The sequence below is a fragment of the Lentzea sp. NPDC058436 genome (assembly GCF_042721515.1).
Lineage (GTDB): Bacteria > Actinomycetota > Actinomycetes > Mycobacteriales > Pseudonocardiaceae > Lentzea.
Window position 1 is genome coordinate 649578 of the sequence record NZ_JBHXLF010000001.1, and the last position, 57671, is coordinate 707248.

General features: G+C 70.3%; 42 protein-coding genes, 1 pseudogene and 1 riboswitch (2 of these 44 cut by a window edge). Of the genes and pseudogenes, 29 read left to right on the forward strand and 14 right to left on the reverse strand.

Features of this window, described 5'->3' with window-relative positions:
* On the reverse strand, positions 1 to 729 hold the 5' portion of the coding sequence (locus tag ACFWN2_RS02715) for an AraC family transcriptional regulator (RefSeq protein WP_382424469.1). 198 nt of this gene lie to the left of the window's left edge; the window shows 729 of its 927 coding nt (coding positions 1–729); the start codon lies at positions 727 to 729; its stop codon lies beyond the left edge, outside the window.
* 73 nt (positions 730 to 802) lie between these two features.
* Here ACFWN2_RS02715 and ACFWN2_RS02720 point away from each other — a divergent pair, with 73 nt between their 5' ends.
* The 8 genes from ACFWN2_RS02720 (at position 803) to ACFWN2_RS02755 (ending at position 10674) form a co-directional block, all read left to right on the forward strand.
* On the forward strand, positions 803 to 1807 hold the full coding sequence (locus ACFWN2_RS02720; protein WP_382424471.1) for an SDR family NAD(P)-dependent oxidoreductase: 1005 nt from the start codon (positions 803 to 805) through the stop codon (positions 1805 to 1807).
* 81 nt (positions 1808 to 1888) lie between these two features.
* Positions 1889 to 2785, forward strand: a complete 897-nt coding sequence (locus ACFWN2_RS02725) for an SDR family oxidoreductase (protein WP_382424473.1) — start codon at positions 1889 to 1891, stop codon at positions 2783 to 2785.
* 12 nt (positions 2786 to 2797) lie between these two features.
* On the forward strand, positions 2798 to 3604 hold the full coding sequence (locus ACFWN2_RS02730) for a siderophore-interacting protein (RefSeq protein WP_382424475.1): 807 nt from the start codon (positions 2798 to 2800) through the stop codon (positions 3602 to 3604).
* Complete coding sequence (locus tag ACFWN2_RS02735; RefSeq protein ID WP_382424477.1) at positions 3601 to 5109, forward strand: MFS transporter; 1509 nt, start codon at positions 3601 to 3603, stop codon at positions 5107 to 5109. Before ACFWN2_RS02730 ends, ACFWN2_RS02735 begins: the two co-directional genes overlap by 4 nt.
* A gap of 23 nt (positions 5110 to 5132) precedes the next feature.
* Complete coding sequence (locus ACFWN2_RS02740; protein ID WP_382424479.1) at positions 5133 to 6212, forward strand: DUF3500 domain-containing protein; 1080 nt, start codon at positions 5133 to 5135, stop codon at positions 6210 to 6212.
* 48 nt (positions 6213 to 6260) lie between these two features.
* Complete coding sequence (locus ACFWN2_RS02745) at positions 6261 to 6851, forward strand: TetR/AcrR family transcriptional regulator (RefSeq protein WP_382424481.1); 591 nt, start codon at positions 6261 to 6263, stop codon at positions 6849 to 6851.
* Positions 6852 to 6985: 134 nt separating this feature from the next.
* A riboswitch (cobalamin riboswitch) is annotated at positions 6986 to 7194 on the forward strand.
* A gap of 112 nt (positions 7195 to 7306) precedes the next feature.
* Entirely contained in the window at positions 7307 to 9649 is a 2343-nt protein-coding gene (locus ACFWN2_RS02750) for a ribonucleoside-diphosphate reductase subunit alpha (RefSeq protein ID WP_382424483.1), read from the forward strand.
* Positions 9646 to 10674, forward strand: a complete 1029-nt coding sequence (locus ACFWN2_RS02755; protein WP_382424485.1) for a ribonucleotide-diphosphate reductase subunit beta — start codon at positions 9646 to 9648, stop codon at positions 10672 to 10674. The genes ACFWN2_RS02750 and ACFWN2_RS02755 overlap by 4 nt, the downstream gene beginning before the upstream one ends.
* Positions 10675 to 10708: 34 nt before the next feature.
* On the opposite strand, the gene ACFWN2_RS02760 is transcribed toward ACFWN2_RS02755, so the two are convergent.
* Positions 10709 to 11368: a response regulator gene (locus tag ACFWN2_RS02760; RefSeq protein WP_382424487.1), complete on the reverse strand. Its 660-nt coding sequence runs from the start codon at positions 11366 to 11368 to the stop codon at positions 10709 to 10711.
* Positions 11365 to 12516 carry a sensor histidine kinase gene (locus tag ACFWN2_RS02765; RefSeq protein WP_382424489.1) on the reverse strand — a complete coding sequence of 384 codons (1152 nt, stop codon included), beginning with the start codon at positions 12514 to 12516 and terminating at the stop codon, positions 11365 to 11367. The genes ACFWN2_RS02760 and ACFWN2_RS02765 overlap by 4 nt, the downstream gene beginning before the upstream one ends.
* A gap of 149 nt (positions 12517 to 12665) precedes the next feature.
* Here ACFWN2_RS02765 and ACFWN2_RS02770 point away from each other — a divergent pair.
* The 5 genes and pseudogenes from ACFWN2_RS02770 (at position 12666) to ACFWN2_RS02790 (ending at position 22243) form a co-directional block, all read left to right on the forward strand.
* A pseudogene (locus ACFWN2_RS02770) lies at positions 12666 to 13407 on the forward strand (ABC transporter ATP-binding protein).
* A complete protein-coding gene (locus ACFWN2_RS02775) occupies positions 13407 to 15818 on the forward strand; it encodes an ABC transporter permease (protein WP_382424491.1) in 2412 nt (803 codons plus the stop codon). Before ACFWN2_RS02770 ends, ACFWN2_RS02775 begins: the two are co-directional and overlap by 1 nt.
* A gap of 2 nt (positions 15819 to 15820) precedes the next feature.
* A complete protein-coding gene (locus ACFWN2_RS02780) occupies positions 15821 to 17287 on the forward strand; it encodes an alpha/beta fold hydrolase (protein ID WP_382424493.1) in 1467 nt (488 codons plus the stop codon).
* Positions 17288 to 17430: 143 nt separating this feature from the next.
* The gene (locus tag ACFWN2_RS02785) at positions 17431 to 18528 is read left to right on the forward strand and encodes a hypothetical protein (RefSeq protein ID WP_382424495.1); all 1098 of its coding nucleotides are present in this window, start codon (positions 17431 to 17433) and stop codon (positions 18526 to 18528) included.
* Positions 18529 to 18610: 82 nt separating this feature from the next.
* A complete protein-coding gene (locus tag ACFWN2_RS02790) occupies positions 18611 to 22243 on the forward strand; it encodes a hypothetical protein (RefSeq protein WP_382424497.1) in 3633 nt (1210 codons plus the stop codon).
* A gap of 163 nt (positions 22244 to 22406) precedes the next feature.
* Here ACFWN2_RS02790 and ACFWN2_RS02795 read toward each other — a convergent pair whose 3' ends face one another.
* The 3 genes from ACFWN2_RS02795 to ACFWN2_RS02805 are packed head-to-tail and all read right to left on the reverse strand — an operon-like array spanning position 22407 to position 26043.
* Positions 22407 to 23273 (reverse strand): HpcH/HpaI aldolase/citrate lyase family protein, encoded by an 867-nt coding sequence (locus ACFWN2_RS02795; protein WP_382424499.1) that lies wholly within the window; start codon positions 23271 to 23273, stop codon positions 22407 to 22409.
* A 28-nt stretch (positions 23274 to 23301) separates the two neighbouring features.
* Positions 23302 to 24054 carry an IclR family transcriptional regulator gene (locus tag ACFWN2_RS02800; RefSeq protein ID WP_382424501.1) on the reverse strand — a complete coding sequence of 251 codons (753 nt, stop codon included), beginning with the start codon at positions 24052 to 24054 and terminating at the stop codon, positions 23302 to 23304.
* Between the two features lie 21 nt (positions 24055 to 24075).
* A complete protein-coding gene (locus tag ACFWN2_RS02805) occupies positions 24076 to 26043 on the reverse strand; it encodes an FAD-dependent oxidoreductase (protein WP_382424503.1) in 1968 nt (655 codons plus the stop codon).
* Positions 26044 to 26273: 230 nt separating this feature from the next.
* Between ACFWN2_RS02805 and ACFWN2_RS02810 the strand changes: the two genes are divergently transcribed.
* From ACFWN2_RS02810 to ACFWN2_RS02880, 15 genes are all read left to right on the forward strand, one after another.
* On the forward strand, positions 26274 to 27878 hold the full coding sequence (locus ACFWN2_RS02810; RefSeq protein ID WP_382424505.1) for an ABC transporter substrate-binding protein: 1605 nt from the start codon (positions 26274 to 26276) through the stop codon (positions 27876 to 27878).
* A 3-nt stretch (positions 27879 to 27881) separates the two neighbouring features.
* On the forward strand, positions 27882 to 29870 hold the full coding sequence (locus ACFWN2_RS02815; RefSeq protein WP_382424507.1) for an FAD-dependent oxidoreductase: 1989 nt from the start codon (positions 27882 to 27884) through the stop codon (positions 29868 to 29870).
* On the forward strand, positions 29870 to 30250 hold the full coding sequence (locus tag ACFWN2_RS02820; RefSeq protein WP_382424509.1) for a carboxymuconolactone decarboxylase family protein: 381 nt from the start codon (positions 29870 to 29872) through the stop codon (positions 30248 to 30250). The genes ACFWN2_RS02815 and ACFWN2_RS02820 overlap by 1 nt, the downstream gene beginning before the upstream one ends.
* Before the next feature lie 72 nt (positions 30251 to 30322).
* Positions 30323 to 31051 carry a DUF2848 family protein gene (locus ACFWN2_RS02825; RefSeq protein WP_382424511.1) on the forward strand — a complete coding sequence of 243 codons (729 nt, stop codon included), beginning with the start codon at positions 30323 to 30325 and terminating at the stop codon, positions 31049 to 31051.
* Positions 31051 to 31824, forward strand: coding sequence for a hypothetical protein (locus ACFWN2_RS02830; protein ID WP_382424513.1), 774 nt, complete (start codon positions 31051 to 31053; stop codon positions 31822 to 31824). The genes ACFWN2_RS02825 and ACFWN2_RS02830 overlap by 1 nt, the downstream gene beginning before the upstream one ends.
* Positions 31817 to 32536, forward strand: a complete 720-nt coding sequence (locus ACFWN2_RS02835) for an SDR family NAD(P)-dependent oxidoreductase (protein ID WP_382424515.1) — start codon at positions 31817 to 31819, stop codon at positions 32534 to 32536. Before ACFWN2_RS02830 ends, ACFWN2_RS02835 begins: the two co-directional genes overlap by 8 nt.
* 26 nt (positions 32537 to 32562) lie before the next feature.
* Positions 32563 to 33591: an ABC transporter permease gene (locus ACFWN2_RS02840; RefSeq protein ID WP_382425577.1), complete on the forward strand. Its 1029-nt coding sequence runs from the start codon at positions 32563 to 32565 to the stop codon at positions 33589 to 33591.
* Positions 33584 to 34447, forward strand: a complete 864-nt coding sequence (locus ACFWN2_RS02845) for an ABC transporter permease (protein WP_382424517.1) — start codon at positions 33584 to 33586, stop codon at positions 34445 to 34447. The genes ACFWN2_RS02840 and ACFWN2_RS02845 overlap by 8 nt, the downstream gene beginning before the upstream one ends.
* The gene (locus ACFWN2_RS02850; RefSeq protein ID WP_382424519.1) at positions 34447 to 35271 is read left to right on the forward strand and encodes an ABC transporter ATP-binding protein; all 825 of its coding nucleotides are present in this window, start codon (positions 34447 to 34449) and stop codon (positions 35269 to 35271) included. The genes ACFWN2_RS02845 and ACFWN2_RS02850 overlap by 1 nt, the downstream gene beginning before the upstream one ends.
* On the forward strand, positions 35271 to 36251 hold the full coding sequence (locus ACFWN2_RS02855) for an ABC transporter ATP-binding protein (protein WP_382424521.1): 981 nt from the start codon (positions 35271 to 35273) through the stop codon (positions 36249 to 36251). The genes ACFWN2_RS02850 and ACFWN2_RS02855 overlap by 1 nt, the downstream gene beginning before the upstream one ends.
* Positions 36248 to 37072, forward strand: a complete 825-nt coding sequence (locus tag ACFWN2_RS02860) for an alpha/beta fold hydrolase (RefSeq protein ID WP_382424523.1) — start codon at positions 36248 to 36250, stop codon at positions 37070 to 37072. Before ACFWN2_RS02855 ends, ACFWN2_RS02860 begins: the two co-directional genes overlap by 4 nt.
* Positions 37069 to 38289, forward strand: a complete 1221-nt coding sequence (locus tag ACFWN2_RS02865; protein WP_382424525.1) for a CaiB/BaiF CoA transferase family protein — start codon at positions 37069 to 37071, stop codon at positions 38287 to 38289. The genes ACFWN2_RS02860 and ACFWN2_RS02865 overlap by 4 nt, the downstream gene beginning before the upstream one ends.
* Positions 38286 to 39140 (forward strand): cyclase family protein, encoded by an 855-nt coding sequence (locus ACFWN2_RS02870; protein ID WP_382424527.1) that lies wholly within the window; start codon positions 38286 to 38288, stop codon positions 39138 to 39140. Before ACFWN2_RS02865 ends, ACFWN2_RS02870 begins: the two co-directional genes overlap by 4 nt.
* Positions 39137 to 40567, forward strand: a complete 1431-nt coding sequence (locus ACFWN2_RS02875) for an MmgE/PrpD family protein (RefSeq protein ID WP_382424529.1) — start codon at positions 39137 to 39139, stop codon at positions 40565 to 40567. Before ACFWN2_RS02870 ends, ACFWN2_RS02875 begins: the two co-directional genes overlap by 4 nt.
* The gene (locus ACFWN2_RS02880) at positions 40564 to 42042 is read left to right on the forward strand and encodes a dihydroorotase family protein (RefSeq protein ID WP_382424531.1); all 1479 of its coding nucleotides are present in this window, start codon (positions 40564 to 40566) and stop codon (positions 42040 to 42042) included. The genes ACFWN2_RS02875 and ACFWN2_RS02880 overlap by 4 nt, the downstream gene beginning before the upstream one ends.
* A 39-nt stretch (positions 42043 to 42081) precedes the next feature.
* Here ACFWN2_RS02880 and ACFWN2_RS02885 read toward each other — a convergent pair whose 3' ends face one another.
* The 4 genes from ACFWN2_RS02885 to tatA form a co-directional block, all read right to left on the reverse strand.
* Positions 42082 to 42456 (reverse strand): hypothetical protein, encoded by a 375-nt coding sequence (locus tag ACFWN2_RS02885; RefSeq protein ID WP_382424533.1) that lies wholly within the window; start codon positions 42454 to 42456, stop codon positions 42082 to 42084.
* On the reverse strand, positions 42449 to 42829 hold the full coding sequence (locus ACFWN2_RS02890) for a hypothetical protein (RefSeq protein WP_382424535.1): 381 nt from the start codon (positions 42827 to 42829) through the stop codon (positions 42449 to 42451). Before ACFWN2_RS02890 ends, ACFWN2_RS02885 begins: the two co-directional genes overlap by 8 nt.
* 286 nt (positions 42830 to 43115) lie before the next feature.
* Positions 43116 to 43469 carry a methyltransferase domain-containing protein gene (locus ACFWN2_RS02895; RefSeq protein WP_382424537.1) on the reverse strand — a complete coding sequence of 118 codons (354 nt, stop codon included), beginning with the start codon at positions 43467 to 43469 and terminating at the stop codon, positions 43116 to 43118.
* 100 nt (positions 43470 to 43569) lie between these two features.
* Positions 43570 to 43821 carry a Sec-independent protein translocase subunit TatA gene (gene tatA / locus ACFWN2_RS02900; RefSeq protein ID WP_382424539.1) on the reverse strand — a complete coding sequence of 84 codons (252 nt, stop codon included), beginning with the start codon at positions 43819 to 43821 and terminating at the stop codon, positions 43570 to 43572.
* Between the two features lie 237 nt (positions 43822 to 44058).
* Here tatA and ACFWN2_RS02905 point away from each other — a divergent pair, with 237 nt between their 5' ends.
* Positions 44059 to 46200 (forward strand): DEAD/DEAH box helicase, encoded by a 2142-nt coding sequence (locus tag ACFWN2_RS02905; protein WP_382424541.1) that lies wholly within the window; start codon positions 44059 to 44061, stop codon positions 46198 to 46200.
* Positions 46201 to 46236: 36 nt separating this feature from the next.
* On the opposite strand, the gene ACFWN2_RS02910 is transcribed toward ACFWN2_RS02905, so the two are convergent.
* The 4 genes in view from ACFWN2_RS02910 to ACFWN2_RS02925 are tightly spaced (at most 15 nt apart) and all read right to left on the reverse strand, a layout consistent with a single transcriptional unit that may run on beyond the window.
* Positions 46237 to 54897 carry an amino acid adenylation domain-containing protein gene (locus ACFWN2_RS02910; protein ID WP_382424543.1) on the reverse strand — a complete coding sequence of 2887 codons (8661 nt, stop codon included), beginning with the start codon at positions 54895 to 54897 and terminating at the stop codon, positions 46237 to 46239.
* Between the two features lie 15 nt (positions 54898 to 54912).
* Complete coding sequence (locus ACFWN2_RS02915) at positions 54913 to 56142, reverse strand: MFS transporter (protein ID WP_382424545.1); 1230 nt, start codon at positions 56140 to 56142, stop codon at positions 54913 to 54915.
* A 15-nt stretch (positions 56143 to 56157) separates the two neighbouring features.
* Complete coding sequence (locus ACFWN2_RS02920; protein WP_382424547.1) at positions 56158 to 57333, reverse strand: cytochrome P450; 1176 nt, start codon at positions 57331 to 57333, stop codon at positions 56158 to 56160.
* Positions 57314 to 57671, reverse strand: partial view of a thioesterase II family protein gene (locus ACFWN2_RS02925; protein ID WP_382424548.1) — the final stretch only. Its footprint extends 410 nt past the window's final position; only the last 358 of its 768 coding nucleotides appear in the window; its start codon lies beyond the right edge, outside the window — the gene reads right to left on this strand; it ends in the stop codon at positions 57314 to 57316. The genes ACFWN2_RS02920 and ACFWN2_RS02925 overlap by 20 nt, the downstream gene beginning before the upstream one ends.

The window sequence follows — 57671 nt, forward strand, 5'->3', positions numbered from 1 at the left end:
TGTGCCCGCCACGGCGCGGAAGCGTTCGGCGAGCGAGGTCCTCGACATCGCCGCCGCGGACGCGAGTTCTTCGAGACCCCACTGCCTTGCGGGGTTCGTGTGCATGAGGCGGAGCGCCGGGCGCAACCGGTCGTCGGCCAGCAGCCGCAGCCATCCGGGAGGCAGATCGGCCTGGCCCACGTAGGCGCGCAGCACCTCCAGCAGCAGGAGCTGGCAGTGCTGGCGGATCGCGAACTCCGAGCCGATCCGGTCCGCGGCGATCTCGTCGAACAGGCGGTGCAGGGTGCCGCGCAGGGTGGTGCCCGAGGTGGCCGACGCCCGGACGTGGGCGAGCGGGGGAAGTGCCTGCAGCAGCAGGGCGTCGCCGGCCGGGTTGAGGTCGACGTGACCGCCGATGAGAACGTCGTCGGTGCCGAAGTCGGCGCCGGCGAGACCGGTGGAGGGGAAGTCGTCCTCGGGCGAGATCTCACGGCGTGGTCCGTCGCCGCCTCCTTCGAGGCACAGCCACGACCGGTTGGTCAGCACGGCGACGTCGCCCGCTTCGAGTTCGGTCGTCCCGGCGACGCCGTCGGTCGTGAGCCGGGCCCGTCCGGATACCAGTGCGAAGAACTTCAGCGGCGCCGCGATGGTCCCGCGCGACACCCAGGGGCCCCGCGCCGCGAACCCGCCCGACAACAGACCGCGGACCTCGACGAGGTCGAACACCTCGGAAAGCTGATCGCCACCCATGGCCGTACTCTCGCGCAAAAAATACGGACTTTCAACTATTCAGAGTACGGATGACGCTGCCTAGCGTGGAGACGTGACTCAGAAACAACACCCCATCGGATCCGGATTCACCGCCGCCTCGACCGCCGCCGACGTGCTCCGGGGGATCGACCTGGCGGGCAGGCACGTCATCGTCACCGGCGGCCACGTGGGGCTCGGCCTGGTGACCACCCGCGCGCTGACGGACGCCGGCGCGTCCGTGACCGTCGGCTCGCGGGACCCGGACCGCGCCGCCGCCGCGCTGGCCGGCGTCGACCGCGTGGAGATCAGCCGCCTGGACCTGCTCGACCCGGCCTCGGTCGACGCCTTCGCCGTCGGTTACCTGCGCTCCGGTCGTCCGCTCGACGTGCTGCTCAACAACGCCGGCATCATGGGCGGCCCGCTGGTCCGCGACGGACGCGGCTACGAGTCGCAGTTCGCGACCAACCACCTGGGCCACTTCCAGCTCACGACGGCGCTGCTGCCCGCGTTGCGGGCCGCCGGTGCCGCCCGAGTCGTCAACCTGACCTCCGGCGGCCACCGGCTCTCCGACATCCGCTGGGACGACCCGCACTTCACCACCGGATACGAGCCCATGCTCGGCTACGGCCAGTCCAAGACAGCCAACGTCCTGTTCGCCGTCGAACTGGACCGGCGGTGGGCCGCGGACGGAATCCGCGGCTACGCCGTGCACCCCGGCGTCATCGTCGGCACCGAACTGGGCCCGTCGCGGCCGGAGGACGGAGTCGCGGTCACGCCCGAGCAGATCCGTGCGATGGGGCTCGTCGACGACTCGGGCCGCCCGGTCATCGACCCGGCCCGCGGCATGAAGACACCGGAGCAGGGGGCCGCCACCAGCGTGTTCGCGGCGACCAGCCCGCTGCTCGCCGACATCGGCGGTGTCTACCTGAAGGACAACGACGTCTCGCCGCTGGACACCCCGAGGCCCATCGACTTCGGCGCGGAGCAGGACATCCCGGCCGACGTCGTGCCGCACGCCGTTGATCCCGAGTCGGCACGACGGCTATGGGAGCTGAGCGAGCAGCTGATCAAGGCCTGAACAGGCCCGAGGTCCAATTTCTAGACACCGTGCTCCGTTATTGTGTAGATTACGGGACACAGTGACTAGAAAGGGAACGTGATGCGCGTCTTCGTGACAGGAGCGACCGGCTGGATCGGCTCGGCCGTGGTCGACGAGCTGCTGGGCAGCGGGCACGAGGTGCTCGGACTCGCCCGGTCGGACCGCTCGGCCGCGGTGCTCGAAGCCAAGAACGCCTTGGCGCACAGGGGAGACCTGGACGACCTCGACTCGCTGCGCCGGGGCGCGGCCGCCGCCGACGGGGTCGTGCACCTGGCCAACAAGCACGACTGGGGCGACCCGCAGGAGTGCGACCGCGCCGAGCGCGCGGCGGTCGAGGCGATGCTGGACGCCCTGGAGGGGACGGCGAAGCCGTTCGTCATCGCCAACGGCCTGTCCGGCATCGTCGAGGACGGACTGGTCCTGGAGAGCGACGCCTCGCCCGCGGTGGGCCCGGAGTCCGACCGGGGTGGTTCGGAGAACCTCGCGCTCGGCGCCGTCAGCCGCGGCATCAGGTCGGTCGCGGTGCGGTTCGCCCCCACGGTGCACGGCAGGGGCGACTGGGGGTTCGTGAACTTCCTGACTCAGGCGGCGAGGGAACGCGGTGTGTCCGGGTACGTCGGCGACGGCAGCGTCGCCTGGTCCGCCGTGCACGTCGGTGACGCCGCCGAACTGATCCGGCTCGGGCTGGAGCGCGCCCCCGCCGGCACCCGCATGCACGCGGTGGCCGAGGAGTCCGTCCCCACCAAGGTGATCGCCGAGGCGATCGGCGCCTCCCTGGGCCTGCCGGTCGTCTCGATCGACCCGGCGGACGTGTCGGAGCACTTCGGTTTCGTCGGGGACTTCTTCGCGCTGAGGATGACCGCGTCCAGCGACGCCACCCGCGAGTTGTTGTCGTGGAAGCCGAACGGTCCCGGTCTGGTCGAGGACATCGCCTCCGGCGCTTACCTCGCAGGCTGAGCGGAACAGACCATGACCATCTCATCAGCGTTCGAGACCACGCGCACCTCCTACCCGCCGAAGCTGCGCACTCTCACGGTCGTGCGCATCGAGGCGCTCTCAGCCACCATGCGACGGGTTGTGCTGACCGGCGAGGAGCTCGAAGCCGAGTTCCCCATCGCGCCGCTGAGCACCGCTACGCACGTGAAAGTCGTGGTGCCGCAGGAGGACAGCGGCGAGGTCGTGCTGCCGACCCTCGGCGAACACGGCCTGTCCGCACCCGACGGCGTGGAACTCGCGATCCGCGACTACACGGTCCGCGCCTTCGACCCCGTCGAACGGTCGCTCACCCTCGACTTCGTGCTGCACGACCACGGTCCCGCCGGGCGGTGGGCGATCACCGCGAAACCGGGCGACAGGCTCGGCGTGCTGGGCCCGCGCGGTTACCGGGTCTATCCGGCGTGCTCCCACTACCTGCTCGGCGCCGACGAGACGGCCCTGCCCGCGTTGGAGCGCTGGCTGGAGGAAGTACCGCGGGAGGCACGCGTCGACGTCGTCGTGCTGGCACCCGCCGCGGGACGGCGCGAGCTTCCCCACCACCCCCGACTGCGTCTGCAGTGGATCGAGGGGAGCGCGGAAGACCTGGTCGCCGCACTGGTGAGCAGGTCTTCCGCCGGCACCTTCCTGTGGGCGGCGGGGGAGTCCGGGATCGTCGCCCCGCTGCGCCGTCACCTGCAGGACGCCGGTGCCGACCGGACGGCCTTCGACGTGTCCGGGTACTGGCGGCTCGGCCGGGCCGGAAGCGGTGACCGGGACAAGAAGGCGGAGGGCGCGTCGTGACCGGCGTGCTCAGCGAACCGCACACCGTCACGCGCAGACGCGAGAATCTCGTGCTGGCCGCCGTGAGCGTCTGCACGGTGCTGGTCGTCGGCTTCGTCGCCGCCATCAACCTCGCCGTGCCGATGCTGGCGGCGAGCGCGCTGCACCCGGACTCGTCGCAGCTGCTGTGGATCGTGGACGCCTACGTGGTCGTGTTCGCCTGCCTGGTGATTCCCGGCGGCGCGTTCGGGGATCGCTTCGGGCGCAAGGGAACCCTGCTGACCGGCCTGGTGGTCTTCGCGCTCGGCGCGGTCGTGTCGGCGTTGTCCACCGGCCTGCCGGTCATGCTCTCCGGACGTGTCCTCTCCGGACTCGGTGCCGCGCTGGTGCTGCCCAACTGCGTCGGTGTCCTCGTGCACGCGACGAGGCCCGAACGCCGGCGTGGCGCGCTCGCACTCTGGGGCGCCATCAGCGGGATCGGCGGCGTTCTCGGGAACACCGGTGGTGCGGCGCTGCTCAGCACCGGCCGCTGGCAGACGCTCTTCTGGGGCGTCGTGCCGTTCGCGCTGGTCTGCGTCGCCGCGATCGCCGCCCTCGCCGGAACCAGTCCGCGCACCTTCCGGCGCCTCGATCCGGCGGGAACGCTGCTGCTGGTCGCCACGTCCGTGGTGCTGCTCGTCGGCATCATCGAAGCACCGGAGGTCGGCTGGGACAGCGCGCTGGTGCTCGGCGCCTTCGTGCTCGCCGGGGTGCTGGCCGTGGTCTGGGTGCTGGTCGAGCTGCGGGTCGAGCACCCGGTGCTGGATCCACGCCTGTTCCGCGGACGGCTGCTCGCCGGCGCGAGCCTGGGCATGCTCGTGACCTGGTTCGGCAGCTTCGGCCTGTTCTACCTCAACGCATCGCTCCTGCAGTACGGCAGGGGATTCCCCGTTCTCCTGGCGGGACTCGCCACCCTGCCGCTCGCCGGGCCGATCCTGCTCGGCACGCGGTTCCTCCCTCGCCTGGTCACCCGCGTGGGCGTTCCGCTGATCCTCGGCGGGGGCTTTCTCGCGATCTGCACGGGACTTGTGGGACTGTCGTTCGCGACCAGGCAGTCGTTCGGCTTCTACGCCTTCTGGCTGGTGGTCGTGGGCATCGGGTTCGCCCTGGCGCTGCCCACGCTCACGTCCGAGCTGACCGCAGGGCTGCCGCCCGAACAGGCCGGAGTCGCGGGAGGTCTGCAGTCGGCGACCCGCGAACTGGGCAGCGCGCTCGGGATCGCGGTGGTCGGCACCATCGCCGTGGTGAGCTTCTCCGCTCACCTTCCCCTTGCGCTGCAATCACTTGATCCGCTGCCACGCACCGTGGCGTCCGCGCTGAGCGCTGCGCCGTGGGAGCACAACGGGATCATCGACGCCTTCGTCACGGGCGGGAGCACCGCCCTGCGGATCGGTGCGGGGATCACCCTCGTCACGGGCGCGATCGTCGTGGCGCTCATCTCCAGGCCGGGGAACCTCGCCCGCAGGGCGTCCAGCTCGGCCTCCTGAACAACACGAAGAGGAACACCACCATGACCAGAGCCGGAAAGAGCCGTTCGTTGGCGGCGGTTCCCGTCCTGTTCCTGAGCGCCTGCGGGTTGCTTCCACCGTCCACTCCGGACACGAGCCCGGCCGCGCCTCCCCGCGCGTCCGCCCCGCACGGGCAGGCGTACCCGCAGCTGCTCGCCCGCGCCGGCGAGTTCCGGGCGCTGCTGTCCGAACAGCAACGGGCCCAGCTCCACCAGCCCTACACGTTCGAGAACGCGGCGCGCTGGCACACCTACCCGCAGGCGGACCTCCACGAGGACGGCCGCCTCGGCCTCGACCTCGGCACGCTGTCCGAACAGCAGTGGGAGAGCCTGCACGTCCTGCTGGCGACCGCGATGGGCTCGGCTCCGAACCAGGGAGCGGACCAGCTGCGTCAGCACCTCATCGCCGACGACCACCTGCACAGCATCGGCGCCGGTGACGCGTACGGCCGCGGTCACTTCCGCTTGGCGTTCCTGGGAGAACCGTCCGAGACAGGACTGTGGCAGCTGCAGTTCGGCGGACACCACACAGCGGTCACCAACACCTACCGCGACGGCAGGCTCATCGGTGCCACGCCGTCGTTCCGCGCGATCGAGCCACGCGCCCCGTTCGAGTACCAGGGCACCACGTACGAACCCGAGGGCGAGGAGCTGCGCGCGTTCCAGGCGATGCTCGGATCCCTGACGCAGAACCAGAAGGACGCGGCCGAGCTGCGGAGCGGCCACCTGCTTCTCGGACCGGGCAACGACTGGAAGTTCCCGGACCGCCGGGAAGGCGTCCCCGTCGCCTCGCTCGACGCGGGCCAGCGGGACCTCGTGATCGCCGCGATCAGGACCTACGTGGGCGACGTCGACGACGTCAGCGCCGCGGCGATCATGGCCAAGTACGAACGAGAACTCGACGCGACGCACATCGCCTGGAGCGGCTCCACCGCCCTGAACGACACCGGCGACTACGTGCGCATTGACGGCCCTTCCCTGTGGCTGGAACTGCAACTCGAAGGCGGGTGGTCGACGGACGAACCACACCCGCACTCGGTGTGGAGGGACCGGGTGACCGACTACGGCGGCACCCGTCCGTGAGCGGCGCCGAGACCGATTCGGCCCACGCTGTCTCGGTATGCTGCCGCCATGGGTGAGGACAGGCAGCGGGTCGGCCGGCCGCGCAGTGAACAGGCGCGCACCGCGATCCTGCACGCGGTCGACGACCTGCTCGTCGAGGTCGGTTACGCGGCCCTGACGATGAAGGGGATCGCGGAACGAGCGGGCGTCGGCCGCCAGACCGTGTACCGCTGGTGGTCGACCAAGGCGGAGGTCCTGTTCGAGGCGGCGATCACCGATGCCGTCGAGGAGCTCACGAAACCGCCCCAGGCCACGCTTCTCGACGACGTGAGCACGTATCTTGAGGCTGTAGAAGGCTTTCTGACCGGGTCGCACGCCGGCACCGCGTACCGCGCGTTGCTGGGCGAGGCGCAGCACGACCCGGAGGTGGCGCGGCTCGTCGGTTCGGCGGCGCTGTTCGACGGACCGTCGCGCGCGGTGCTGGAACGCGGCATCAGCCGGGGTGAGCTTCCGCCAGGGACTCCGCTCGACGCGGCGATGGCGGTGCTGACCGGGCCGGCGTTCTACCTGGGGCTGACCGGCGCGGCCGTGCCCGGCGGCTCGGTGCGGGCCTTCGCGCCGGCACTGGTCGCCGCCGTCCGTGAGCTGGCGGCCGACTGAGCCACCGACGCTCCACGACGGCTGCCGAACCGCGCCCGGTCGTGATCACCGGTTCCCGCGCGTGATCGTTTGGAGCTGCTCCAACCGGGCGACACGCCCACTAGATGTAGTTGCGGATGGCTCGACCGCACCCATGTATGGTGCTCGCAGCTGGTTCGGCCGATCATCCAGATCGGTCGTCGCAAGAGGGAACCCGGTGTGAATCCGGGACTGCCCCGCAGCGGTGAACGGGAACGAAAGCCGTCAGAAGCACTGGACGCGAAACGTCTGGGAAGCGACGGCCGGTAGGAGCCACCAGGCGTGCCCGCGAGTCCGAAGACCTGCCAGCGCCCCGCACGTGCCCACACGTGCGGGAGTCCGAGGCCCCGAGGGAGGGCGGGAGGACGTGGCGGTCGCGCGCGCCCGTTCGCTCCTCGCTGTCCTCGTGGTCACACCTAGCTCGCGAGGAGAGAGCAGTGACGGCGGTCGACACGGTCACCACCACTATGCGCGTCAAGAAACGCAACGGTTCGCTCGAACCGGTTGACCTGAACAAGATCGTGCGCGCGGTGGAGCGCTGCACGGTCGGTCTGCACGACGTGGATCCGCTCCGGGTCGCCACCAAGACGATCAGCGGCCTCTACGACGGCGCGACCACCGAGGAGCTGGACAAGCTCTCGATCCAGACCGCCGCCGCGCTGGTCTCGGAGGAGCCCGAGTACTCGAAGCTCGCCGCCGGGCTGCTGGCCGCCTTCATCGAGAAGGAGGTGCGCCGGACCGGCATCCAGTCCTTCAGCCAGAGCATCGCGCTCGGCCACGCCGAGGGCCTGATCGGCGACGCGACCGCGAAGTTCGTGGCCGCCAACGCCCGCAAGCTCGACGACGCCATCGACCTCGACGGCGACCGGCGGTTCGAGTACTTCGGCCTGCGCACGGTCTACGACCGCTACCTGCTGCGCCACCCTTCCAGGCGGACCGTCATCGAGCAGCCGCAGTACTGGCTGCTGCGCGTCGCGTGCGGCCTCTCGCACACCGCGGCCGAGGCCATCGACTTCTACCGGCTGATGTCGTCGCTGGCGTACCTGCCCAGCTCGCCGACCCTGTTCAACTCCGGCACGCAGCACACCCAGATGTCCTCGTGCTACCTGCTCGACTCCCCGAAGGACGAGCTGGAGTCGATCTACGACCGGTACAAGCAGATCGCCCGGCTGTCGAAGTTCGCCGGCGGCATCGGCGTCCAGTGGTCGCGGGTGCGTTCGAGGGGTGCGCTGATCCGCGGCACGAACGGCCACTCCAACGGCATCGTGCCGTGGCTGCGCACGCTCGACGCATCGGTCTCGGCGGTCAACCAGGGCGGCCGCCGCAAGGGCGCCGCCTGCGTGTACCTGGAGACGTGGCACCCGGACGTCGAGGAGTTCCTGGAGCTGCGCGACAACACCGGTGAGGACGCGCGCCGCACGCACAACCTCAACCTGGCCAACTGGATCCCCGACGAGTTCATGCGCCGCGTCGAGGCCGACCAGGACTGGTCGCTGTTCGACCCGGACGAGGTCCCGGAGCTGGTCGACCTGTGGGGCGACGAGTTCGACCGCGCCTACCGCGGCGCGGAGGAGGCCGGTCGTGCCGTGCGCACGGTCAAGGCTCGTGACCTCTACGGACGGATGATCCGCACGCTCGCCCAGACCGGCAACGGCTGGATGACGTTCAAGGACACCGCGAACCGCACGAGCAACCAGACCGCGTCGCCGTCCAACGTCATCCACCTGTCGAACCTGTGCACGGAGATCCTCGAGGTCACCAGCGACGAGGAGACCGCGGTCTGCAACCTCGGCTCGGTCAACCTCGGCGCCCACGTCGAGGGCTCCGGCATCGACTGGGACCGGCTGCGCTCCACGGTCCGCACCGCGGTCGTGTTCCTCGACCGCGTGATCGACATCAACTACTACCCGACCGAGCAGGCGGCGCGCTCCAACCCGCGCTGGCGCCCGGTGGGCCTTGGTGTCATGGGCCTGCAGGACGTGTTCTTCAAGCTGCGCCTGCCGTTCGACTCACCGGAGGCGCGCGAGCTGTCGACGCGCATCGCCGAGGAGATCTACCTGACGGCGCTGGAGTCGTCGGCGGAGCTGGCCTCGTCGGCGGGCGCGCACCCGGCGTTCGCGGAGACCCGTGCCGCCAAGGGAGATCTGCAGCCCGACCTGTGGGGCGTCACGCCCACGCAGACCGAGCGGTGGAGCGCCCTGCGTGAACGCGTCAGCGAGCACGGCCTGCGCAACTCGCTGCTGATCGCCATCGCGCCGACCGCGACGATCGCCTCGATCGCCGGCTGCTTCGAGTGCATCGAGCCGCAGGTGTCGAACACGTTCAAGCGCGAGACGCTGTCCGGTGAGTTCCTGCAGATCAACTCCTACCTGGTGCGCGAGCTGAAGTCGCGCGGCCTGTGGACTGAGGCGATCCGCAACCGGCTCAAGCAGGACGACGGTTCCGCGCAGGGTCTGGTCGAACTGCCGGAGGACGTGCGCTCGCTGTTCCGCACCGCCTGGGAGCTGCCGCAGAAGGCGCTGATCGAACTGGCCGCCGCGCGCGGCCCGTACATCGACCAGAGCCAGTCGCTGAACCTGTTCGTCGCCTCGCCGACGATCGGCAAGCTCTCCTCGATGTACCTCTACGCCTGGAAGGCCGGGCTCAAGACCACGTACTACCTGCGCTCCCGCCCCGCGACGCGCATCCAGCAGGCGACCGTCGCCGTCCCGACCGTCACGTCGGACGAAGCGATCGCCTGTTCCCTCGAAAACCCCGAAGCATGTGAGGCCTGCCAGTGACCGCGCTCTCCAGCACCGCCCGCAAGAACGCCCTGCTCGACCCCGGCATGGACCTCACCCTGCGGCCCATGCGCTACCCGCTGTTCTACGAGCGCTTCCGCGACGCGATCAAGAACACCTGGACCGTCGAGGAGGTCGACCTCCACTCGGACCTCGCCGACCTGAACAAGCTCTCCGAGGCCGAACGGCACCTGGTCAACCGCCTCGTCGCGTTCTTCGCGACCGGCGACACGATCGTCGCGAACAACCTGGTCCTGAACCTCTACGAGCACGTCAACGCGCCGGAGGCCCGCCTCTACCTGTCGCGGCAGCTGTTCGAGGAGGCCGTGCACGTCCAGTTCTACCTGACGCTGCTCGACACCTACCTGCCCGACGAGAACGACCGGGCCGACGCGTTCGCCGCCGTCGAGACCATCCCGTCGATCCGCGCCAAGGCCGAGTTCTGCTACAAGTGGATCGACTCGATCTCGTCGCTCACGGAGCTGCGCACCCGTGAGGACCGCAGGTCGTTCCTGCTCAACCTGATCTGCTTCGCCGCGTGCATCGAGGGCCTGTTCTTCTACGGCGCCTTCGCGTACGTGTACTTCCTGCGGTCGCGCGGGTTGTTGAACGGGCTGGCGTCCGGCACCAACTGGGTGTTCCGCGACGAGTCGATGCACATGGCGTTCGCGTTCGACGTCGTGGACACCGTGCGCCGCGAGGAGCCGGACCTGTTCGACGACTCGTTGTACGAGGAGGTCAAGCAGATGCTGCGCGAGGCCGTCGACGCCGAGGTGCTGTTCGCCGAGGACCTGCTCGGTGGCGGTGTCGCCGGCATGTCGGTGGCGGACATGCGGTCCTATTTGGAGCACGTCGCGGACCGGCGGCTGCAGGTGCTCGGCATCGAGCCGATCTACGGTTCCAAGAACCCGTTCGCGTTCATGGAGCTGCAGGACGTGCAGGAGCTGTCGAACTTCTTCGAGCGCCGGGTCTCGGCCTACCAGGTCGGCGTGTCCGGCACGGTGTCGTTCGACGAGGACTTCTAGACCGGCCTCTGAGCGGCCGGGACCTCCCGGCCGCTCAGCCCGTGACAACTCCCGTGCGCCACGCCCAGGCCGCCACCTCGACCCGGTTGCGAACCGCGAGCTTGCGTTGCGCGTTCGCCAGGTGCGTCTTCACCGTGGCGACGGAGACGTACAACCTGGCGGCGATCTCGTCGTTCGTGTTGCCGTTCGCGACGAGCTTCACGACGTCCAGCTCGCGGTCGGTCAACGGCTCGGGCAGCGGTGTGTCCACAGTGGATTCCCGGCGTGCCGGTGCGAGCTTCGACAGCAGCCGCACCGTCACGGCGGGGGAGATGAGGCTCGTGCCCGTGGACGCGGCGCGGACCGCCTCGACCAGCAGCGCCGGTGACATGTCCTTGAGCAGGAACCCGCGCGCGCCGTTCTGCAGCGCGCGGTACACGTACTCGTCGAGGTCGAACGTGGTCGCGATGAGGACGTTCAGGGGTGCGTCCACGCCCGGTCCGGCGAGCAGGCGCGTCGCCTCCAGGCCGTCGAGCGCCGGCATCCTGATGTCGAGCAGGCAGACGTCGGGGCGCAGGCGGCGGGCCTGTTCGACCGCGCTCTCGCCGTCCGCGACGCTCGCCACGACCTCCATGTCCGGCTGTGTGCCGAGGATCATCCCGAACGCCGAGCGGATCATCTCCTGGTCGTCGGCGATCAGCACACGGATTGTCATGCGGTGGAGGATGGCAGAAGCGCGGTGACCGCCCAACCACGGGCCGTCGGGCCTGCGCTGAGGCTGCCTCCAGCCGACTCCACCCGTTCGGCCAGGCCGACCAGTCCGAACCCGCCCCTGGGCAGGCCGTTGTCGCCCGCCTGGCCGTCGTTGGTGACGCTGATCTCCACCTCCTGACCCCTCGACCGGGCGCTGATCCGCACCTCGCTGACGCGGGTGGCGTGCCTCAGCACGTTGGTGAGCGCCTCCTGCACGACGTGCCGGGCAGCGTCCACAGTGGTCGCCGGCAGGTCCAGGGCGGCGATCGCCGGGTCGACGGCCGTGGTCACGGGCGCTCCGGTGAAGCCGGTGGCGAGATCGGTGACCATCAGCGTGAGCGCCTGGTGGGGGTGCATCGGGGCGTTGTCGTCGCGCAGGACGTCGACCATGGTCCGCATCGACGTCAGCGCCTGCGAGCCCGCCTTCTCGATGCCGTCGAGCATCTTGTCCAGCACCACCGGGTCCGGCAGCTGGCCGCTGCCGGTGGCGAAGCGGACCGCCTGGGTCTGCACGACGATCGCGGTCACGTGGTGGGCCACGAAGTCGTGCAGGTCGCGGGCGTACTCCAGTCGTTGCGCCTGCCGGGACAGCTGGAACGAATCCGTGCGGCTGCGGTCGTGCAGACGCATGAACAGGCCGAGCAGCAGCACGAACGCGAGCACCACGGCGATGATCAGGACCATGCCCGGCGTCAGGAGCGGGTCGAGGTCCTCCAGGCGCAGCGGCAACGTCGTGGCGGCGAGGCCCAGCAGCACGCACAGCCCCGCCGCCCGCCAGGCGCTGAACACCAGCAGGGTCCGGACGCTGAGACAGGCGAGTCCGATGAGCTCGAACAACCCGAACGTGTTGTCGAGATTGCCGGGCAGCAAGGTCGCGCACACGATCGTGAAGGCGATCGACAGCGTTCCGATGCCCGCCACGGCGAGCGCGGAGATCTCGCGCTTGAACAACGCCGCCGAGGGCAGGACGCCGCAGACCACGACGCCCACGGCGCCGTACGCGCTGGGTGCGCTGCCCGCCTCGACGACCAGCAGGGCGACTCCGACCGCGACGATCAGCCAGAAGACGACGCGCTGCCACCACGTGAGCCGGGTCAGGATGCCTGTCATGACGCCGACGGTAGGTCAGAGCCGTGACGGGCGTCCTCCACCTTTCGGTGGAGCCGCGCCGAGATCACTCATCGGTGAGGTGGATCCGCGGGACCACGTCCGTCAGCAGGCTGTGCACCGTTCCCCGAAGTCGACGAGAACGGTGCCAGATGGAACAGCGAACGGTGGCGGTGGCCGACCGGCTGGGCAAGGTGTACGGGTCCGGGCCTGCTGCGGTGACGGCGCTGGCCGGGGTGTCCGCGCGGTTCCAGCGCGGCGAGTTCACCGCCGTGATGGGGCCTTCCGGCTCCGGCAAGTCCACCCTCATGCACTGCCTGGCCGGACTGGACACGCCGACCTCGGGCAAGGCGTGGGTCGGTGACGCCGACCTCGGCTCGCTGAAGGAGGCCGACCTGACGCGGTTGCGGAGGGACAGGATCGGGTTCGTCTTCCAGTCGTTCAACCTGCTGCCCACGCTGACCGCCTGGGAGAACATCGTCCTGCCGCTGACGCTCGCCGGCACGAAGCCCGACCAGGACTGGACGCGGCGGGTGATCGACGCGGTCGGGCTGGGCGACCGGCTCGAGCACCGGCCCTCCGAACTGTCCGGCGGCCAGCAGCAGCGCGTGGCCTGCGCGTGCGCTCGTGTCGCGGCCGGAGATCGTCGTGGCAGACGAACCGACCGGCAACCTCGACTCCCGCTCCGGCGCGCAGATCTTGTCGTTGCTGCGCCGGTGCGCCAAGGAGTGGGGACAGACGGTCCTGATGGTCACGCACGACCCGATCGCCGCCGGGTACGCGGACCGCGTGCTGTTCCTCGCCGACGGACGGATCGTCGACGAGATGAGCAACCCCACGCCGGACCTGGTGCTCGGCCGGATGCGCCACTTCGACGGTCAGGCGGTGCGCTGATGATCCGCGTGGCCTGGCGGTCGATGACGGACAACCGCACGCGCTTCCTCCTGCCCGCCATCGCGATCGTGTTCGGCGTCGCGTTCGTCACCGGGTCGCTGGTCTACGGCGACACCGTGCGCGCGGCGGTGGAGGGCGCCCCCAAGGACTTCGACGTCCAGGTCGAGCAGCGGGACAACGAGGCGATGTCCCCGGCGACGATCGAACAGCTTCGTGGCGTGGCCGGGGTGGGTGGCGTCCGCACGGTCGCGGAGGGGCCGACGTTCCTGGTGGGCAAGGACGGCACGCTCGTCGGCACACCGGGCGCGGCGGGCGGGGTCGGCTTCGACGCGGATCGCTACGAGCTGACCAGCGGCAAGGCTCCTGCCGGACCCGACGAGGTCGCGCTGGACAAGTGGGCCGCGCAACGCACCGGTTACCAGGTCGGCGACACGCTGCGGGTCGTCGTCGTGGGCACGGCCCGCGACGTCCGGCTGTCCGGCGTGTTCGACTTCGAGGACACCCGGATCGCGCAGGGCGGCACGCTCGTCGCGTTCGCCGACGCCACGGCCCGTGAGCAGTTCGCACCACGCAACGGCGGCTACACCTCGGTGTTGCTCACCGCGGCGCCGGGCACCGGTCCGGGTGCGCTGGCCACGGCGGTGGAGACGGCGCTGCCCGACCTGCGGACGTCCACAGCGGACGAGCTGACCAGGATCGAGGCGCGCGACAACGACAAGCTGACGATGATCCTGCTGATCTTCGCGGGCGTCGCGCTGTTCTCGTCGGCCTTCCTGGTGGCCAACACCTTCACGATGCTCGCCGCCGCCAGGTCGCGCGAACACGCGCTGCTGCGGGCTGTCGGTGCCGGGCGGCGGTACGTGCTGCGCATGGTCCTGACCGAGGCGACCCTGCTCGGTCTCGTCGCGACCGTGCTCGGCTACGTGCTGGGCGTCGCCGGCGCGGCGGTGCTGAAGTCGCAGTTCGCGGTCTTCGACGGGGCGCCGGTTCCGTTGCGGCCGTTCACGCCGACCACGCTCCTCGCGGCGTTCGGCGTCGGACTCGGCGTGACCCTGCTGGCCGCCTACCTCCCGGCGCGCCGGGCCGCCGCCGTGCCGCCGATCGCGGCACTGCGCACCGGCCTGCCGCCGACGGGGAAGTCGTTGCGCCGCAGGAACATCACGGGCTTCGCGGTGACCGCGATCGGCACCCTGATGGTCGTGATCGGGCGAGGTGAGCAGACCATGATCTACCTCGGCGCGCCGACCATGCTGATCGGCCTGATCATCCTCACGCCGTTGCTCGCCGCCGGGCTGACCTCCGTGCTGCGCGGCCCGTTGACCCGGTTCGCCGGACTCACCGGCACCCTGGCCGTGGAGAACACCCGCCGCAACCCGCGCCGCACCGGCGCGACGGCGAGCGCGCTCATGATCGGGCTGTCGGTCTGCGCCGCCGTCACCGTGCCGATCGCGTCGATCTCGGCGAAGAGCGCGGAGACCGCGAAGTCGTGGAACCACGCGGACGTCCGGGTGGAGGCGCTGCCGTTCGCCGACATCGCCCCTGGCGTGGCGGACGAGATCGCGAAGGTGCCCGGCGTCGAACACGTCACCGCACTGCGGCAGGCGTTGCTGCCGTTGGACAAGGGCGCCCTGGAGGTGACCGCGGTGAACGCCGGGTCGATCGGCGCGCTCGTGCCGTTGACGATCCGCGAGGGCTCGCTGGACGGGCTCGGCACCGGCATCGCGCTGGAGAGCGGCGTCGCGGCGGCACGCGGCTGGACCGTGGGTTCGAAGGTGGGCAAGGAGAAGCCACTCACCGTGGTGGCCCTGTTCGACGCGCCGGAGGAGTTCGGCGCCAAGGCCCTGGTCGACACCGCGAACGTCCCGGCGGAAGAACTCTGGAACCGCGAGGTGCTGATCAAGGCCGCCGGATCGGCGGAGAAGGTGCGCGACGACATCCGCAGCGCGTTGGACAACCCGGTCCTGGTCGTGCAGACGCGGGACGAGTACGTCGAGGCGCAGGCCTCGCAGTACGACCTGTACCTCAACCTCCTCTACGCGATGCTGAGCGTCTCGGTCCTGATCGGCGCGATGTCCGTGGTCAATACCATGACGATGTCCACGATGGAACGCATCCGCGAGATCGGCCTGCTGCGCGCTGTGGGGCTCGGCCGGTCCCAGGTCGGCGCCGTGCTGCGGATCGAGTCGGTGATCATCGCGGTGATCGGCGCACTGGCCGGCGTCGTGTCGGGCTGCGTGATCGGGGCGATGACGGTGAGCGGCCAGGCGAACACCACGCCCGTGCTCCCGTGGGACCGGCTGGCCCTGTTCATGGCGATCACCGTGGCGATCGGTGTCGCCGCGGCCTTCGTGCCGGCCCGCCGCGCCGTGCGGATCCCGATCCTGACCGCGATCAAGACGGACACCGAGTAGCCATGACCTTCGACCTGAGGAGAAAACCGTTGCGTCCCATGCTGTCCGCGGTCGTGCTGACGACCTCGTTGCTCGCGCTCTGCACGAACGGCGTCGCCTCCGCAACCGCACATCCCGACTGGAAACCGTGCGCCGAGGTGGCTGCCGGGTGGAACTCCGACGACCAGCGCACCGAGTGCGCGATGGTCCGCGTACCCCTCGACCACGCGAACCCCGGCGGACGGCAGCTCGACATCGCGGTCAGCAGGCTCAAGGCCACCGGCGACAGGACCGGCGCGATCCTCGTGAACCCCGGCGGCCCCGGCCAGCAGGGCGTCACGATGCCGCGCTCACTCGCCGCGAGCAAGGCAAGCGGGCTCAACGCCCACCACGACCTCATCGGCTTCGACCCGCGCGGCATCGGCTACAGCACCGCCATCGCGTGCGAACGCGACGAAACGCAGCCGGACCCGTCGGCGTCACCGAAGGAACGCGCCCGCTTCACCGCCGAACGCGACGCGAAGCGCAACCGCGAGTGCTTCGACCGCGACCCGGACCTGGCCCGTTCCATGACGACCGAGAACGTGGCACGAGACATGGACGTCATCCGCGAGGCACTGGGGGAGAAGAAGATCGGCTACTACGGCATCTCCTGGGGCACCGGCCTGGGCGCGGTCTACCGGACGCTGTTCGACGACCGCGTGACCCGCATGCTGCTCGACTCGGTCGTGCCACCGGTGCTCGACGTCAAGACGATGGACGAAGGCCAGGCCAATGCCGGGGAGAACACGTTCCACGAGTTCGCCGCCTGGATCGCCCGCTACGACACCGTCTACCACTTCGGCCCGACCCAGACCGCTGTCGCACAGGCACTCCTGGACCTGCGGGCCGAGCTCACCGCACACCCGCGCACGATGCCCGACGGCAGCGTCGTCGACGGCGACACCGTGAACATGATGTACGCCAACCCCCGCAAGGAATGGGCGGGCCTCGCCGCTCAGCTGAAGTCCATCAAGGACACCGCGGCGACAGTGCCGAACCGGCCGGACGGCCTGGGCTGGGACGCGGACGTGCACCGCTACGACCCGTTCCCGCAGACCGCGCTGCTGTGCAACGACTCGCCCAGCACGCGCGACTTCGAGACGGTGTGGCGCCACCACGAGGAGCGCGTCGAACGCTTCCCCGTCGCCGGCCGGTTCGGGATCTACGAACAGCGTTGCGTCGGCTGGCCGGTGGAAGGAAAGCCCTGGGACGTCAAGGCGGGCAAGAGCCCGGTGCAGCTCGTCGGTCACCTGTACGAGCCGGTGACGCCGATCGGCTGGGCACTGGAGATGCGCGGCCGAATCGGTGGTGACCTGATGACTGTCGAGGACGACGCCCACGGGTCGTTGCAGGACCTGCCCTGTGCCGAGGCGGCGGTGACGTTCTTCGACACCGGGCGCACGTCGACCAGCAGCTGCGCGGGCGCACCGGTTCCGGGGCCTCGGTAGCACTGGACTTGAACGTCAGCGGTGTCCTGCGATCCGCAGAGCGAAGTCGCGCACCTGTACGGCGGCTGACCGTGCGGCACTTCCGTGGTTCTCCACTTGACTGAAGTCGACGCTTGGTTGATCGTGCTCGCGGAGGTAGTGCCATGAACAAGCCGATCCGCCACCTGGTGCCGCTGGGCGCCGAGAACAAGTGGAGCGACCTCCTTGCAGCGCTGATCGAGCTGGACCCGCACCCGGTCGCCGACCTGCTTGGCCTAGGCGACTCTCCCACCGACGTCTCCGTCGAGCGCGAGGCACCGGCTGGCAGCGGTGGTCGTGTCGACCTGCTCATCTCCGCAGGCGGCGACAAGCGCTGCGTCGCCGAGGCGAAGGTCCTGTCCGGCCTCGGGCTCGGTCAGCTGCAGCGGTACCGCGACCACTACCTGAACGTCCCACACCACGTGCTGATCACCCTGGAGCATTTCCCGATCGATGCCCCAAGATCCGCAGGGTGGCGCTCAGTGCGCTGGGAAGACCTGTTGCGGGCCTTCGCTGGCAGCAGTGACCCCACAGTCGCCGAGACGGCGTCTGCCTGGCTGTTCTACGTGGACGGTGAGATGCCTCGTCTTTCCGCGGACACCCGGTGGAACGACTTGCGGGACGGCGAAGGGTTCGTGATCGCCATGCGTGCCCGGATGGCTTGGGTGTACCGCCAGCTGCAACCTCCAGCTGGCGTCGAGCACGACCTGATGAGCTCATCCGCTGGTCAGAGCTGGGTCGCGAGGCTGCATGCGCCCGCTCGGAAGACGAGCTACCGGGTTCACGTCGAGGCAGAGGAACGGCTTAGTGTCCAGGCGTACCCCAAAGTTACGGGCGATTCCACGTGGCGAAGCGTCCAAGGCCCGTCCGTCAAAGTTTGTCTGATGCAGCAGGACGTGTGCACGTCTGCGGGCTTCGACTGGGCCTACCTGCGCTCGCTCTGGCCGACGATGGAGGAGGCGCGAGATGACTGGGTGACCACTTCTGCCAATCCCAAAGCCCCGCACGATCGCGCAGCATGGCAACAGATGGTCGCCGACGGTGGCCCGCGCCATCTCGGCATCGGGTTCGGCGAGAAACAGGCCCAGCAGCGTAACGAATGCATGTTCGGTGCTCGGTTTCAGCTACCGGCCGACTCCACACTCGGCTCGGTCGCTGCGGAGCTCAACGCGACTTCGAAGCTCCTGCTCCGCTTGGCCGCACTTCCTCACCAGGACGTCTGAACATCCGCATCTGATGGATCTACAGCGATAGGCAACGGGAAACCAGTGGTGCCGCAGGAAGAGCCAAGGCACCCTCGTCGGCATGCTGTTCATCAACTTCCGCAAGGGCGATGACGAGAACAAGGCCGCCTGGCTGGATGCTGAGCTCTGTGCTGTCTTCGGTCCGGATCGAGTGTTCCGCTCCAGCAGATCCATTGACCTCGGGCACGACTATGACCCTATTCTCTGGCGCGCGGTGGAGAACTGCTCGGCGATGATCGCGGTGATCGGCGACAAGTGGCTGACCGAGTTCGGATCGCGGCTGTTCCAACCCGACGACGTGGTCAGGCGGGAGATCGCGACGGTGCTCGCCGCTGGCAAGCCCGTGATCCCCGTGCTTGAGGACAGCCGCTTCAAGCTCAAGGCGTCCGACCTGCCCAGTGATCTGCGGGAACTTGCCAACTGCCAGTACGTCAAGCTGACCTACCGCGACCCGCACGTGTTTCCAGGTCTGATCGAGCGGTTGATCAGCGCCGCTCCTGAGCTCGGGATCGGAGTCCGAGAGGGCATCAGGGACCTGGCAACGTGGAACCGCGAGCAGTCGCCGCTCGCCGGCTCGGAGCTTCCGACGAACGTTGTTCTCATCGGCCGAGAGGCCTCTGCGGAGAAACTGCGGTCCTGGTTGGCAGGACCGCCCGGAAACCTGGTCGTCCAAGGGCAGACGACGGACGAAGTCGCCGCGTTCGTAGCAGCCGTTCTGGACGGCCACAACCCGCACCACCGCGCGGTGCTCGTGACGTCCGAAGCCGGCTGGGAGCATGCTGCGAGGATTCCGCCGTCTTTCCCGGCTGTCGTGGTGGGCGAGAACGTTCCCGTCCGGCAGCTGCAGAATGCCAGGCATGTGATCATCGCGCGCGACGGCTTCGTGCGTCGGGAGGACGGTGCCATCGTTCTGCCACGGCTGCCGCGTGATCAGGTACGTGATGCGTTCCGGGAGCGCGGAATGCCCCTGCACCTAGCAGATGAGCGCGCTGGCCTGCTTCGGCGCAGCCTTCGTGCGGTGACGCGCAGGCTCCACCCGAACGAGCCGCGCCCGGCCTGGACGAGGCCTCCGGACTCGGCGATCGCGGCACGGCTGGTGCTCGTGAGCAGGTGGTCCACGAGCAACCAGGCCGACCAGGCGGCGATCGCGCGCATCACCGGGACTGACTACGACGATGTCGTCCGGTTCGTCACGGCCACCGCGGCTTCCGGAGATCCGCTGGTCCACCGCAGCGGATCTCGGTGGCAGCTTGCCGATCCCTATGACGCGCTGTCCGAGTTGATGGCCGTGGTGACGGAAACTGGCCTTCGGCAGTTCGGCGAAACGACCGTCGAGGTCCTGAGCGAGATCGATCCTGTCCGCTCGCTGCCCGACTTCGAGGCGATGTCGGCCGGATTGAAGGGCATCGGCAGGAAGTGGTCTGGCGAACTGCGCGAGGGACTTGCCCATGGACTGGCGCGTCTGGGCGATGCCGGAAGCATCATGGTTGCCGGCGATGCCGCCGAGAACCACGCAGCACGCGTCGTCGTCCAGCTGTTGAGAAAGGCCAGCGAGGATGCCACGTGCTTGCTGTGGCGTTCGCTCAGCGACGTCCTCTCCCTGCTCGCTGAAGCGTGTCCACGAGTGTTCCTCGATGCGGTAGAGAGTGGCCTACAGGGTGACAATCCGTTGCTGCGGGGGATGTTCGAAGACACTGGTGATCAAACGTCGTTCCGACACTCCGCTCACAGCGGGCTGCAGTGGGCGCTGGACGCGCTGCTGTGGAGCAAAGAGCACGGCACACGGGCGGTGCTGGTGCTTGCCCGTCTTGCTGATGTCGACCCTGGCGGGCAGTGGAGCAACCGGCCCGCACAGGCTCTGGTGAACGCTCTGACCCAACAACCGGTGACCCCGGTGCCCCTGGACCGTCGCGCGGAGATCATCAACCAGATTCGAGCACGCCATCCTCTGGTGGGGTGGCGGTTGCTGATGGACTTGACTGAGCCCGGCGGTTTTCTGATGTATCCGGAGCGCCCGCGTGTGCGAACCGACTGGGTAGGCGCAATGCAGATGTCGTCGGACGGAGTGGAGGAGTACTGGAAGGAGGTCTACAACGCTGTGTTGGCAGACCTGTCCGCAGAGCCTCGGCGCTGGGCGGAGTTCCTGCCCAGGATGATGTGGCTTCCGCAGACCGTTCGGGAGCGGTTTCTGATCGCTCTTGAGGCGATCGATTTGGAAGACCTCGGTTCTGGTGGAACCCGGAATCTTTGGGAGGCCGGGCGCAAAGTCGTCAACCGCGAGTTGAGCGGCGCTGACGCAGACCCACATCTCTCATCACCGCACATCCGCCGTTTGTCATCCTTTGTGGACAGGATTGAACCGGGTTCCGACTCGACCCGGCACGCCTGGTTGTTCGGCTGGCGTCCCAACCTGCCCGGCATCGATTCGACTGACCTCGAAAGCCACCGCGCTGCTGTTGATCAGTTGCGGCGTGAGGTCGTCGCGGAAGAGTTGGACCGCCAAGGCGTCGTTGGCCTGGCGTGTCTTGCGGCGGTGAGTGCGCGTGGAGACCTGGTCGGTTGGACACTTGCGCAGGTCGAGGGAGACACGGTGAGGGATGCCGTTTTCTCGATGCTGGGAGACCAGTTCGCCTGCGGGTGGGTTCGGTGCCGGGCACAGGAGGGTGGGAGCCGTTGGGCCGAGGAGGCAGTGTCCGCACTTCCCGATGAGTCAGCTGCTCGGACAGCGTTCTACCTGGCTCTGCCGGTCGAGTTGGCGCATGGACTGGTCGCAGCGGAGAGGGAGGACGTCCGCAGTCGGTTCTGGTTGCAGACTCCGGCTTTCCCGTTTCCCGCGGAGCGACCGGAGGAGTACCTGATCGAGATCCTTGGTCATGACCGGCCTGAGGCGGTTGTCGACGCGTTGTCAGTGGCGCTCCACGGACCGGGCGATGAGTGGAGGCCTTCGTCAGAACTCGTGGAGGCCACTTTCGACGCCCTGCTGAACTTCCCGCATCGGCTCAACTCCAACACTGGGTACGAAGTGGGTAGTCTCCTGACCTACCTGTACGAGGTCGGGCATGACGTGAGTGCGGTGGCTCGCTGGGAGATCGCGTTCGCCAACCTGTTCCACGACAGGGAGCCGCGAGCACTGCTGGAACGGATCGCGGCCGACCCGCAGGCGTTCGTCGAGCTGCACCAGTTCCGCTTCCTGCCGACCGAGAAGTTGAACCCCAAAGCAATGCCGTTCTTCATGACCGGACAACGTCTGCGTTGTGTGCCCGGCCAGACCGAAGATCGAGTGGACTCTTCGCGTCTGCTCGAATGGGTCCAGCACGTTCGGCGGGCACTGGCAGAGTTGAGCATGCAACCCAGCGGTGATCGAGCCATTGGATCGTTGATCTCTGCTGGGCCTGACGGTGAGGACGGAGCCTGGCCGGTTGAGGCTGTTCGCGACATCCTCGACCTCGCTGACGGCCACTATCTGAGGAACGGTTTCGCGCTCGGTCTAGCGAACAACCGAAACGTCTCCTGGCGGGGCGTGTACGACGGAGGTCAGCAGGAGCGCAGGACCGCGGAACAGTACAAGACGTGGGCGAGCAAGGTCGAGCGAAAGTGGCCGTACACCGCCCAGGTCCTTCGCGACCACGCAGAGGACCTCTCGTCAGAGGGGCGGTACTGGGATCGAGAGGCTGAGGATGATCACGACGAGTAGCAGGAACTCGTAGCCTGAACTTGAGGCGGCCATCGCGGCGAGCCTGTTCGGGAACCGCTCCATGTCTGCGGGTCGGTCTGCGGGCACCACTTCTGCCTGGCGGCGCGGTGTCGAGCTGGCGCCTCGGAGAGGTGATAGCGGGTGGTACACCTCTAGACCGACCTCACCGCGCCCGGTCGAGCACCTCCCAAGCGCTGCGCACCACCGCAGGATCAACGAGGCGCCCGGCCGGGTCGACCGCCGTGGCCTGCCCCCGCCGCTGCGCCTCGTCCAACACGGCGAGCAACGCGGTGGCCTCCTCGACCTCCCGCGAAGTAGGCGTGAAGACGTCGTTGATCACCGGCACCTGGCGCGGGTGCAACGCCGTCCGAGCCCGGAAACCCTGACGCAGCAACACGGTCGTGGAGGCGCGGAGACGGTCCTCGTCGTGCACTGAGATCTCCACCGGGCCGACGGGAGGTGCGAGTCCGGCGGCAGCGCTCGCGAGCACGACGGCGAGGCGTACGCCGTGCAGCTGGTTCGACGAGTCGTCGGGGCGCAGCCGCAGCTCGCCCGCGAGGTCCGCCTCCCCGATGCCGAGGCGCATCACACGGGGTGCCTGGCACAGCTGTTCCGCTCGCAGCACGCCCACCGCCGTCTCCACCAGTGCGATCACCGCGGTCGTGCCGGCCGGGATGCCCGCGTCGCGTTCGAGGGCGGTGAGCCTCTCGTCGACCTCGGCCAGCAGCGCGGGCTCGGCCTTGGGCACCCAGACGCCGGTGAGGGACGGTGACACTACGGCGGCGAGGTCGGCCGCCAGGTGTTCCGGGTGCGAGTTCACCCGTGCCCACAGGCGGGAGGGCCCGCCGGGGGTGGCGACGAGCCTGGCGCACGCCGACCGCGCCTGCTCCTTGGCCTCGGCGGGGACCGCGTCCTCCAGGTCGAGGATCACGTCGTCCGCGCCGCTGTGCAGCGCGCGCTCGTGGCGGCTGTCCCGGTGACCGGGGACGTAGAGATAGCTTCTTCCCGGCAGAGCGGTCTTGTCCGGCATCGCGCACCCTCCAGTTCACGAACCCTGCTCAGTCGCTGTTTCCCCTGAGCAGGGCTGACATCTTCGCGGCGGCCTCGGTGACGACCGGTCCCAAGGTCTCGGCCACCGCGTCCTTGAGCCGTTCGTGCGGGCCGCAGATGCTGAAGCAGCCGATGGCGCGGTTGCCCCTGGCGACGATCGGCGCGGCGACGGCGGCGGCGTAGGAGTCGCGTTCGCCGCGGCTCACCGAATAGCCGCGGCGACGGTCGACGTCCAGCATCGAACGCAACGTGGTGCGGTCCCGGATCGTGCGCTCGGTCAACGGCGCGAGGTCCACGCCCGCCAAGTAGTTGTCCAGGTCGGCGGGGGAGAACGTCATCAGGATCGCCCTGCCCGACGCACCGGCGTACAGGGGCGCCCGTCTGCCGACCTCGACGGTCATCCGGACGTCCTGCTTGCTCTCGACCTGGGCGACGTACATGCGTTCCTTGCCCACGACGAAGCTCAGCGTGACGGTCTCGCCGACGGCGTCGCGGACGTCCTCCATGACCGGTTGCGAGAGCGTCCGGATGTCCATGGACCCCAGGGAGGCCAGGCTCAGCTCCATGAGCCGCGGGCCGAGGCTGTACTTGCTCCGCTCGGGGTCCTTGGCGAGCAGCCCGGACTTCGTCAGCGCCTCCAGGATGCGGTGCACCGCGCTCTTGGGAAGGTTGACCGCTTCCGCGATCTCGGTGACGCCGAGGTCGCGGCTTGACTCGGTGAAGCTCAGCAGCACCGCTGAGACCCGTTCGACCGCCTGCATGGTCGTCCTTCCGGTTCCTGTTCAGAGACGGCCGCGCAGCGGGGCAGCCGCGGCGCGCACGTCGGGGGTGTCCGCTGCCGAGAGGCCGGCGAGCCTGCCTTCGAACGCGGCTTCGAGCGCTGTGCGCGGTGCGCAGGCATCGCCCACCACCACGCCGCGGTGGTCCAGTGGAGCGCCCGCGGACCTCTGACGAATGGTGATCACAGACGAGACATTGTCCAGCTCGCCGTTCTCGCCCGACAGCGGGTCCGCGTAAGTCAGCACGCCGTCGTCGAGACGCACCGCCGTGCGCATCAGCACGGCGCTGAAACCACGTCCGGTCAACCGTTGCAGCAGAGCCGGCCGGGTGTAGACGGGCACGCGCCACGACAGCGCGGGGCGGTCGGTCAGCAGCGTGACCCGGCAGCCGCGGGTCAGCAGCAGGTCGGCGACGGCGAGTGCGGTCGTGGTGCCGTCCTCGTCGATCAGCACGACGTGGCCGCCGGTGCTGCCGGGATCGGAGATGGCCGTGGCGAGCGGCAGCGCGGCGAACCGGGTGTCCGGCACGTCCACGGCTCCGGTGGCGAGGACGACGTGGTCCCAGCCGTCGGCGAGCAACTGGTCGTCGGCCCGCACACCGAGCTTCACGTCGACCCCGAGGTGGCGTGCCAGCGCCTCCGCCTCGGTGATGAACCGGCCGAACTCGGCCCGCATCGGCAGCGCGGCGGCGAGCCGGAGAGCACCGCCGAGCGACTCCTCCGCCTCGACGAGGGTGGCGTGGTGGCCTGCGGAGGCGGCCGCGATCGCCGCTTCGAGTCCCGCCGGTCCGCCTCCGACGACGAGGACCCTGCCGTGCTCACCGCGCCGTGCGGCGGTGCGCAGCGCGTCCCACTCCCGTTCCAGACCGGCCTCGGGGTTGACCACGCAGCTGATCGGCAGCCCCGCCTCCAGCCTGCCCGCGCAGCCCTGGTTGCACGCGATGCACTCGCGGGTGGGCTCGGTCACCAAGGGGAGCGAGAGGTTCGGGTTCGCGATGTGCGGACGGGCCAGCGCGACCAGGTCGGCGTCACCGTCCACGACGAGGCTCTCGGCGTTCGCGAGGGTGTCGACACGACCCACCGCCAGCACGCTGAGCTGCGGGAACGCCTTCTTGAACGCGCGGGGGAGATGCCGGAAGGGCAGCGGGGGAAAGCTCATGTCGGCCATCTGCGTCGCGATGCTCGCGCTGCCCACGTACGCCGAGTGGCTCACGTGCAGCACGTCGATCTCGTGGTCCTGGACGACGAGGCCGACGGCGGTGAGCATCTCCTCGACGCCGAGTCCGCCCTCGATGAACTCGTCCGCGCTGATCCGCAGGATCACCGGCATCCCGCCGGGCAACGACGCCGCGACCGAGTCGAGCACCTCGTGGGTGAGGCGCAGCCGGTTCGCGAGGCTGCCGCCGTAGCGGTCGGTGCGCTGGTTCGTCGCGGGCGACAGGAACTGCTGGAGCAGGTGCCCGTGGCCCAGGTGGACCTCGACGGCGTCGACCCCGGCGGTGGCCACCCGGCGTGCGGCGGCGCCGAAGGCCGTGACCAGCTCGGCGATCTCGGCGGTGGTCATCTGGTGCGGCACGGCGGCGGTCGAGGACCAGGGGATGGGCGAGGCGGCCCAGGCCGGGGTCAGCATGTTGTGCCCGCCCGACTGCCTGCCGACGTGCAGCAGCTGTGCGGCGAGCTTCGCGCCCTCGGCGTGCACGGTCGCCACCAGCTCGGCCAGCGACGGGATCACGGCGTCGTCGAACGCGGACACGGTGTTGGTGCGCCCGAGGCTCGTCGGGTGGACGCGCATCCCCTCGGTGATGATCAGCCCGACCCCGCCGGCCGCCCGTGCCCGGTGGTAGGCGAGGTGCCGGGCGGAGAACACCCCGTCGGCCGCGAAGTTGGTCGTGTGCGCCGGCATGACAAGACGATTACGCAGCGTGAGACGTCCGCTGTGGACTGTCTCGTGCAGACGTGAACGAGTAGTCATCCAACGACCCTCCGAAATCGTTCAGGACCAACAGAAATTGATGTTGAATCGCATGTGGACCCTTGTTGCGGTTTCAATTAGTTTTCGATGAAGGCTTGACAGCCCGTCACCGAGTTCTGAGAGTGGGACAGGAGCGTAGCCCCTTCCCGTTGACCGGAACAAGGTGAGGTTTGATGACTCGGAGATCACTTGCCCGAACATCTGGAGCCGGCACCGTCCGACCTGGTGTCGTGCGTCCAGCGGCGCTGGCGGTCGTCGCGGCGTTCGCGCTGGCGGCTTGCGGAGGTGGTGGAGCCGCCCAGGAGAGGCCCAAGGCCGGCACCACGTTCACCTACGCGATCACGGGTCTTCCCACCAGCCTCGACCCCGCCGACTACCAGGGCGACCCGTCGCGCAACATCGGCTTCGAGCTCGGCAGCTCGCTGTTCCGCTGGGGCACCGAGGGCCTGCCGAAGCAGGGCTGCGACGCCCTCGCCAAGGTCGACCAGATCCAGGGCGAGCTCGCCGAGTCCTACGAGCGCAGCGCCGACGGCAAGGTCGTCAAGGTCAAGCTGAAGGAGTCCCGCAGCGCTGCGGGCAACACGCTGACCTCGAACGACGTCAAGTGGACGATCGACAGGCTCATCCAGCTGAAGGTCGGCACGCCCAACACGCTCATGCAGGACGTCGCGGACTGGGCCGCCGACCCGATCAAGGTCGTGGACGACCGCAACTTCGAGATCCTGATGGACAACCCGTCCGCGATGGACATCGCGATCCTGACGTGGGCGCAGTTCCGGATCCTCGACAGCACCGAGATCAAGAAGAACGTCACCGCCGAGGACCCGTGGGGCAAGGCCTTCGTGTCCCGCAACGCCTCGACGTTCGGCCCCTGGACCCACGCCGCGGGCGACTTCGTCTCCGGTGACCGCCTCACGCTGACCAAGAACCCGAACTACGCGGGCGAGCGCGGCGACGTCGAGAAGCTCGTGTTCGTCGGTGTCGCCGACCCGGCGAGCCGCGCGCAGCTGCTGTCCACCGGCAACGCCTCCTACGCCACCGGCCTGCAGTACGAGCAGTACGCGCAGCTGAAGGGCAACACCGCCATCGACGTGCAGGAGTGCGTCTCGGCGGACCGGATCCCGTTGGTGCTCAACGCCAAGGACCCGGTGCTCGGCAAGAACGAGGTGCGCAAGGCGATCTCACTCGCGATCGACCGCAAGACGATCGTCGACGCGGTCTACCGCGGCTTCAACAAGCCCGCCGACGCGACCGTGAGCGCCGCCTACGGCCTCGACCTCCCCAACGCCGCGAAGTACACCTACAACGTCGACGAGGCCAAGAAGCTGCTGACCGCCGCCGGCGTCGGCCAGCTGTCGATCACGCTGCACATCAGCCCCGCGCGTCCCGGCGCCGAGGCCGAGCAGATCGCGATCCTGCTGCAGAGCCAGCTGCGTCAGGTCGGCATCGAGGTCAAGATCCAGACCCTGGCCAGCGCGACCGAGATCAACACGGTCTTCCACGACGGCAACTTCCAGGCGCTGCTCTATCTCGAACCGCCCGCCGTGGCCGACCCGTACTACTCGCTGTTCCTCTACAACTCGTCGAAGAGCAAGCTCAACACCTTCGGCTACGTCGACGCGGAACTCGACTCGGTCACCGCCCAGGTCGGCAGGACCAGTCCGGGAGCGGAGCGCGACGCGCTCGTGCAGAAGGCCGCCGAGATCCAGGCGAACCACCCCGGCTTCATCTACCTCGTCGACCGCGACTTCGTGCACGCGGTGCGCAAGGGCCTGACGAACTACCAGCACGCGCCGAACGGCGAAATGTTCGTCCACACTCTCAAGCAGGGCTGACGAATGAGCGACTACCCGAACCTGTTCAGTCCGATGCGGATCGGCCAGAAGACGGCCAAGAACCGCGTCTGGATGACCGCCCACAGCACCCAGTTGGTGAAGGACCACAACTTCAGCGACGCGCACGTGCACTACTACGCGGAGCGCGCTCGCGGCGGAGTCGGCGTCATCACCATGGAGGCGATGGCGGTCCACCCCACCACGCAGCCGTACAAGGGCAAGATCTTCGCGTTCGACCGCGCGGTCATCGACAACTACCGCAAGCTCGCGGCGGCCGTGCACGAGCACGGATGCCTTCTGCTGGCCCAGCCCTGGCACCGCGGCAGGGAGACCAGTGGCACGGTCAACCGCCTGCCGGTCTGGGCGCCGTCCTCGGTGCCCTGCACCGTCTACCGCGAGATGCCGCACGTCCTCACCCAGTCCGAGATCGACGAGCTGATCAACGGCTACGTGCTCGCGGCGAGGTACGCGGCCGAAGGCGGTCTCGACGGCGTCGAGGTGCACGGCCTCGCGCATGGTTACCTGCTCGGCCAGTTCCTCTCGCCGGCGACCAACCACCGCACCGACCAGTACGGCGGCAACTTCGAGAACCGGCTGCGGCTGATCCTCGACATCATCCGCAGGACCCGCGACGAGGTGGGGCCGGACCGGATCGTCGGCGTCCGCATCAACGGGTCGGACGGCGACGTCCCGGGTGGACTGACCAACGCGGACTGGACCGAGATCGCGAAGGCGATCACGGACACCGGGCTCGTCGACTACGTGTCGGTCACCGCGGGCACCTACGTGGAACGCATGAACATCTACGGCGCGACGCCCCAGCCCGCCGGGTTCCAGCTCGAAGACACCGCGCGGATCAAGGCGGCGCTGCCGGACATCCCGGTGGTGGCCGTCGGCCGGATCAACACCCCGGAGCTCGCCGAGGCGTTGCTGGAGCGCGGTGACGCCGACATGGTCGGCATGACCCGCACGCTGATCGCGGACCCGGAGTGGCCGAACAAGGCCATGAGGAACGCGGCCACGTCGATCAGGCCGTGCGTCGGGTCGAACTGGTGCCTCGCCTCGATCGTCAACTCGCCGCTGGCGTGTATCCACAACCCCGCCGTGGCACGGGAGTCGGAGCTCGGCGTCGGCACGCTGAAGAAGGCGCCGGACAGCAAGCGCGTCGCCGTGGTCGGCGGTGGCCCCGCCGGTCTGCGCGCTGCTTTGACCGCCGCGCAACGAGGTCACTCGGTCACGTTGTTCGAGCAGAACGACGAGCTGGGCGGCCAGGTCGCGCTGATGGCCCGTTCGGAGACCTACGCCGAGTGGCAGGGCATCACCGACTGGCTGATCTCGCAGATCGGCGAGACCCAGGTCGAGGTCAAGCTCTCGCACCGGGCGGAGGCCGACGACCTGGCCGGGTTCGACGAGGTCGTCGTCGCCACCGGCTCGACCCCGCTCAAGCACGGCTGGAGCTCGCTGCGTCCCGCGTCGTGGGGCGACGGCTCGATCGTGCCGGGCGCCGACCAGTGGAACGTCTACTCGATCAACGAGGTGATGGCCGGCAAGGCCGAACTGGGCCCGACGGTGTTCGTCTTCGACGACACGGGCGCACGCCAGGCCGTCGTCGTCGCCGAGCACCTCGCGGACCTGCGGCACAAGGTCACCATCGTGACCCGGCTGCCGCAGGTGTCCCCGGACCTGGAGGCCAGCCGTGACCTGCAGGCCACCTACCGGCGCATCCGGGGCAAGGGCGTCAAGTTCCTCACCGACCACGAGCTGGTGGGGGTGGACGAGGACAGGGTGACCCTGGCCGACGTGTGGACCGGTGAGTCCACTGTGCACGAAGACGTGGACGCGGTGGTGCTCAGCACCGGCAACAAGGCGGAAGACGCCCTGTTCCACGAATTGCAGGGCGTTGTGCCCGTGCGCGCGATCGGCGACAGCGTGTCGCCGCGCCGCGTGTTCAACGCCATCTGGGAAGGCGAACTCGCCGGAAGGGAAATCTGATGACCACCACCGAGAACACGGACTCCGAGGCGCTCGCGCGAGTGCGGGCCAAGCGCGGGTACGTGCTGCCGGTGCACGAACTGCTCGACGAGGTCGACCCGGAGATCCTGAGCCGCTACGACGCCCTCGCGTCCGAGTTGCTGTTCGCCGACCAGCCGAGGGCGCTGGAGCTCAAGACCCGCTACCTCGTCCTGGTCGGCGTCGCCACGGCGACCAAGGGCGACCCGGACGGCATCATCCACTTCGCTCGCCGCGCCGTCGCCAACGGAGCGAGCCGTCGTGAGGTGCTGGAGGCGATCTCGCTCGCCGGGCTGCCCGCCGGCATGCCTGCCATCGAGGAAGCCACCCAGGTGCTGCACCGCGTCTTCGACGAGAGCTGACGACCACGCCGTCCCGCGCGCCCCGCGGGACGGCCTTCTCCCTTGGCACTACTGCGAATCGAGGATCAGCGGGTGACCACCTTCACGCTCGGAGTCCTGAGGAAGGGCGAGGAACCGCAGACGCTCGTCACGACCCCGCGACGCCTCTACAACCTGGGGTCCGCGACGGTCGACCCCGACGCGGCCCGCGCGCACCAGCAGGAGGTGGCCGACGTCGGCGTGCGGATCGCGTTCGACATTCCCGCCCCGCGGATTTACCCGATGTCGGTGAACTCCGTGACCACCGACGACCGGATCGGCGTGCACAGCGCGACGACGTCCGGTGAGGTCGAACTGGTGCTCGTGGTCCACGAGGGCGAGATCCACCTCGGCGTCGGGTCGGACCACACCGACCGCGTGCTGGAGAAGCACAGCATCATCTGGGCCAAGCAGTACTGCCCGAGCGTGCTGGGCGGGAAGGTGTGGCGCTGGAACGACATCGCGCCGCACTGGGACGACCTGGTCCTTGAGTGCACTGTGGACGGTGAGCTGTACCAGCGCGTGAACGCGTCGGTGTTCCTCCCGCCCGACAAGATCGTGCAGATCCTGACCGAACGCGTCGGGTCCCTGCCGTCGTCGTACCTCGTCTACTGCGGCACCTACACGAGCGTCGACAACACCATCCGGTACGGCACGAACTGGACGGGCAGCCTCCGCGACTCGCGCACGGGGGAGGGCATCGACGTCACCTACGAGACCGTCGACCTGCTCGCCGAGATCCGCGACGGGTACCGCGTCCCGCTCGTGCCGGGAGGCAGCTGATGTACGGGCGCAGAGCACGCGTGGGCATCGTCGTGCCCTCCACCAACACGACCGTCGAACCGGAGTTCGCGGCGTTCCTGCCGCGCGACGTCGCGGTGTTCTCCAGCCGGGTGGCTGTCGCGGAGGTCTCCTCGGAGGAGGAGAAGGTCGCGAGCCTGCTCGCGATGCACAACCACCTCGACCGCGCCGTCGCCGAGCTCGCCTCGGCCGGGGTGACCGCGATCGCCTACGCGTGCACCTCGGGCAGCTTCCTCGGCGGCCGCGACTCCGACCAGGCCACGTGCGACGGACTGACCCGTGCGCACGGCATTCCGATCGTGACGACGAGCATCGCGCTCGTCGCCGCGCTGACAGCGTTGTCGTCGCAGCGGATCGCGCTCGCGACGCCGTACGTCCGTCCCGTCGCCGACGGCGCGGTCGCCTACCTGAACCAGGCGGGGTTCGAGGTCACGGCCCGCAACGACCTGGAGATCCTGTCGAATTTGGACAAAGGCCGGCTAGAGCCGGCCGCGAGCTTCCAGGCCGCGACGGCGCTCGACGTGTCCGGCGCCGACACCGTCGCGATCAGCTGCACCAACTGGCGCACGCTCGACTCGCTGGTCGCGATCGAGCAGCAGACCGGACTGCCGGCGATCAGCAGCAACCTCGTGACGTTGTGGGCCCTGCTGCGGCTGGCGGGGATCGACGAGCCGCTGAGCCCGGACGTCCGCCTGGGCGGACTGCCGTTGCCCGAGAAGGCCCGTGCCGAGTGGAGCGGAGTGGTCCATGTCTGAGGAGAGGCAACCGGTCGCCCTCGTCACCGGAGCGGCCGGCGGGATCGGCACCGCGGTGTGCGACGACCTCGCGGCACACGGGTACCTGGTCGTCGCGGCGGACCTCGGGGGAGCGGCACCGGCGAGCGCGAAGCACGCCGTGGAGCTCGACCTGCGTTCCGGTGACTCCTGCCGTGCGGCCGTCGCCGAGGCGGTGTCCTACGCCGGAACCGTGGACCTGCTGGTGAACAACGCGGGCATCAACGCCAGAGGCGCGACGGAGACCATGCCGGAGGAGGTGTGGCACGACGTCGTGGAGATCAACCTCAACGGCACGTTCCGGATGTGCCAGGCCGTCCACCCGGTGCTGGCGGTCCACGGTGGCAACGTCGTCAACATGGCCTCGACCGGCGGGCTGGTCGCGATCGCGGGCTCCGCGATGTACGGCGTGACCAAGGCCGGGATCATCCAGCTGACCAAGATCCTGTCGCTGGAGTGGGCGGGCGCGCGGATCCGCGTGAACGCCGTGGCGCCGACCATCGTGCCGAGCCCGATGACGGCGGACGTGCTCGACAACGTGACCTACATGGCCGCGAAGCTCGCCTCCATCCCGCTGGGACGGGTGGTGCGCCCCGAGGAGGTCGCGGCCGCGGTGCGCTGGCTCGCCTCACCGGACGCGGCCATGGTCACCGGACACACCGTGTGCGTCGACGGAGGGGTGAGTGTGCTGTGACCACTGTGGAACCCTTGAAAGCCCCCGTGAGGGAGAAGCGGCGGCGTCCTCTTCTCCGCTACATCGTCAAGCGCGTGGCGATCGTGCCCGTGTCGCTGTTCGTGCTGGGCAGCGTGTCCTTCTTCCTGGTGTTCCTCATCCCGGGCGAGCCGGCGATCACGATCCTCGGCGACTTCGCGACCAAGGAGCAGATCGCCCACGTCAACAGCCAGCTCGGGCTCGACAAGCCGTTGCTGGAGCGGTACTTCTCGTTCTGGGGCAACCTGCTGCAGGGTGACCTGGGCACGTCGTTCTTCACGAACGAGCCGATCCTGCACGAGATCGGGAAGTTCCTGCCGAACACCCTGGAGCTGGTGTTCTTCGCGCTCCTGCTGGCCATCTCGCTGGGCATGACGATCGGCGTGATCGGCGCCTACTTCGCCCGCCGCGTGCCGGACCGGATCATGAGCGGTGTCACCTCGGTGCTGCAGTCGGTCCCCGACTTCTTCCTGGCCCTGGTCGGCATCTACGTGTTCTTCTTCCTGCTCGGCTGGGCACCGGCGCCGATCGGGCGGCTGCCCATCGAGTCCGGTTCGGCCGACGACCAGCCGTTCCTGATCATCAGCAGCCTGTTCACCGGTGACTGGGCGACGCTCGGCGAGGCCGTGTCGCACGCGGCGCTTCCCGTGCTGTCGCTGGGACTCGTGTACGCCTCGTACTTCGCCAAGACGGCGCGCGGCAGCATGGGCACCGCGCTCACCACCCCGCAGGTCGAGTTCGCCCGAGCTTGTGGCCTCAGGGAACGCACGGTCGTCTACTACGCCTTCGCCGCGTCCCGCACGACCGTGATCACCTACATCGCCATCCTGTTCGGTTCACTGCTCGGCGGTGCCGCGATCGTCGAACGCGTCTTCAACTGGCGCGGCATGGGCCAGTGGGCGCTCGACGGCGTGCTGAAGGTCGACGTGCCGATCATCCAGGGGTTCGTGGTCACGGCGGGACTCCTGACGCTGACCCTGTTCCTGTTGTTGGACCTGGTGGTCCTCTTCCTCGACCCGAGGGTGAGCTATGAGTAGCAACCCGGCAGGGCTCCGGCAGCCCTTCTTCGCGCCGTTCTTCTCCCGCAGCGTCAACTACGTGCGGGCCAGTCCCGGCATCGTCGCGGGCGGCGGAATGCTGCTCCTGCTGCTGCTCGCGTCGTTCCTGGCGCCGTTGCCGCACGACCCGATGACACCCGATCCGACCGCGGTGCTGCTGGCCCCGTCGTCCGAGTACGTCTTCGGCACCGACGCCAACGGGTTCGACGTCTTCTCGCGCGTGATCGCCGCCGGCCGCAGCGACCTCCCGCTCGCGTTGATGGGCACGCTCGCCTCGCTCGTGATCGGCCTGCTGATCGGCCTTCCGCTGAGCGTGAAGAGCAAGTGGAGCGAGGGCTTCATGCGCGCCCTCGACGCCTTCCAGTCGTTCCCGCTGATCGTGCTGTCGGTGACGATCGTGTCGCTGACGGGCAACGACATCCAGAACATCCTCTACGCCATCGTGATCATCAACGGTCCGCGGTTCATCCGGCTGATCCGCGGTGAGGCGCTGTCCATTCGCGACGGACGGTTCATCGAGGCCGCCATCGCGACCGGGGCGCGGCCGAGGCGCGTGGTGTTCCGCCACGTCATGCCGAACGTCGTGGACGTCTGCCTGGTCCAGTGCTCGCTCACCACGGCCAACGCCGTGATCGTGATCGCGGCGCTGAACTTCCTCGGCATCGGCGTCTCCCCGCCCACCCCCACGTGGGGATCGATGGTGCAGGTGGGCGCGCAGGCGATCTCGACCGGTCAGTGGTGGATCGCGATCTGGCCCGGCGTGGCGATCTTCATCGCCATCGCGAGCCTCAACATGCTGGCGAACGGCATCCAGCGACAGGTGGAGGGAAGCTGATGCTCAGGGTGACAGGACTGACCTCCCAGTTCCGCGGCCGCGCGGGCGTGGTGAAGGCCATCGAGGACGTGACGTTCGAGGTGCCGGAGGGCGAGGCCGTCGGCATCGTCGGCGAGACCGGGTCCGGCAAGTCCGTGACGATCCGGTCGGTGCTCGGCCTGCTGCCGTCGTACGGCAAGGTCGTCTCGGGCAGTGCCGAGTTCGAGGGCACGGACCTGATCCGGTTGCACCGCAGCAGGTTGCGGGAGATCAGGGGAGCGAGGATCGGGTTCGTCGCGCAGAACCCGTTCGGCTCGCTGAACCCCGTGCTGTCGATCGAGAAGCAGTTCCGCAACGTGATGCGGGCGCACCGCAGGATCAGCCGCACGGACCTCAGGGACCTGGCGATCGAACGGCTTGAGTCCGTCCAGGTGCGTGGGCCGGAACGGGTGCTGCGGGGGTTCGCCCACGAGCTGTCCGGCGGCATGGCCCAGCGCGTGGTCATCGCGCTCGCCATGCTGCACGACCCGTCGCTGGTGATCGCGGACGAGCCCACGACGGCGCTGGACGTGACCGTGCAGCGGCAGATCCTGGACCTCATCGACGCCCAGGTGAAGCAGGGCAGGCGGTCGCTGCTGCTGGTCACGCACGACCTCGGCGTGGTGGCCCAGTACTGCCACCGCGTGGTGGTCATGAAGTCCGGCAGGGTCGTTGAGACCGGACTCGTCGCCGACGTGTTCTCCACCCCGTCGCACGACTACACCAGGCAGCTGCTCGCCGCGGTGCCGCCCGCCCCGTGGGCGCACGCCGTGCCGAGCCTGTCCGGTCCGGAGGTGCACCGCTGATGAGCATCATGGAACTGCACGACGTGAACCAGGTGTTCCGCCGTGGTGGCAAGGAGGTCCACGCCGTCAACGGGGTGTCGTTGTCGGTGGGCAGGGGCGAGACGGTCGCGGTCATCGGCGAGAGCGGGTCGGGCAAGTCGACGCTCGGCCGGATCGCCCTGGGCCTGATCCAGCCGACCTCCGGCGACGTGGTCTTCCAGGGCACCCGGCTGGGCTCGTTGAGCAAGAAGGAGATGCGGGCCCTGCGGTCGCGGATGCAGGTCGTGTTCCAGGAGCCCTACGAGTCGCTCAACCCGCGCATCAAGGTCGGCGACATCGTGGCCGAGCCGCTGATCATCCACCGGCCCTCGATGTCCCGCGCCGAGCGCAGGGACGCGGTCGTGGCGATGCTGGAACGCGTCGGTCTCACCGCCGAGCACGCCGGCCGGTTGCCGCGCAACCTCAGCGGTGGTCAGCAGCAGCGCATCGGCATCGCGCGGGCGATCATCACCGAGCCTGAGCTGGTGGTGCTCGACGAGCCGACGTCCTCCCTGGACGTCTCGGTGCGGGCGCGCGTGCTCGACCTGTTGCGGGACCTGCAACGGGAACGGGAGATCTCGTACGTCTTCATCTCCCACGACCTCGCCACCGTCGGGCTGATCAGCGACCGGGTCGCGGTGATGTACCTCGGCAAGGTCGTCGAACAGGGACCGACGCAGGAGGTGCTGGGCAACCCGCGCCACCCGTACACGAAGGCGCTGCTGTCGGCGACGCTGAGCACGGTGGTCGGGCAGCGGCGGGAGCACGTGCCGCTGCGCGGGGAGATCCCCAACCCGTCCAAGGCGCCGACCAAGTGCGTCCTGAGTGGACGGTGCCCGATCGAGATCGCCGAGTGCTCGACGTGGCCGGTGGACCTGCTCCCGGTGGCCGACCGGCACGACGTGGCGTGCCTGCGCGCCGACCAGGACCGGGAGCCGGCGGCGCTCGGCGGGCCGCGATGAGGGGTGCCTACCTCGACGCCCCCTGGGGTGCGGTGCACGTGCTCACGGCCGGCGAGGCACCGCTGGAGACCCAGCTGGCGACGGGGCTGCCCCCGCTCGTGATGCTGCACCAGAGTCCGCTGTCGGCGCGCCGGTACCGCAAGGCGCTCGACGGGCTCGCGCGGTTCTGCGTTCCCATCGCGGTGGACACGCCCGGCTACGGCGAGTCCGCACGGCCGCCGGAGGACTGGACGGTCGACGACTACGCGGACGTGGCGTGGTTCGTCGCGGACGCCGTCGGAGCGCGCGAACCGTGGCTGTTCGGCCGGGCGACCGGCGCGGTGTTCGCCCTGCACGCGGCGGCACGACGTCCCGGTGCCGCGAAAGGCGTGGTCCTGCACGGGGTTCCCGTCTACACCGACGCCGAACGCGCCGACCGGCTGGCGTCGTTCGCGCCGCCGTGGCGGGCCACCTCCGACGGCGCTCACCTGAAGTGGATCTGGAACCGCGTGGTGGGCGAGTACCCGTGGGCGGATCCGGACTTCACCACCGAACTCGTGCGGGACTACCTGCACGCGGGCGCCGACTTCGCCCCGTCGTACCGCGCGATCTGGCGGCACGACCTGCGCGAGTCGGTGCGCGCGGCGGGCGAGGTCGCGTTGCTGCTGGCGGGCAGCGACGACCGGATCGCCCACATGCACCCGAGAGCAGTAGAGCTGATCAGGCACCGCAGCGCCGTCGTGGTGCCGGGTGCGACGGACTTCTTCGCCGAACAGGACCCCGAGGCGTTCTGCCGGGTCCTGCGCGAGGTCATCGAACCGAGGGGAGCCATGAGCGCATGAGCGAGACGTCAACCGCTCACAGCGATGGCCCGCTGACCGGGGTGAGAGTCGTGGACGCCTCCACGATCCTGGCCGGTCCGCTGTGTTGCCAGCTGCTGGGGGACTACGGCGCCGAAGTCGTCAAGATCGAGCACCCGAAGCGCGGCGACGGGATGCGTGGCCACGGTCCGTCCAAGGACGGGGAACCGTTGTGGTGGAAGGAGATCTCCCGCAACAAGCGGCTCGTCGCCGCGGATCTTTCGCAGGCCGAGGGCGCGGAGTTGTTGCTGCGCCTGGTCGAGGGCGCCGACGTGCTGGTCGAGAACTTCCGGCCCGGCACGCTGGAGCGCTGGGGCATCGGGCCCGAGGACCTGTGGCGGCGCAACCCGGCGCTGATCGTGGTCAGGGTGACCGGGTTCGGGCAGACCGGCCCCTACTCCGCGCGTCCCGGCTTCGGCACGCTCGCCGAGGCGATGAGCGGGTTCGCCCACCTCACCGGTGAGGCGTCCGGCCCGCCCACGCTGCCCGCCTTCGGCCTGGCCGACTCGATGTGCGGGGTCGCCGCGGTGGGCGCGACGATGATGGCGTTGTGGGAGCGTGACACGAAGTCGCCCGGTGTCGGCCAGGTCGTCGACATGAACCTGCTGATGCCGTTGATGACGGCGGTGGGCCCTGGACCGACGGTGTACGACCAGCTCGGCGTCGTCGAGCAGCGGCGCGGCAACCGTTCGCTGAACAACGCGCCCCGCAACACCTACCGCACCAGCGACGGCTCGTGGGTCGCGGTGTCGACCAGCGCGCAGAGCATCGCGGAACGGGTGATGCGGCTCGTCGGGCACCCCGAGGTGATCGACGAACCGTGGTTCGCGACCGGAGGGCAACGCGCGCTGCACGCCGACCTGCTCGACGGCCACGTGTCGGCCTGGATCGGCGAGCGCACCCGCGCCGAGGTGATCGAGCAGTTCACCGCGGCGGGCGCGGCCGTGGCACCGGTCTACGACGCGGCGGACATCGTCGCCGACGAGCACGTCCGCGCGACCGGGATGGTGCGCAAGGTCGCCGACGACAAGCTCGGTGACGTGCTGATGCACGACGTCATGTGGGGGATGTCGCGGACGCCGGGACGGATCAGGCGGACCGGCGGGGACCTCGGAGCGGACACCGACCCCGTGCTGAAGGAGCTCGGGTACGAGGCGGCGGAGATCGAGGCAATGCGCGAGCGGGGTGTGATCGCATGAACGTCAACGAGGCGACGCGGGGGACCACGGCGACGTGGCTGGACACGGCGCTGGGTGCGGGGGTGCGGGTCTTCGACCTCGGCCGGCCGCTGTACCGGGGCATGCCGCAGTCACCGAACCACCCTCCCTACTGGCACACGCTTCCGCGCAGGCACGGCGACATGGTCCGCGCCGACGGCGGTTCGGCGGCAGCGGACCACATCTCGCTCGGCACGCACGTCGGCACGCACATCGACGCGTTCTCGCACGTGTCGCACAACGGCCTGATGTTCGGCGGGGTGCGGGCGGACGAGGCGCAACGCGGCGGCACGATGAGCTCGCTCGGCGCGGAGACGATCCTGCCCATGTTCAACCGGGGGATCCTGCTGGACGTGCCGCGCACCCTGGGCCTGGCGCGCTGCGAGCCCGGTTACGAGATCACCCCGGACGACCTCGCCCGCACCGCGCTGGAACAGGGAACCGAGGTGCGCCAAGGCGATGTCGTGCTGATCCGCAGCGGCTGGGGCGTGCACTTCGCCGCCGGCGCGGAGGTCTACACAGGACACGACAGCGGGGTGCCGGGGATCAGCGAGAACGGCGCCTACTGGCTCGCCGGACTGGGCGTGCACGCGGCGGGCGCCGACACGATCGCGTTCGAACGCCTGGCGCCCGGCCAGGGACACAGCCTGCTGCCCGCCCACCGCGTGCTGCTCGTCGAGAAGGGCATCCACATCATCGAGACGATGGACCTGGAGGAGCTGGCCGCCGCCGGCGTGCACGAGTTCCTGTTCGTGTTGTCACCGTTGAAGCTCGTGGGCGCCACGGGTTCTCCCGTCCGGCCGCTCGCCGTCGTGCCGGGGGAGGCCTCGTGACGACGCTGAGCCAGACCATCGCCCGGTTCGCGGTCAAGACCGCCGCCGGTGAACTGCCGCCCGACGTGCGGGCCAGTGTGCGGCACCGGATCCTCGACGTGCTGGGGCTGTGCGTGGCGGGCCGTGCGCTCGACACCAGCGCCGCCGCGCTCGCGTTCGTCGCGGAGCAGGGGGGAACGGGACGGGCGCACGTCATCGGTGACGGCACACCGGTTCCCGCCTCGCTCGCGGCGTTCGCGAACGGCGTGCTCGCGCACTCGCTCGACTACGACGACACGCACCTGCCGTCCGTGCTGCACCCGAGCGCCAGTGTCGTGCCGGCCGCTCTGGCCGCGGCGCAGGACAACGACGTGAGCGGCGATCTGCTGGTCGCCGCCGTCGCCGCCGGGCTGGAGGTCTGCGTCCGCGTCGGCATGGCGGGCTACGACCCGGACAGCGGGAACTCCGTGTTCTTCGAGCACGGGCAGCACGCCACGTCCATCTGCGGCGCGGTGGGCAGTGCCGTCGCGGCGGCGTTGCTCGGTGGCGCCGACGAGGAGGAGATCGCGCACGCGATCGGCATCGTGGCGTCCCAGTCGTCCGGCATCATCGAGGCGAACCGCACGGGTGGCACCGTCAAGCGTCTGCACTGCGGCTGGGCCGCGCAGGCGGGGGTGTCGAGCGCCCGGCTGGCCCGCCACGGCTTCACCGGGCCGCCGACGGTGTTCGAGGGCAGGTTCGGCTTCTTCGAGGCGTTCCTGCGCGGCGAGTACCGGCCGGAGGCGATCACCGACGGGCTGGGCGTCGAGTGGGAGGTGCCGCGCATCTTCTTCAAGCCCTATCCCGCCAACCACTTCACGCACACGATCGTCGACGCGGCCCGGGACCTGCGCGAGCAAGGGCTGCGGCCGGACGACGTCGAGTCGCTGGAGATCGGCGTCCCGGCGCCGGTCGTGCGGACGGTGGGCGACCCGATCGAGAAGAAGCGGACGCCGAGCACCCCGTACGAGGCCCAGTTCAGCGGGCCTTATGCCGCCGTGGTCGGGATGTTCGGTGGCGGCGGGCTCGGCGCGGCGCTGGCGGACTACGCGCCGGAGCACCTCGTCGACCCGTTGCGGCAGGAGCTGATGCGCCGCACGACAGTGGTGGCCGACGACGAGTGCACCGCGATCTTCCCGCACCAGTTCCCGGCCGTGGTGAGGGCGACCTCGCGCGACGGTCGCAAGTGGACGGCGAAGGCCCTGGCCAACCGCGGCGGCGTGGACAACCCGCTCACGGACGAGGAGATCGCCCGCAAGTTCACCGACAACGCGGCCCCGGTGCTGGGGCTCGCGGCGGCGCAGGACGTGATCGACGCGGTCGCGGGCCTGGGCGACACGACCGAGGTGCACCACCTGCTGCGGTTGACGGCACGGCGAGAGAACGAGAGCACGGAGGAGACGCGATGACCGCCTACGACCTGGTTCTGCACAACATCGACCTGGTGCTGCCGGGTGCCGGCGAGCCCGTCCGGACCGCGATCGCCGTGCGCGACGGCAAGGTCGCGGCCATCGGCCCGGAGCTCGCGACGGCGGACGCGACCGAGGTGGTCGACGGCGGCGGCAAGCTCGCGTTCCCCGGCGTGGTCGACGCCCACCAGCACTGGGGCATCTACCACGAGCTGTCCGTCGACTCGGAGTCCGAGAGCCGCGCCTGCGCCCAGGGCGGCGTCACGACCGCGTTGAACTACATGCGCACCGGCCAGTACTACCTCAACCGCGGCGGCAGCTACGGGACGTTCTTCCCCGAGGTGCTGGGAGCCGTGTCCGGCCGCGCGTGGGTCGACTACGGCTTCCACCTCGCGCCGATGATGAGTGAGCACATCGACGAGATCCCGTCGCTGATCAGCGAGCACGGAGTGCCGTCGTTCAAGGTGTTCATGTTCTACGGCTCGCACGGACTGCACGGGAAGTCCAGCGACCAGAGCGACTTCCTGATGATCCCCGAGGGCGAGCGGTACGACTACGCGCACTTCGAGTTCGTCATGCGGGGCATCCAGGCCGCGCGGGAGAAGTTCCCCGAGCTCGCCTCGGAGATCTCCCTGTCGCTGCACTGCGAGACCGCCGAGATCATGACCGCCTACACCGAACGCGTGGAGAAGGAGGGCAAGCTGACCGGTCTGGAGGCCTACTCGGCGTCGCGCCCGCCCCACTCGGAGGGCCTGGCGATCACGATCGCGTCCTACCTCGCCCACGAGACCGGTCTGGCCAACATCAACCTGCTGCACCTGACCTCGCGCAAGGCGCTCGACGCGGCGCTGCGGATGGCGGAGGCGTTCCCGCACATCGACTTCCGCCGCGAGGTCACCATCGGCCACCTGCTCGCGGACTTCACGACCGCCAGCGGCCTCGGTGGCAAGGTCAACCCGCCGCTGCGCGAACGCGCGGACGTGGACGCGCTGTGGGAGGGCGTGAAGGACGGCAGCGTCGACTGGGTCGTGAGCGACCACGCGTGCTGCAAGGACGAGCGCAAGTTCGGGGAGGGCGAGCACCGCGACGACGTGTTCGCCGCCAAGTCGGGCTTCGGCGGCACCGAGTACCTGCTCGCCGGCCTGGTGAGCGAGGGCCGTCGCCGCGGCGTGCCGCTGGGCAGGCTCGCCGACCTCGTGACAGCCGCGCCCGCCCGCCGCTACGGGTTGCGCGACAAGGGAAACCTGGAGGTCGGCTTCGACGCGGACATCGCCCTGGTCGACCCGGACCACCGCTGGGTGGTGCGCGCGGCGGACTCCGAGTCCAGCCAGGAGTACACGCCGTTCGAGGGGCAGGAGCTGACCGTCAAGGTCACCGACACGTTCCTGCGCGGCATGAGGGTCCTGCAGGACGGCAAGATCGTCGGCGAGCCGTCGGGGCGCTACCAGTCCAGGCCGGCCGGCACGGCGCGCTGACCGCTTCGAGCGGGGCGGTACTCCGGCGCACCGCCCCGCTCAAGCGGTCTTCCGCAGCCACCACAGTCCGAGCACGGGCAGGACGAGCGGGATGAACCCGTAGCCGATGCCGAACAACGACCACACCGTCGCGTCGGGGAACGCCGCCGGCACGACCAGGCTCGCGACGCCGACCAGCAGCACGCCCGCCAGTTCGATGGAGCACGCGATCAGCGCGACCCGGCGGCCGCCCCTGGCCAGAGCGACCGTCGCGAGCACGTAGACCAGCGCGGCAAACGCGGACAGCACGTAAGCGACCGGCGCGTGCTCGAACCGGGTGCCGATCTGCACGGCCGAGCGCGACGTGGCGGCGATGGCGAAGATGCCGTAGACGGCGATCAGCATCCGGCCGGGGCCTTCGCGGAGCTCAGGCATGGCCGGCCCAGATCTGGCCGAGGCGCACGATCATCACCGGCACGCTCAGGCACGCCACCACCAGCACACCGGCGCTCCAGCGCGTGCGCTCGGCGGCGGACCAGAGCACGGCGACCGGGACGATCACCACGGGACCCAGCAGGTAGCCGACGAACGACCAGCGCTGGATGTCGCGGTCGAGGCCCAGCATCGACACGATGCCGACAACGGCCTGGACCAGCAGCCCGAGCTCCAGCACCGCGAGACCCAGCACCATTCCCCACGACAGCTTCGTCAGCGGCAGCAGGGCCTTGTTCAGTGCGATCAGCAGGCCCGCGTAGGCGGCACCCGCGAGCGCGAGGACGGTCAGCACCGTCGGCAACACGTCGATCATGAGGCTCTTCCGGGAACGAGGGCAACTACCGCGGAGTACAACGCTGCGGCGGAGGTTCAGGTGGGCTGTGCCGGCCCCAGGGGCAGGCCGCCTACCAGCGCACTTGAGCGTACCGGGCGATTGTCCGGCGTTGACCGCCAGCTCCTGCTCACGGCCGGGCATCGCCCGACGTCGATCTCAGGTCCCGCGACGCCGGGTCGTCCAGCCGTGTCACGTCGACTTCGCGGCGACCCCCCAGCACGACGGCTTGAGCAATCCGACCCAGACCTTCAGCGCGGCGGCGGGATCAGGCAGCGCCTACAACACGTGCTGGGGCGAGCACGGAAGACGCTTGCGTGCAAGAAGGCTGGGAGGCATCACCCCGGACGAACTCGGCGGCGCGCGCCTTCGCCCGTGCGGCGGCGACCATCCGTTCGGAGAGGTCGAGACCGCGCACCGAATGTCCTGCTTGCGCCAAGAGCACGGAAAGACTGCCGGTGCCGCATCCCAGGTCCGTGACGGACGCCGCAGCTCCGGGCATCAGCGGCAGGAGCAGGCCTGCCCACGCGGCGCGAACCCCGGGATCGAGCAGTCCGCGATCCGGCTCCTCGTCGAACGTCGCCGCGTGCCGGTCCCAGAAGTCGCGCACCTCGTCGGTCATGCGCACAGCTTGCCCGCCGGGGGACGTCCACGCCCTGAGGCGTGTCCTTCGTGGACGTAACGGGGATCGACATGAGCACCCCGGACGTAGGCGCTCGGGTTCACGGCGTGGTCCTCGGCGGCTGCTGAGCGGCCTTGAGCTGCTGCTGGAGCTCGTCGACCTGCTGCTGGAGCCGCGCGACCTGCGAGCCTTCGCCCGGCGTCTCGTCGTCCCGCAGACCCGAGCTCTCCGCTTTGAGGATCTTGGCGGACCGCCCCAGCGACCGGGCCATCTCGGGCAGCTTCTTGCTGCCGAACAGCAACACGATCACCACGCCGATGATCAGCAGTTCGGTGGCGCCCAGGTTGGCCATGGCTCACTTCCTCCGGAAAGTGTCGAGACGAACATGCCCGTCCGACCATATCCTTGTGGCACAAGGTTTCGCCAAGGTCGCGAGTTCGATCACACCGTCCATTCGGGATGGTTGTCCCCGAATGTCACCGAAATCCCCGGATGTGGAAAGTGTCCTCACTCCGCGGTTCTAGGGGGCTTGTCCCGAACGCGCACATCCGCGTTCGGTACTCTGGGACCGCCTGACGGAGGGACACGGGTGGACGACTCGTCGAAGGTCGGTAGGCCTGCTCGCGCGGTGCTGGACGCCGCGAAGGCGTTCCGCGCCGAGGCGGCAGGGGTGCGCGCGGAACCGGATCGGCTGCTGGCGCTCGCCGCCGAGCGGTACCAGGAGATCCGTGACTCGCTGGTGGCCGACAAGCTCCGCGCCATGCCGGTGGAGAAGCTCAGGGACACCAAGGCCAACCTGCGGCTGAGCAAGCTGAAGGCCGCCGGCTACCGGACCGTGGCCGACGTCGCCAGGGCTCGTCCCGAGCAGCTCGACGGCGTGCCCGGAGTCGGCAGGCAGTCCGCCGAACAGATCATCCGCGTCGCCCGTGCGGTGGTCGATGGCGTCGCGCGCGATACGACCGTTCGGCTGAACCCCGACCGCGCCGACCGCGCGCAGACCGAGCTGTTGCAGCTGATGTCCAAGCTGCGCAGGGCGAACCAGCTCGTCGGTCCGCTGCTCGATCCGCTCGGCGACGTGCTGGGCAGGGTCGACGCCGACGTGCGCGCCGCGTCCCGTGCCCTGAGCCGGGTGCGGATGTTCTTCTCGTTCCGGAAGAACCGGCAGGCCGCCCTCGACTCGCTCGGCCGGCTCGAAGCACTGCTCGCCAGCCGTGACGTGGCGGCGTTGCGCGCGGTCGGCACGCAGCTGCGCGTGCCGGACCTGGACCACCGCGCGTTGTGGCGTGACTACGAGCTCGACGCGGCGGCCTACAACACGCTCCTCGCCGACCTGGCCGGTGCGGACGCGGTGCCGGATCGCAGTGCCGCCAAGGGTTTCGTCCCGTCCGAGATCGAGCACGAGGTCGACGCGACCCCGCTCGACACCAGCCTGCTGAAGGTGTCGCTGCGCGGCTACCAGGTGTTCGGGGCCAAGTTCGCGCTGGCCCGCAAACGCGTGATCATCGGCGACGAGATGGGTCTGGGCAAGACGATCGAGGCCATCGCGGTGATGGCGAGCCTCGCCGCCGGCGGACGCCGCGGGTTCCTCGTGGTCTGCCCGGCGAGCGTCGTCATCAACTGGGTCAACGAGATCGCCAGGCACAGCGACCTCGTCCCGCACCGGATGCACGGCTCTGGCCGCGACGGCGCGGTCGGCGAGTGGCTGGCGCAGGGCGGCGTGGGCGTGACGACGTTCGGCACGCTGCCGAAACTGGTGCTGCCGAAGAAGTTCCGCCCGACGATGGTCGTGGTCGACGAGGCGCACTACGTCAAGAACCCGGACACGCAGCGCTCGCAGGCGGTCAACAAGATCGTGCAACGCGCGGAACGGGCGGTGCTCCTCACCGGCACGCCGATGGAGAACCGGGTCGAGGAGTTCCGCAACCTGGTCGCGTACCTGCAACCGGGCGTCGCGGCCCGCACGGGCGCCACCGACGCCGTGGTGGGGGCGAAGGCCTTCCGCCGCGTCGTCGCACCGGTCTACCTGCGGCGCAACCAGGAGGACGTGCTCGGCGAGCTGCCGGAGCTGCTGGAAGTCGAGGACTGGGTCGAGTTCGGCAAGCAGGACCGGGGCGCGTACTTGGACGCGGTGCGCGAGGGCAACCTGATGGCGATGCGCCGCGCCGCCTACACCCCGCGCACGCCCCAGGGCTCCGCGAAGCTCGAACGGCTGCTGGAGATCATCGAGGAGTCGAGGGACAACGGCTGGAAGGTCGTGGTGTTCTCGTACTTCCACGACGTGCTGGACGCGGTCGCGGAGCACGTCGAGGTCTTCGGCCCCCTGACCGGCGCGACGTCGGCGCAGGGCCGTCAGCAGATGGTCGACGACTTCACGGCGTGCGAGGACCACGCGGTGCTGGTCGCCCAGATCGAGGCGGGCGGCGTGGGCCTCAACATCCAGGCCGCGTCCGTGGTGATCATCGCCGAGCCGCAGTGGAAGCCCAGCACGGAGGACCAGGCGATCGCCCGGTGCCACCGGATGGGCCAGGTCCGCAAGGTGCACGTGCACCGGTTGCTGGTCAAGGACAGCGTGGACGCGCGGGTGCAGGAGATCCGCGACCACAAGACCCTGCTGTTCGACCACTACGCGCGCGAGAGCGACACGAAGCACTCGCACGCGAGCGCGCTGGACTCTGCGGTGTCGGTGGAGCAGCGCGTGGTGCAGGCCGAGCAGCAGCGCCTGGGCCTCTAGGGACCTGCCCGCCGGGACGGGCAGGTCCTTCCTGGGTCAGTTCAGGTGTTCGGCGATGGCGGTGGCGATCTCGGCCATGGGGGCGGGGCCCGTCATGTCGCCGTGGGTGGTGGCGACCGGGTGCAGGTGGAGCGTGCCGGTGATGTGCGGCGTCCACGCGTCGGGGTGAGGTGAGGAGTCGGTGCGACCCTCGGTGGCCTGGAAGAACAGCGCGTCGCCGCGGTACGGGGTCGTGGGGACGTGGGTGTCGGACAGCCGGCGGTTGTGGGCGAAGACCGCCGGGAGGGCGGCCACGGCGCGGGCGCCGAGGACGGGGACGAGGTCGTCGAGCGAGGTGCGGCCCAGGGAGGCCAGCAGGTCCGCGGTGGGGTCGAGGTCGGTCGCAGGACTGTCGGACTGGGCGGCGGGATAACCGTCGAGCAGGGCCAGGAAGGCCACTTCGGCGTTCTCCTCCTGGAGGCGGGTGGCGATGGCGTGGGCCACCTGGGCGCCGAACGACCAGCCCAGCAGGTGGTAGGGCCCCTCTGGCTGGACGGCGCGGATCTCGGCCACGTAGTCCTTGACCATCTCGTCCAGCGTGCCGGCCCACGGTTCGGTGAGGGAGCGGGACTGGAGTGCGTGCACGGGGCGGTCGTCGAGGTGGCGGAGCAGTCCTGAGTAGACCCAGCCGATGCCCGCGGCCGGGTGGACGCAGAACAGCGGCGCCTTGGAACCGCTGGAGCGCAACGGGAGAAGGACGTTGAGCGGGTCGGTGTCGGCGTCGTCGAGGCGGGTGGCCATTCCGGCCGGGGTGGGAGCGTCGAAGACGGCGCGGATGGTGGCGCGCACGCCCAGGGCGCGGCGGACGCGGTCGACCAGCCGGGTGGCGAGCAGGGAGTGGCCGCCCAGGTCGAAGAAGTCGTCGTCGACACCGACGGAGTCGAGGCCGAGGACGTCGGCGAACAGGGAGCAGAGGACGCGTTCGCGGTGGTCGCGGGGCGCACGGGTGGGGGTGCGGGTGAAGTCGGGGGCGGGCAGGGCCTTGCGGTCGAGCTTGCCCGACGGGCTCAGCGGCAGTGCGGGCAGAGCGACGACGGCGGCGGGGACCATGGCCTCCGGCAGGGATCGGGCGGCGAACTCGCGCACCGCGACCGGGTCGAAGCCGACTGACTCCGGCGCTGAGCTGTTGCCGGTCGTCTTTGGCACTGAGTTGTCGCCAGCGGCCTTCGGCACTGAGTTGTCGCCAGCGGCCTTCGGCACCGAGCCCTCGACCACACCCTCCGCGGGAACCGCGTAGACGACCAGGCGCTTGTCGCCGGGCCGGTCCTCCCGGACCACCGCGGCCGCCTGCACCACCGACGGGTGCGCGGAGACGGCCGCGGCCACCTCACCCAGCTCGATCCGCACGCCGCGGATCTTGACCTGGTCGTCGGTGCGCCCCAGGTACTCCAGCACGCCGTCCTGGTGCCAGCGCACCAGGTCGCCGGTCCGGTACATCCGCTCGCCGGGCCGGTGGGGGTTGGGGACGAACCGCTGCCCGGTCGTGGACGGGCGGTTCAGGTAGCCGGTGGCCAGCTGGACGCCCGAGAGGTACAGCTCGCCGGTCGCGCCGGCGGGCACGGGGGACAGGGCGGGGTCGAGGACGTAGACCTGGGTGTTCCACACCGGACGTCCGATCGGGACGGACGGAGTCGGGTCGTGCCGGAACCGCTGCCACGTGACGTCCACGGACGCCTCGGTCGGGCCGTAGAGGTTGTCGAGGTGGGCGGCGAACCCCGCGGCGAAGCGCTCGGCCAGTGGGGTGGGCAGGGCCTCGCCGCTGCACACGACCTGGCGCAGGCTCGGGCAACGGCCGGGCTCGACGGAGGCGGTGAACACCTCCAGCATCGACGGCACGAAGTGGGCGACGGTGACGCCCGCGTCCTCGATCAGGCCGGCCAGGTAGGCGGGGTCCTTGTGACCCTCCGGCTTGGCCACGACCAGGACGGCGCCCGTGATCAGCGGCCAGAAGAACTCCCACACCGACACGTCGAAGCTCGACGGTGTCTTCTGCAGGACGCGGTCCGAGGGGTCGAGGTGGTAGCGGTCCTGCATCCACAGCAGGCGGTTCACGATGCCGGAGTGGGGGACGACCACGCCCTTGGGCCTGCCGGTGGAGCCGGAGGTGTAGATGACGTACGCCGCGTCGTCCGGGGTCGCGGACGGCAGCGGGACGTCCTCGGCGACCGCGGGCAGTGCGGCCAGCGTCTCCGGGGTGAGCACGAGCACCGGTGCGGCGTCCTCGACCATGTACTCGACCCGATCGGCCGGGTAGCCGGGATCGACCGGCAGGTAGGCCGCGCCCGTCTTGTGCACGGCGTACAGCGCGACGATCAGGTCCAGCGAGCGCGGCAGCTCCACGCCGACCGTGCGGCCCGGGGCGGCACCCGCGCGGTGCAGTGCGCGGGCCAGCGCGGTGGCGCGGTCGTCCAGTTCGGCGTAGGTCAGGACCGTGCCGTCGAACTCGACGGCCGCGGCGTGCGGGGTGCGGGCGACCTGGGCGGCGAAGAGGGCGGGCAGGGTCGTGGCGGGCACGAGAGCGTCGGTGTCGTTCCAGCCCTGGAGGATCTGCGTGCGCTCGGACGGGTCGAGGACGTCGATCTCGCGCAGACGCCGGCCGGGTTCGGCGGCGACGGCGGCCAGCACGCGGACGAACCTTTCGGCGAGGACCTGGGCGGTGCCCGCGTCGAACAGGTCGGCGGAGTAGGCCAGAGAACCGTCCAACCCTCCGTCGGGTGCCTCGGCGAAGCCCAGTCCCAGGTCGAACTTGACGCTCTCCGCGCCGATCTCGTGCTCGGTGACGGCGAGGCCCGGCAGCGACAGGTCGGTCTGGTCGTTGTTCTGCAGCACCAGCGACACCTGGAACAACGGGTGCCTGGCCAGCGACCTGGCCGGGTTCAGCTCCCGCACGAGTCGTTCGAACGGCACGTCCTGGTGCTCGAACGCGCGCAGGTCGGTCTCCCGGACCCTGGCGAGCAGGTCGGTGAAGGCGGGGTCGCCGGCGGTGTCGACGCGCAGCACGAGGGTGTTGACGAAGAACCCGACGACGTCGTCGAGCGCGCGGTCGGCACGGCCGGCGACCGGAGTGCCGATCGGGATGTCGGTGCCCGCGCCGACGCGGGTGAGCAGGGTGGCGAGCGCGGCCTGCAGCACCATGAACAACGTCACCCGGTGCTCGCGGGCCAGCTCCAGCAGCCGCGCGTGCAGGGCTGCGCCGATCTCGACGGGCACCGTGCCGCCCCGGTGGGTGGCGACGGCGGGACGGGGGCGGTCGGCCGGCAGCGCCAGCTCGTCCGGCAGGCCCGCGAGCGCGCCGCGCCAGTGCTCGACCTGGCCTGCCAGCAGGGAGTCGAGCAGGTCGCGCTGCCACAGCGTGTAGTCGGCGTACTGCACCGGCAACGGCGTCCAGCCGGGCTCGGCGCCCGCCAGCCGTGCGGTGTAGGCGGTGCGCAGGTCGCGGACCAGGGGCCCCAGGGACGCGCCGTCGACGGCGATGTGGTGCAGCAGCAGGAGAAGCACGTGCTCGTCGGGACCGGTGACGAACAACGTGGTGCGCACCGGCGCGTCAACGGCGAGGTCGAACTCCTCGCGGGCGGCGCCGGCGAGCGCGGCGTCGAGGTCGGCGTGCTCGACGACGTCCAGAGCGGGCCGCCAGTCGTCGAGCACGACCTGGCAGGGGGTGCCGTCGACCTCGGGGAAGACGGTGCGCAGCGCCTCGTGCCGGCCGGTCACGTCGTGCAGGGCGGCCTCCAGCGCGACGCGGTCCAGCGTGCCGGCGAGGCGCAGCGCGTACGGGACGGCGTAGCCGGCGCCCTGGTTCTCCAGGCGGTTGAGGAACCACAGCCGGGACTGGGCGGGTGACAGGGGCAGCACCCGCGGCCGGGGACCCGCCACCAGGGACGGGCGGACGGGCCTGCCCGCGGCGCGGTCGACGGCGGCGGCGACCCCCTCCACGGTCGGGTCGGCGAACAGGTCGGCCAGCGCGAGCTCGGCGCTGAAGGTGGTGCGGACGCGGGCGATGAGCTTGGCCGCCAGCAGCGAGTGGCCGCCGAGGTCGAAGAAGCTGTCGCGGACGCCGACGCCCTCGACGCCGAGCAGGTCGGCGTACATCCCGCAGAGGATCTCCTCGCGGGCCGTGCGGGGCCGGGCCGGCTCCGCGACGGCTTCGAGCGCGGGGACGGGCAACGCGCGGCGGTCGAGCTTGCCGTTGGGGGTCAGCGGGAGGGCGTCGAGCACGACGAACGCGCCGGGCACGAGGTAGTCGGGCAGCGCGGCGGCGGCGTGCGCGCGGACGGCAGCGGTGTCGAGCGTGCGGGGTTCGGCGGTGCTGTGCGTGTTCACCTCAGCCGCCTCCGCCCCGAACCCTGTCCCGTCCGCGGGCACCAGGTAGGCGACCAGGCGCTTGTCACCGGGCCTGTCCTCGCGGACCACGACGGCGGCCTGCGCGACGGCGGGGTGCCGGGTGAGCACCGCGCCGACCTCGCCCGGCTCCACCCGGAAGCCGCGGATCTTGACCTGGTCGTCGGTGCGCCCGACGTACTCCAGCACGCCGTCGGCGCGCCAGCGGCCCAGGTCGCCGGTGCGGTACATGCGCTCGCCGGGGCCGTCGAACGGGCTGGTGAGGAACCTGCCCGCGGTGAGACCGGACTGGCCGAGGTAGCCCTCGGCGAGGCCGAGGCCGGACAGGTAGACCTCACCGACCACACCGGGCGGCACCGGCTGGAGGGCGGCGTCGAGCACGTGGGTGCGCTTGTTGGTGAGGGAGCGGCCGATCGGGACCGACCGGCCGAGCGCGTCGGCGGGGGCCAGCGCGTGGCTCGTGCCGATGATCATGTTCTCCACCGGGCCGTAGCCGTTGACCAGGCGCACGTGCGGGTGGCGGCGCAGCAGTTCGCCGACGTGGCGGGTGGAGGCGGCCTCACCACCGGTCATCACCTGGCGCAGCCCGGCGAAGACCTCCGGGTGCTCGTCGACCAGGTAGTTGAACAGGCTGGCCGACAGGTAGGCGGTCGTGACGGCGTGGCGGGGGATGAGCCGGGCGACCACGGCGGGCTCGGGGCGCGAACCGGGGTGCAGCACGCAGGTGGCGCCCGTCAGCAGTGGTCCGAACAGTTCCAGCACGAAGGCGTCCCACGACGCCGGCGAGCACTGGAGCCACACCTCCTGCGGGCTGAAGTCGAGGAACGACTGCGACAGCAGACTGGCCACGATCGACCGGTGCGAGCCCAGGATCCCCTTGGGACGCCCGGTGGAACCCGAGGTGAACATGACGCAGGCCGCGTCGGTGGGCGCGCCGGGGACCTCGACGGGCGCGGCCGACAGCACCGCGGCCGCCGCCATCCGCTCGGGCGTGAGGGTCTCGGTGACACCGGCGTCGCCGCTGATCTCGCGGACGCGTTCGGCGGGCAGCGCGGGGTCGAGCACGGTGTAGGCGGCGCCGGCCTTCAGCACGCCCAGGACGGCGGCGGCGAAGTCGATGCCTCGTTCGAGTGCGAGGCCGACGACGTCCCCGCGCCGCACACCGGACTCGCGCAGGTGGCGGGCGACGCGGTGGGACCGCTCGTCCAGCTCGCGGTAGCCGACCTCGACGTCGTCCATGATCAGCGCGACGGCGTCGGGACGGGCGGCGGCGCGGGCGGAGAACAGGGCGTGCACGGTCTCGTCCGGGAACGGCGCGCCGGTGTCGTTCCACTCGCGCAGGACCAACTCGCTGTCGGCGGGGGCGAGCACGGGCAGGCGGTCGACGGCCTGGCCGGGATCGGCGGCGACGGCGGTCAGGACCTGGGTGACCGCGGTCAGCAGGCGGCGCGCGGTGGCCGGGTCGAACAGGTCGGTGCTGAACTCCAGCGTGCAGTCCAGCCCTCCGGCCCGCGGTTGCTCGTCGACGGTCAGGGTGAGGTCGAACTTGGCGTTGCCCTGCGCTCCGTCGTCGAGGCGGACGTCGAGCCCGGTCAGCAGGGGACCACCGGCGTCCTCGCCGCCGGTCAGCGACAGCGCCACCTGGAACAGCGGGTGGCGGGCGAGCACGCGCCGCGGGTTGAGCTCCTTGACCAGCCGGTCGAACGGCACGTCGGCGGCGGCGTAGGCGGCCAGGTCGGCGTCGCGGACGCGGGTGAGCAGGTCGCTGAAGGAGGGACCACCGCCGGTGTCCACGCGCAGCACCAGGGAGTTGACGAAGAACCCGACCAGGTCGTCGAGGACCTCGTCAGCGCGGCCCGCGACGGGGGTGCCGACGACGACGTCGGTGCCCGCGCCCATGCGGGTCAGCGCGGCGGAGAGGGCGGCGTGCACGACCATGAACAGCGTGGCCTGGTTCGCGCGGGCCAGCGCGGTCAATGCGGCGTGGGTGCCGGCGTCGACTCGTGCGGTGACGGCGTCCTTGGCGTGGGTCGGGTCGGCCGGGCGGGAGCGGTCGTAGGGGAGGGCCAGTTCCTCGGGAAGGCCGTCGAGTGCCGTCTTCCAGTGCTCGACGCGGCCTTCGAGGTCCAGTTCCCGCTGCCAGAGCGCGTAGTCGGCGTACTGCACCGGCAACGGCGCCCAGCCGGGCTCGTCACCCGTCAGCCTGGCCTCGTAGGCGGTGCCCAGGTCGCGCAGCAGCGGGCCGCTCGACGCGCCGTCGCCCGCGATGTGGTGCAGGGCGAGCACGAGCACCGACTCGGTGTCGCTGGTGGACAGCAGGGTCGCGCGCAGCGGGAGGTCGGCGGCGAGGTCGAAGGGCGCGCGGGCGGCCTCGTCGACGAGCCGGTCGAGGTCTTCGGGAGCGCAGCGGCGCGCGGTGAGCACGTCGCCGAACTCGGTGAGGACGTGCTGGCGCGGCTGCCCGTCGACGGCGGGGAACACCGTGCGCAGGCTTTCGTGGCGGGTGACGACATCGCGCAGCGCGGCGGCGAGGGCCGGCACGGCGACGCGTCCGGTCAGGCGCAGGGTCAACGGGATGGTGTACGCGCGGTCCTGGCCCTGCACCCCCGCGAGGAACCACAAACCTTGCTGGGCGGGCGAAAGCGGCACCACCTCAGGGCGCGGACGGGCCACCAGCGGCGGGAGCGCAGTGCCGGAAGCGTGGTCGAGGGCGGCGGCGAGCCCGGCGACGGTGGGTGAGCGGAACAGGGTGCGCAGGCCCAGCTTGACGCCGAGCACCGCGCCGATCCGGCTGACCAGCCGGGTGGCCAGCAGCGAATGCCCGCCCAGCGCGAAGAACCCGTCGTGCACGCCGACCGAGTCCAGACCGAGCACGTCGGCGAACAGTCCACAGAGGACGCGCTCACGTTCATCGCGCGGCTCCCGGCGAACAGGTGCCTCCTCAACGGGTTCTGGAGTCTCCTCGCGCACGGTCGCAGGCGTCGCGGGCAGGCCGAGCGCTGACAGCGGAACGTCCGGAGTGGACAGTGCGAGGTCGAGCAGGCGGACCATGCTGTCGCCGAGGTGCGCCGCGAACGCGCGGTCGAGCCGGTCGGCGGCGTACTCCAGCTGGCAGTCCATGCCGCCGTCGGCGCGACGGGCGAACACCACGCTCAGGTCGAGCTTGGCCGCGGCGAGGTCCAGCGGTTCCGCGGACACGTCGAGCCCGCCCAGCCGCGGCGCGGTCGCGTCCTCCTGGAGCACCAGCATGACCTGGTAGACCGGGTGCGCGCTGGAACCGCGGTCCACGCCGAGCCGTTCGACGACCCGCTCGAACGGCACGTCCTGGTGGGCGTAGGCGTCGAACGCGGTCTCCCTGGCTCGGCGCAGCACCTCGCCGAACCCGGGGTCGCCGGAGAGGTCGGTGCGCAACGCGAGGGTGTTGCCGAAGAAGCCGACCAGGTCGTCCAGCGCGGGGTCCTGCCGTCCCGACACCGGGGTGCCCAGCACGACGTCCTGCCCGGCGCCGTTCAGCCCCAGCGCGGCGCTGACCGCCGCCTGCAGTCCGACGAACGGGGTGCAGCCCGCCGCACGCGCCGCGTCGGCCAGCCGCGCGCAGAGTTCCGCGGGCAGCTCCACCTCGACGATTCCTGCGCCCGTGCCCTGTCCGTTGGCGGGCAACGAGATCCGCTCGGGCAGGCCGGCGAGCTGGCCCGCCCAGTACGACAGCTGCTCGGCGAGCAGGCTGTCCGGGTCGTCCTCATCGCCGAGAACTTCCCGCTGCCACAGGGCGAAGTCGCCGTACTGGACCTCCAGCGGCTCCCAGTCGGGGGAGGTGCTCGCCGCGCGGGCGGTGTAGGCCGTGTCGAGGTCGCGCAGCAGCGGGCCGAACGAGCCGCCGTCGGCCGCGATGTGGTGCAGCAGCACGAGGAGCACGTGCTCGTCGGGGCCGGCGCGGAACAGCGTGGTGCGCAACGGGATCTCGGTGGAGAGGTCGAACGGCCGGGAGGCCGCCGCGATCAGTGCCGCGGGCAGGTCGGCGGTGGTGGCCTCGGAGGGAGACCCGGCGTCGGCGACCACGCCGGGCGACCCGACGTTCACCACCTCGAACGGCGGCCTCGCGTCCTCGATCACGCGGTGCCCCGGAGTCCCGTCCACGACGGGGATCACCGTGCGCAGCACCTCGTGCCTGTCCGCCACGTCGGCGACGGCGGCGCGCAGGGCGGCGATGTCCAGAGGTCCGCGCAGCCGCAGGGCGACCGGGACGTTGTAGGCGGAGCCAGGACCGTCGAGCTGGTCGAGGAACCACAACCGTTGCTGGCCGAACGACAGTGCGGACATGGGAGGCTTTCCTTTCTAGGCCGACGGGATCCGCAGCGCGCGGGCGGCCGTGATCGGCCCGCCGAACGCGACCAGCGCGGTGACCGCCCAGGCGAGCTCGGGCGAGGTGAGGCCGGCGAGGGCGCCGGAGAGGGCGTAGGCGAACGGGGCGCAGCCGATGCCCGCCAGCGCGAGCATCGCCATGGCGGTGCCGAGCCGGTCGGCGGGGGCGGCCTTCTGGTAGAGCGTGACCGCGGCGGGGCCGTTGAGCCCGGAGCAGACGCCGAGAGCCACGGACAGGACGGCCATCGTCATCAGGTTCGGGGCGAGCACCATGGCCACCAGCAGCACGCCGATGCCGACACCACTGCCCACTAGCCGGACGGACAGGGGCACCCGTTCACCGACGACGGCGCTGATGCCGGCACCGGCCAGCGCGCCGCCCGCCCAGCAGGCGATCACGAGGCCCACGGCGGAGACCTGCCAGCCGCGGTCGATCACGAGCACCGGCAGACCGGGGTTCATCGGCCAGGCGAACGCGAAGTCCAGGCACAGCGCGGAGTAGAACAGCAGGCGCAGCTTGCGGTCGGAGCGCAGCAGCTTCAGCCCGTCACCGGTGCGCTTCCACATCGGCACACCGCTCGGCGCGTCGGTGGGGGCGGAGATCTCGCGAGTGACCGGCGCCAGGCACAGCAGGGCGACCACACAGCCCACCGTCACCACGCCCAGCGCGACCGGCAGCTGCCCCTCGGCGACGAGCCAGGCGCCGAACGGCGACCCGACGATCGGCGCGAACCGGGCCACCATGGTGCGCACGGAGTTCGCGCGGCCGAGCTGGTCGCCGTCCACCATGCGCGGCATGAGCGTGCCGAACGACGGCGTGCCCAGGCCCAGCAACGCGCCTTCCAGCGCCGCGACGACGACGAGCAACCACACCGACGGCGAGGTCAGCGCGATCACCGTGGCCACGCCAAGCACCGCGATGCGCACGGACGTGGTGCGCAGCAGCACGACCCGCGGTCCCAGCGCGTCGCACAGCACCCCGCCGAAGATCATCGCCAGCGCGCGGGGCACCGACTCGGCCAGGGTGACCAGGGTGACGGCGGTGGTCCCGCCCATCTGGGCGGCCGCCCACACCGCGGCGATGAAGAACACCTGGTCGCCGATCAGCGACACGCCCTGGCCGCCGAGCACGATCCCGACGCGGGTCCAGCCGGGCCTTCGGGGTGGGGACGGGCGTGCGTCGCTGACAGTCGTCTGGGACATGGGAAAGGACCTCTCTCAGCGCGCGTGCAGGGTGACGGGCAGGTGGTCGAAGCCGAAGTTGATGATCGACTGGTTGTGCACCGGTTCCCCGGTCACCTCGATCTCGGCGACCTGGTCCAGCAGCGCCCGGTAGACAGCGCCGAGTTCGGCCTTCGCGAGCGGCGCGCCGATGCAGTAGTGCGGGCCGACGCCCAGTGCCAGGTGCCGGTTGGGGGAACGGTCCAGGCGCAGCTCGTGCGGTGCGTCGAACGCGGCGGCGTCGTGGTCGGCTGCCCACGTCCACACCGCGACCTTGTCGCCGGCCCGGATGTCGACACCGCCGAGCTGGACGTCCCGCGTGGCGGTCCGCAGCACGTGCAGGCCGACGGAGGTGTAGCGCAGCAGTTCGTCGGTGGCCGAGTCGACCTCGACGGAGCCGTCGCGCAGCCGTTGGAACTCCGAAGGGTTGTCCAGCAACGCCATGATGCTCATCGCCGCGGTGTGCCGGACGGTCTGCACGCCGCCGACGATGATGTTGTCCAGGTTGAGGACGACGTCCTCGATCGGCAGCAGCCTGCCCTTGACCTTGTGCGTCGCCAGGACGCTGATCAGGTCGCCTGCCGGTGCCATCCGGCGGCGCATCGCCTGGTCGAACAGGTACGGCAGGAGGCGCTGGTGGGCCGCCCTGCGGTCCTGCGGCGTCGTGCCCAGGAACGCCGCGTCGCACACCGCCACGACCATGTCGCGGTCGGCCTCGGGGATGTCGAGGACGTCGCACATGACGACCAGCGGCACGGTGGCCATGACCTCGACGAGGTCGACCTGTCCGCGAGCGACCGCCTCCGCGACCACCTGGGACGCGAGGTCGTTGATGCGCTCGGCGCTGCCGCGCACTCCCTTGGGGGAGAAGAACGGCAGCAGCGGGGCCCGCAGGTCGCGGTGGTGCTTGCCGTCGGTCAGCGCCATCATCTTCCCGGCGCCGGCGGGCGCCCCGCCGGTACCGAGCAGGGAGCCGCCTGCCGAGGTGTAGGTGCCGGCGTCGGTGAGCACGGCCGAGGAGTGCTCGTAGGACAGCACCGACCACACCGGACCGTCCTCGGCGGTGTGGGTGAGCTGGACGGGGGCGACGGCGCGCAGCTCGTCGACGAGCGCGCCGATGCCGGGGTCGCCCCAGAGGCGGGCGTCGGTCAGGTCAACGGTCGTGGTGGTCACTGCGCGCTCCCAGGCAGAGGGTTCGGAGGAGGTCGGCCGGTCCGGGGTCGCCGGGCGCGACGAGCAGGTGCCCGCCGGGCAGCACCGCCGAGGTGAACGGGCCCGTCGTGGTGCCGGCCCACGTCTCCGGCGGGCTCGCGCCGAGGTCGGCGGCGCCCGCCAGGGCGTGGACGGCGAACCGGGCCGGCGGGCCCGGCCGGTGCCGGTAGGTCGCGCCGACGGCGATGTCGGCGCGGAGCACGGCCAGCACCATGGCGCGGACCGCGTCGTCGTCGGGCACGGTCAGCCCGCACTCGGCGAGCAACCGCTCCGCCCCGGCGGTGGGGTCGGCCACCACG

Coding starts and splice junctions, on each gene's coding strand:
- ACFWN2_RS02780 (WP_382424493.1), top strand. CDS start 15,821: ATGACCTTCGACCTGAGGAGAAAACCGTTGCGTCCCATGCTGTCCGCG.
- ACFWN2_RS02870 (WP_382424527.1), top strand. CDS start 38,286: ATGAACGTCAACGAGGCGACGCGGGGGACCACGGCGACGTGGCTGGAC.
- ACFWN2_RS02815 (WP_382424507.1), top strand. CDS start 27,882: ATGAGCGACTACCCGAACCTGTTCAGTCCGATGCGGATCGGCCAGAAG.
- ACFWN2_RS02765 (WP_382424489.1), bottom strand. CDS start 12,516: ATGACAGGCATCCTGACCCGGCTCACGTGGTGGCAGCGCGTCGTCTTC.
- ACFWN2_RS02745 (WP_382424481.1), top strand. CDS start 6,261: ATGGGTGAGGACAGGCAGCGGGTCGGCCGGCCGCGCAGTGAACAGGCG.
- ACFWN2_RS02835 (WP_382424515.1), top strand. CDS start 31,817: ATGTCTGAGGAGAGGCAACCGGTCGCCCTCGTCACCGGAGCGGCCGGC.
- ACFWN2_RS02820 (WP_382424509.1), top strand. CDS start 29,870: ATGACCACCACCGAGAACACGGACTCCGAGGCGCTCGCGCGAGTGCGG.
- ACFWN2_RS02730 (WP_382424475.1), top strand. CDS start 2,798: ATGACCATCTCATCAGCGTTCGAGACCACGCGCACCTCCTACCCGCCG.
- ACFWN2_RS02800 (WP_382424501.1), bottom strand. CDS start 24,054: ATGCAGGCGGTCGAACGGGTCTCAGCGGTGCTGCTGAGCTTCACCGAG.
- ACFWN2_RS02865 (WP_382424525.1), top strand. CDS start 37,069: ATGAGCGAGACGTCAACCGCTCACAGCGATGGCCCGCTGACCGGGGTG.
- ACFWN2_RS02790 (WP_382424497.1), top strand. CDS start 18,611: ATGCTGTTCATCAACTTCCGCAAGGGCGATGACGAGAACAAGGCCGCC.
- ACFWN2_RS02795 (WP_382424499.1), bottom strand. CDS start 23,273: ATGCCGGACAAGACCGCTCTGCCGGGAAGAAGCTATCTCTACGTCCCC.
- ACFWN2_RS02850 (WP_382424519.1), top strand. CDS start 34,447: ATGCTCAGGGTGACAGGACTGACCTCCCAGTTCCGCGGCCGCGCGGGC.
- ACFWN2_RS02880 (WP_382424531.1), top strand. CDS start 40,564: ATGACCGCCTACGACCTGGTTCTGCACAACATCGACCTGGTGCTGCCG.
- ACFWN2_RS02760 (WP_382424487.1), bottom strand. CDS start 11,368: ATGACAATCCGTGTGCTGATCGCCGACGACCAGGAGATGATCCGCTCG.
- ACFWN2_RS02725 (WP_382424473.1), top strand. CDS start 1,889: ATGCGCGTCTTCGTGACAGGAGCGACCGGCTGGATCGGCTCGGCCGTG.
- ACFWN2_RS02890 (WP_382424535.1), bottom strand. CDS start 42,829: ATGATCGACGTGTTGCCGACGGTGCTGACCGTCCTCGCGCTCGCGGGT.
- ACFWN2_RS02860 (WP_382424523.1), top strand. CDS start 36,248: ATGAGGGGTGCCTACCTCGACGCCCCCTGGGGTGCGGTGCACGTGCTC.
- ACFWN2_RS02785 (WP_382424495.1), top strand. CDS start 17,431: ATGAACAAGCCGATCCGCCACCTGGTGCCGCTGGGCGCCGAGAACAAG.
- ACFWN2_RS02830 (WP_382424513.1), top strand. CDS start 31,051: ATGTACGGGCGCAGAGCACGCGTGGGCATCGTCGTGCCCTCCACCAAC.
- ACFWN2_RS02775 (WP_382424491.1), top strand. CDS start 13,407: ATGATCCGCGTGGCCTGGCGGTCGATGACGGACAACCGCACGCGCTTC.
- ACFWN2_RS02885 (WP_382424533.1), bottom strand. CDS start 42,456: ATGCCTGAGCTCCGCGAAGGCCCCGGCCGGATGCTGATCGCCGTCTAC.
- ACFWN2_RS02805 (WP_382424503.1), bottom strand. CDS start 26,043: ATGACTACTCGTTCACGTCTGCACGAGACAGTCCACAGCGGACGTCTC.
- ACFWN2_RS02915 (WP_382424545.1), bottom strand. CDS start 56,142: ATGTCCCAGACGACTGTCAGCGACGCACGCCCGTCCCCACCCCGAAGG.
- ACFWN2_RS02910 (WP_382424543.1), bottom strand. CDS start 54,897: ATGTCCGCACTGTCGTTCGGCCAGCAACGGTTGTGGTTCCTCGACCAG.
- tatA (WP_382424539.1), bottom strand. CDS start 43,821: ATGGCCAACCTGGGCGCCACCGAACTGCTGATCATCGGCGTGGTGATC.
- ACFWN2_RS02740 (WP_382424479.1), top strand. CDS start 5,133: ATGACCAGAGCCGGAAAGAGCCGTTCGTTGGCGGCGGTTCCCGTCCTG.
- ACFWN2_RS02855 (WP_382424521.1), top strand. CDS start 35,271: ATGAGCATCATGGAACTGCACGACGTGAACCAGGTGTTCCGCCGTGGT.
- ACFWN2_RS02845 (WP_382424517.1), top strand. CDS start 33,584: ATGAGTAGCAACCCGGCAGGGCTCCGGCAGCCCTTCTTCGCGCCGTTC.
- ACFWN2_RS02895 (WP_382424537.1), bottom strand. CDS start 43,469: ATGACCGACGAGGTGCGCGACTTCTGGGACCGGCACGCGGCGACGTTC.